Origin of the sequence: Pseudomonas multiresinivorans, assembly GCF_012971725.1 — a bacterium.
In the GTDB taxonomy this organism is placed as follows: domain Bacteria; phylum Pseudomonadota; class Gammaproteobacteria; order Pseudomonadales; family Pseudomonadaceae; genus Pseudomonas; species Pseudomonas multiresinivorans.
On sequence record NZ_CP048833.1, the window covers coordinates 5,216,304 to 5,272,268 of the forward strand.

Consider the following 55,965-nt stretch of genomic DNA (forward strand, 5'->3'; position numbering starts at 1 on the left):
ATCGGATTTTCCTTGCCGGATCGCAGGCAGGACACGTGTAGGAGCGAGCTTGCTCGCGAACCCGCCCAGCTTCCAAGTCGCCGGATGATTTGTTCGCGAGCAAGCTCGCTCCTACAAGGTGAATGCACGCCAATGAAAACGCCGCTCCGGGGAGCGGCGTTTTCATTGAGCCACCCGCCCTCAGAACAGGTGGGTGAACAGCCAGTACAGCGAAGCGGAGAGCACGATGGCCGCCGGCAGGGTCAGCACCCAGGCCATCAGCAGGTTGCGGATGGTGCGCATCTGCAGGCCCGAGCCGTTGGCGGCCATGGTGCCGGCGACGCCGGAAGACAGCACGTGGGTCGTCGATACCGGCAACCCGTACATGTCCGCCGCGCCGATGGTCATCATCGCCACCAGCTCCGCCGAGGCGCCCTGGGCGTAGGTCAGGTGGGTCTTGCCGATCTTCTCGCCTACGGTCACGACGATGCGCTTCCAGCCGACCATGGTGCCCAGGCCGAGGGCGATGGCCACGGCGACCTTCACCCACAGCGGGATGAAGCGGGTCGATTCGTCGATCTTGCCCTTGAACGCGGCCAGCTTGCTGGTGGTGTCCGCGTCGAAGTTGCCGACCTTGTCCTTGTCCATCAGGCGGATCGCTTCGCTGGTCAGGTACATGTCGTTGCGCACGTTGCCCATGGCTTCGGCCGGCACGCGAGCGAGGCTGCCGTAGCCCTTCACTTCCGCGCCGATGGCGCCGGTCAGCGCCGCCAACGCCGGGATCAGTTCCGGCTTGGCTTCCTTGGTCCGCACGTATTCCGAGAGCACCGCGCGCGGGTCGGCCGGGGCCGGCTGCGGCGCGGCGCGGACCAGCGCCTGCTGGGTGACTTCGGCGATGGCGACGAACTGTACGGTCTGGTCCGCCGGCATGGTGCGGTTCAGCGCGTAGGCCATCGGCAGAGTGCCGACCAGGATCAGCATGATCAGGCCCATGCCCTTCTGCCCGTCGTTGGAGCCGTGGGCGAAGGACACGCCGGTGCAGGTGAGAATCAGCAGACCACGAATCCACCACGGCGGCGGCGTCTTGCCCTTGGGCGCCTTGTACAGCGCGCGGTTCCTCACCAGCAGGCGCAGCGCCAGCAGCAGGAGCGCGGCGCAGACGAAACCGATCAGCGGCGAGAGCAGCAGCGAGTAGCCGACCTTGGTCGCCTGCGCCCAGTCGACGCCACTGGTGCCATCGCGGCCGTGCATCAGCGCATTGGCGATGCCCACGCCGATGATCGAGCCAATCAGCGTGTGCGAGGACGACGCCGGCAAGCCCAGCCACCAGGTGCCGAGGTTCCACAGTATGGCCGCAATCAGCAGGGCGAAGACCATGGCGAAACCGGCCGAAGAACCGACCTGCAGAATCAGCTCCACCGGCAGCAGGGCGATGATGCCGAAGGCCACCGCGCCGCTGGAGAGCAGCACGCCCAGGAAGTTGAAGCAGCCCGACCAGACCACCGCGAAGTGCGGCGGCAGCGAGTGCGTATAGATGACGGTGGCCACTGCGTTGGCGGTGTCGTGGAAGCCGTTGACGAACTCGAAGCCCAGGGCGATGAACAGGGCGACCCCGAGCAGCAGGAACGGCGTCCAGGTGGTGACCGCAGTGGTGACGTCGTCGACGTCACGAACCAGGCTCCAGGCCGAGAACAGCAGGCCGACGGCAAGCACTGCGAAGAAGATGAAGACGGTAATGCGGCCGGGCTTGCGTTCCAGATGGGGCCGTTCTTCGGCGACGGGAACGGCCAGGGTATCGGTGGTCATGCTGGGAACCCGGTGGGGGGATGTCCCGGTCATGATCGGCGGGGAATGTTACAGGTCATGTCTCAATGCCAGGCACCGGACGCTGTAGGAGCGAGCTTGCTCGCGAACCGCCTGACACCGCAGCAATCGGCCGGGTTCGCGAGCAAGCTCGCTCCTACGAAAAGCTCTGCCCAACCAGTCTCAGTAAACCTCCGGCACCACGATTTCCCGTGGGGTCGGCGTGCGCGAGTAATCCTCGTTGCGCTGCCGCGCGGGCAGGATCACCGACGGATGCTCCACGTCCTCATAGGGGATCAGCTTCAACAGGTGGCTGATGCAGTTCAGCCGCGCGCGCTTCTTGTCGTCGGCCTGCACCACCCACCAGGGCGCCTCGGCAATATGGGTGCGGTCCAGCATGATTTCCTTGGCCTTGGTGTAGGCCTCCCAACGCCGGCGCGACTCCAGATCCATGGGGCTGAGCTTCCACTGCTTGAGCGGGTCGTGGATGCGGCTGAGGAAGCGCAGGTGCTGTTCGTCGTCGGAGATGGAGAACCAGTACTTGATCAGCTGGATGCCCGAGCGCGCCAGCATGCGCTCGAACTCCGGCACGCTGCGGAAGAACTCCTCGTACTGCTCGTCGTTGCAGAACCCCATGACCCGCTCGACTCCGGCGCGGTTGTACCAGCTGCGGTCGAACAGGACGATCTCCCCCGCCGCCGGCAGGTGCGAGACGTAGCGCTGGAAGTACCACTGGGTCTGCTCGCGGTCGTTCGGCGCGGGCAGCGCGGCGACCCGGCACACGCGCGGATTGAGGCGTTGGGTGATGCGCTTGATCACGCCGCCCTTGCCCGCCGCGTCACGGCCCTCGAAAAGAATCACCACCTTGTGGCCGGTCTTCACCACCCAGCTCTGCAGTTTCACCAGCTCGCCCTGCAGGCGGAACAGTTCGCTGAAGTAGCGACGGCGGGCGAGCTTCTCCTCGTCGACGTCAGCGTGCTCGTCGAACAGCTCGTCGAGGTTGCGCACGTCTTCCAGCAGTTCCAGCTCCAGCTCTTCGTCGCTGTGGTCGAGCAGTTCGCGGTGGATGCGGCGGATCACGGATTCATTGGTCAGGGGCATGGCGGCGGCCTACGCGTCGGGGCTTTGCCGCCAGACTAGGCCCCGACGGTGTCAGGCTGGTGACAGCGGTCGCCGTGCCAGTGATCGGCCTGTAGGAGCGAGCTTGCTCGCGAACCGCACAGCTCCGAGCTGCCGGAGAGCACCGTTCGCGAGCAAGCTCGCTCCTACAAGATCCGTGAGCTCAGCTCACCGCTCGCGCAACTCCATCACCTTCAGCTCCGGATCGGCCTTGATCTGCTCGTCGGTAAACGGCAGCTCCGGCCATTGCTGCCGGGCGAACAGCTCCGTCTGGTCCCGATGGTGCGGCGAGCCGGGTTCGCTGGACTGCGAGAACGCCAGCAGCCCGCGCGCCTTCGGCCCGTCGGCGGTGAAGTCGACCAGCTGGATATAGCTGCTGCCGCTGAGCACACGGTAATGGTCGCCCTGCCACTGCGAAGTGATGGCGTTGTACACGCCCTCGTTGCCGGTGCCACCGGGAATGCCCTGGGGATTGGCCTGGTCGCCGGTCAGTTGCAGCTCTCCCCACTTCTCATCCGCCTGGATCTTGCGGGCGTCGATCTCCTGCCCGGCGGCTACCAGGGCCTGCTGCGCCTGCTCACGGACCTCCGGTTTGTCCAGGGCGATTCCCGAGGGCGTGGCCAGCGGCAGCTTGGGATCGAAGGGCAGGCGCCAGCCGCCGTCGATCTTCAGGAAGCGCGCGACGAAGGCCTGGAAGTAGGCGAAGCCGGGATTGCTGTCGAGGTTGACGTGGCGGTCCCAAGAGCCCAGCGCGGCGCAGGCCGCCTCCGCGCCCGCCGGGGCCGGCTTGCAGAGTTGCAGCAGGTCGTCGAGGAGCATGTCGGCCACGTAGACGCGGTTGTCGGTGACCATCTTCTGCAGATCGTCCGGACCGATCTTGCCGTCGCCCTTCAGGCGCTCCAGGGCGAAACGTGCACGGGCACTGACCGGAATCGAATCGCGGCTCACCAGCGGCGAGAAGCCGGTCAGCGGCTGCGCCGGGTTGCTCAGCCAGGCGCTGTCGTTGGAGTTCTGCACGAAGTCCTGGCGCTCCAGCGCCGGCATCTGCTCCGGCGGCGTAAGGCCGGCGTGGCGCGCCCCCGGTGCGCTGGACCAGTTGCAGGCGCGGCGTCCGCCCTGCAGCACCGGCAGGCCCTGCTTCTGGAACTCGGGGATCGCGCAGTCGGCCAATTGCTGCTGGCTCAGGTAAGGCACCACCGATTGATTGAGGTAGAGCACCTTGCCTTCTGCGTCAGTGGCCAGGGTGTTGACCCACGGAATGCCCTGCACGCGCTCGACGCTATCGCGCAGCTCATCCAGGCTGCGCGCGTGATCGATGGCGTACCACTGCTGCAGCACGCGGTCGTTGCCCAGGTTGGCGTCGCGCACCGCGAAGGCTTCGTTGGCGTTCCAGGGGAATTTGCCGGGCACGCTGAGCAGCGGGCCGTACTCGGACTCGTACAGCGTATGACTACGCGTACCCACTCGGCCATTGGGCTCCAGCACGCGAACGCGCAGGGTGATTTCCTTCAACGGCCGCGACTGGCCATCGACGAGGTAGCTGTGCGGGTCCTGCGGGTCGAGGTCCAGTCGATACAAGGTGAAGTGGCTGGAGGTGTCCACCGTGTGGCTCCAGGCGAGGTCCTTGCTGAAGCCGATGTTCACCAGCGGCATGCCCGGCAGCGAAGCGCCCATCACATCGAGCTGGCCGGGAATGGTCAGGTGCATCTGGTAGAAGCGCAGCGCGCCGAACCAGGGGAAATGCGGGTTGGCCAGCAGCAGGCCGTTGCCGTCCGCAGAACGCTCGCTGCCCACGGCGACGGCGTTGCTGCCGTGGTTCTGGTGGAAGTTCTCGCGGCGATCCATCGCCGCCAGCACCTCGCCGTCGCTGACGATGGAGGACGTCGCCTGGCCCGGCGGCGTCGCTGCCATCATCGCCTCGGCGAACTGCCCGGCACCGGATTGCACCAGCAGCCGGCGGGTCAGGCGCAGCAGGTCGTCAGCCTCCAGCGGGCGCAGCCAGGCCTTGCCCGCGCACTGCGTGCCGGCCGCCTGGGTATCCCAAAGCCAGCGGTTGTAGCCGGCCGCGTAGCCATCGAGCAGATCACGGATCGGCTGCGGCTGGGCGCTGCGCAGGCGACGCAGGGATTCGTTGTCGTTGAGCCAGGTGTAGAAGAAGTCGGAGGGCAGGTTGCCGACGCCGGCGGAGGACTTGCCGTCCACGCCGAAGTAGCGCGAGCGTTCGCCCCGCGCGGTGAGGACTTCCTCGGCCAGCAGGCAGGCGTTGTCGCGGGCATAGGCGTAGCCGATGCCGTAGCCCAGGCCCAGTTCGTCCCTGGCCTGGATGTGCGGGATGCCGTAGCGGGTCCAGCGGATCTGCGCCTCGAGTTCGGCGCCATAGGCCAGCGCGGGCAGTCCGGAAGCCAGCAGGCTGCCGGCCACGGCGGCCAGTCGGAAGGTCTTGCTCATTGATTCCCTCAATGCTCGGATGACGGCCGGATGCCCGGCCAGGGGCACGCGGCCGCGCCGCTCGCGCGGTGCCGGTGCAAGGGTTGGAGGGCGGCTCACGCCGGCCAATGCAGTGCGCTGAAGGTCATCGCGCCGCGCCTTCCGAGGCACGCGCGCAGGCAGGTTGCTGAGGACATGGGTTCTCCTTTTTCTTGTCGGGGGCCTCGCGAAAAAGCGACGCGCCTCTTCAGGGGAACGGATGGGCCGCGCGCGAAATTAACCCGTGGCCGATGGCAATCGGCCACACGAAAAGGCTCTATCTCGCGACTTTCGACCGTTCCAGAGGCGTCGCGGGCGGTTCGACTTCAGGGCGCCGGGAGGGTTCCGGACTGACGCTTCCAACGACCGGGCGACTGCCCCGTCCAGCGCTGGAAAGCGCGGGAGAAACTCGCCGCCTCGGCATAGCCCAAGCACTGCGCGATGCCATGCAGATCCATCCGCGATTCGCATAGCAGGCGCTCGGCCAGACGCCGTTTGATGCCGTCATTCAGCCCCTGCAAGCTCTGCCCCTCCTGCGCCAGGCGCCGTTGCAGCGTGCGCTCGGAAAGACCCAGTCGCTCGGCCACTGCGGCAGCGCCGAGCAGGCTGGCGGAATCACGCAACAACAATTGCTGGACCTGCCGCGCGGTAGGCGTGGCAGCCAGGGTCAGCGCCAACTCTCCACAGAGGCGCTCGCAGAGCTGCTCGCCGCTGTCCCGCGCGCTGATCTGCGCTTGCGGCAACGGCGCCTGCAGGTCTTCCAGGGCAAAGAGCATGGCGTTGCGTGGCGCCTCGAACAGCGGCTCGATGCCGAAGATGTCGCGGAACACGCTGGCATCGGCTGGCGCCGGGCAGCGCAGTTCGATGGCCAGGGGCTGCAGCGGCCGCTGCAGCAATTCGCCGGACAGTTGCCAGCAACCGGCGATGCCGCGCTCCACCACGAAGGCACGGGCATCCTCGGGCAGTACGCGGTCGTCGTACACCAGCCACACCCCGCGCGCCTCCGCCTCGCTGCTCACGGGGCAAAGGGTCAGGGCCAGGCTCTGGTAACGGCCGAAGGTTTCGAAGGCTTCCTGCAGGGTGCGGCTGGCGAGCATGGTGAAACCCAGCAGCCCCAGCGACGTCAGGTGATAGCGCCGCCCGGTGGCCAAACCCAGGCCCGGCCTGTCCCTGCGCTGCAACAGGTTGCGGATCACCGCCAGCTCCTGCCACGCCTGGATGCGCCCGGCGCGCGCCTGCAGGTCGGCGGGCGAGATGGCGCTGCCCACCAGGCAATCGTCGGCGTCGATGCCTTCGTCGCGGGCGCTATCGAGCAGGTACTGCACTCCGGTGATTTCGCGGGTCTGGCGCCAGTCCATCACGAATTCCTTGTTGGCCGCTGCATGGCGGGAAAAGTCAATTTTTGGCGGACTTGATCATGGAAGAAAGTGACGGCGCTGACCATGCTTGAGGTGCCAATAACACTCACAAGAGGCTTCCCCATGTTCGAGTTCTTCTACGCGTTGCCGAGCCAGAATCGCGCCGCCGAGTACAAGCACTTCCGCATCGTCCCGGCCACCGGCGCCATCGGTGCGGACGTCAGCGACCTTGATCTGACCACCCTGGGCGACGACGGCTACGCCGAGCTGCGCCAGGCACTGCTGGCGCACAAGGTGCTGTTCATCCGCGGGCAGGACCTGAGCGTGGAAAACCTCGAAGCCGTGACCCTGCGCTTCGGTGAATTCGGCCGCGAACCCTACGTGGTCGGCATGGACGATCATCCGCACGTGGTGCGGGTGGTGAAGGAAGCCAACGAAAAGACCCCGGTGGTGTTCGGCGGCGCCTGGCACAGCGACTGGTCGTTTCAGGAGCGCCCGCCGGCTTTCACCCTGCTCTACGGCCACGACATCCCGCCTTTCGGCGGCGACACCCTCTATGCCAACCTGGCGCTGGCCTACGAATGGCTGTCGCCGAAGCTTCGTGCACAGCTGGAAACCCTCGACGCCATCCATAGCCCGGAGCGCGCCTACGGCGCGGAAGCCAAGCACAACGACCTGATGGAGAACATGGCGGTGCGCTACGGCAACCACGATGGCGAAGTGCGCTCGCACCCGCTGGTGATCAAACACCCGGAGACCGGCAAGAAGGTCCTCTACATCAACCCGGCCTACACCAGCGGCATCAAGGGCATGCGCCCGGCCGAGTCGCAGCCGCTGCTGGACTACCTGTTCGGCATCGCCACCCAGCCGGCCTTCACCTGCCGCATGCGCTGGACCGCCGGCACCCTGGCGATCTGGGACAACCGCAGCACCTGGCACTACCCGGTGTCGGACTACCACGGCATGCGCCGGGAGATGTACCGCACCACCGTGGTGGGCGAAGTGCCGAGCCGCTGAGGAGCCCGACAATGACGACCGACAATCTCCACTCCGCCGCCCACGCCCTGGCCGAGGCGCGGGCCAGCCGAACGCCCATCGCCGCGCCGGCGGCACACTATGAGCTCACCGGGCTGGACGACGCCTATCGCGTGCAGGCGCTGGGCATCGACCTCGCGCTGGCTGGTGGCGAACGCCTGGCGGGCGCCAAGGCCGGGCTGATCTCGCCGGCGATGCAGGCGGCGCTCAAGGTCGGCGAACCGATTCATGGCCGCTTGCTCGCCAGCCTGCGCTGTCGATCCGGCGCGCTTATCGCCCGCGAACGCCTGCTGCAACCGCGAATCGAGGCGGAAGTCGCCCTGCTCATCGGCCGCGACCTGCCGACGGGAGAGCTCGATCTGGCCACTTTTCGCGCCTGCATCGAAGGTGCGGTCCCGGCCATCGAGATCAACGACACCGCCGTGGCCAACTGGCAGATCGGCCTGCTCGACTCGGTGGCCGATAACCTCTGCGCGGGCCTCTACCTGACCGGCGACCAACCGGTGGCGCTGGAAAGACTGGAAGACGCCGCGCTGGCAGTGCAACTGCTCCGCAACGGCGTGCCGGCCTTCCCGCCGACCCGGACGACCCTCGGGGCGATGCTCGACATCGGCCTCTGGCTGGCGCGACGCATGGCACGCCTGGACGCGCCGCTCAAGGCGGGAGACGTCCTGCTGTGCGGAGCCCTGGCGCCGATGTCGCCGGTTGCGCCGGGGGATCTATTCGAGCTGGAAATCGAGGGGCTGGGACGCGTCGGCTGCAGCTTCGAGCAATGACGGAGAGGACGGGCCCGGTCTCTTGCAACTGCGCTCCGCGCTTCTCCCAGCGGCGTAAGGCACATCACCTGGAACCGGTTATCCGCCAGTAACTCGCGGCGGATAACGCCAGGGCGTTATTCGCCCTACGGGTTCTGTGCCCGCACGCCGCTACAACTCCGCTGCGAACCGCCCTGGATGCTCCCCCAGCAGCGTAGGGCGCATAACCTGGAACAGGTTATCCGCCGAAAACTCACGGCGGATAACGCCAAGGCGTTATTCGCCCTAGGGGTTCTGTGCCCACGCGCCGTCAGAGCTCCGCGCCGAACCGCCCTGCATGCTCGCGCAACATCCCCCGCAGCAACTGTGCAGCCGGTGACAGGTAGGCGCCCTCGCGCACGGCCAGCCCTATGGTCCGTGTCAGCGTGGTCTCGGCCAACTGCACCTCGCGCAACTGGTCCATGCCGTGCCCGCCGGCGAGCGCCTCGCGGGCGATGAAGCTGAGCAGGCGGGTACGGGCGATCAGGTTGGGCAGCATGGGAATCGCATTGGTCTCGATCTGCACCTGCGGCATAGGCAGTTGGTGGGCCTGGAAGGTGGCGTCCATCCAGCGCCGCGACGACACCCCGGTCGCCGGCAGTACCCAGCGATAGCGGCACAGGTCGGCCATGGCTACGGGTGCGTCGAAGATCGGATGGTCGCGGCTGGCGACCACTACCACCTGATCCTGCAGTAATGGCTCGCTGCTCAGTTGCGGGTCATCGACGATCCGCGAGCAGATCGCCATGTCCAGCCGCCCGCTGCGCAACGCTTCGCGCAGCACGTCGTCCTGGCCCAGCACCAGGCTCATGGTGACCTCCGGCGCACGGGCCAGAAGGTCCTCGGTGAGGCGCGGCAACAGGTACTCGGCCATGGTCGCCGCGCAGCCCAGGCGGATATTGCCTACGACACCACTGGCGAAATCGCGCACCTCGCGGCGAGTTTCCTCGATGTCCTGACGAAGTTGCCGGGCGCGCTGGAGCATCAGTTCGCCGGCCGGCGTCAGGCGAATCCGTCGGCCATCGCGCTGGAACAAGCGCGCGCCAAGGGATTCCTCCAGGCGCTGGATGCTCTTGGTCAGCGCCGGCTGGCTGCGCCCTAGGCGCTCGGCCGCGCGCCCCAGGTGGCCAAGTTCGGCGATGGTTTCGAAGTAGGCGAGATCACGCAGGTCCATGGCGGCCAACCGATAAATTTCAGGAATGGATTCATGACTATTAGAAAATAGACTTGATCGATCCGGCTACCGATAATTTCTCCGTCTTCCCCGTCCGGAGCCGTCCGTGTCCAGTCGCCCCGCCCTCTTCGTCGCCCGTATCCCCGTCAGTCTGCAATGGCTGACCCTGGCGCTCGGGGCCGCAGGCGCCGGGCAGCTGCTGACCTGGCTCGGCATCCCTGCCGCGCTGTTCCTCGGGCCCATGCTGGTGGCGATCGCCTTCGGCGTCAGCGGCGCGGAAATCCGCCTGCCGCGCAGTGCCTTCCGCCTCAGCCAGGGCTGCATCGGCCTGCTGGTCGCCCACGCCATGAGCTGGTCGGTGCTGCAGGCGATGGTCGACTCCTGGCCGCTGATGCTCAGCGCCACGCTGCTCACCGTGCTGCTGTCCGCTGCCGTCAGCTATGCCATGGTGCGTTTCGGCGGCATCCCCGGCAGCACGGCCGCCTGGGGCACCGCGCCGGGCGGCGCGGCGGCCATGGTGTCGATGGCCGAAGCCAACGGCGCCGACCCGCGCGTGGTCGCCACCATGCAGTACGTGCGGGTGGTCTGCGTGGTCATGGCCGGTGCCCTGGTCGGGCGCTTCCTCGGCATCGAGGGCGGCGGTTCAGTGGCGCACAGCACGCCGATCATCGACACCGCCACCCTGCCCGACCTGATCAACTGCCTGCTGCTGATCTTCGTCTGCACCACTGCCGGCGCGAAGCTGCCGGCCGGTCCGCTGCTGGTGCCGCTGGTGGCCGGAGCGATTCTTCAGCTCACCGGCGTGCTGCACATCACCCTGCCGCACTGGTTGCTGGCCAGCGCCTACGGCGTGATCGGCTGCTACATCGGCCTGCGCTTCGACCGCGAAAGCCTCGCCTACGTCGGGCGCCACCTGCCGGCCATGCTGGTCAGCGCACTGGCGCTGATCGCCAGCTGCGCGCTGTTCGCCTGGGCGTTGGCGGCCATCACCGGGATGGATTTCCTCTCCCTCTACCTCGCCACCAGCCCCGGCGGCCTGGATGCCATGGCGATCATCGCGGTGGACACCCATTCCGACGTCGGCCTGGTGCTGGCGATGCAGACGCTGCGGCTGTTCGTAGTGCTATTTACCGGGGTTTCCGTCGCACGCACGGTGATTCGCCTGAGCCGCGCCTGAGCCTGGGGCTGGGCCTGGGCCTGTAGGAGCAACTGTCTTCTTCGGTCAATTTGCGCCACTGAAATCCCCTCACCCCAGCCCTCTCCCGGAGGGAGAGGGAGCCGTCCGTGCCGGCTGACGCCGAAGTTTCATCCTGCACCGAACGATCCCCTCTCCCCCAGGGAGAGGTTCGGGTGAGGGGGCTCTTGATTTTGTAGGAGCGAGCTTGCTCGCGAACCGCCCAACCCTGGGGCCGCCGGCCGACTCCCTTCGCAAGCAAGCTCGCTCCTACACAACGCGCCCACCCGCGACCTTGTGCCGGCGAACCCACCCCCGCTAAGGTCGTCGCTCCTTCACCGAGCGAGCCCGCCATGGATAGCCTTCGCCACCGCCCCACTGCCTTCCACGTCACCCACTGGAGCGACGACCCATTCAGCCGCGGCGCCTACAGCACCCTGCTGCCCGGCGGCACGCCGGAGCATCGGCGCCGGCTGGGTGAGGTCCTGGGCGGCAAGCTGGTGCTGGCCGGCGAAGCCTGCAATCCCGTTGCTCCCGCCATGACCCACGGCGCCTGGGACGATGGCCTGCGCGCCGCCGAAGCGGCCATCGAAAGCGGCGCTCGCCGGGTACTGGTAATTGGCGCAGGTTTCGCCGGACTTGCTGCAGCACGCCGCCTCCGGGAGGCCGCTATCGAGTGCGTGGTGCTGGAAGCCCGTGGTCGTCTCGGCGGCCGCGTGCACAGTATTTCGCTCGGTTCGATAAAGGCAGACGAAGGCGCCGCCTGGTTGCAGCAGTTCGACGACAACGCACTCGCCGCGCACGCACAGCAACTGGGCCTGCCGTTGCAGGCAACCGATTTCAGCCACCCCCTGGCCGCTGCGGCCGACGGCCCGGTGCCGGACATCGATGCCGCCTGGGAAGCCCTGCGCGCCGGGATCGACCGCCAGTTGCCGCTGGCGGAAGGCGTCACGCGCTATCTGCAGGATCGCGACGAAGAAACCCGTCGCGCCACCCGCTTCGCCCTGGACGCCAACCTGATCCTGGAAGCCTGCCTGCCCCTGGAATCACTGTCGGTGGATGCGCTGGACGAGGAAGGTGTCGGCGCCGGCGACCGCTTCCTGCCGCAAGGCTATTCACAGCTTGTCGCGTACCTCGCCCAAGGGCTAGATATCCGCCTGAACCAGCCAGTGGCAGACATCGACTGGTCGGGGGCAAAAGTGCGGGCAGGCGACGAAAGCTGGGACTTCTGCATCTGTACCGTGCCCATCGGCGTGCTGCGCGATATTCGCTTCAATCCGCCTTTGCCGCCAGCGCAGCAGGATGCGCTGGAGCACCTGGGGATGGGGCAGCTGGAGAAGGTCGTGCTGCAATTCGAGGAGCGCTGGTGGCCGGTGTCGCCGTCGGGGTATCTGCGCTGGTACGACACGCCAGCCAGCTTCGGCGAATGGCTCGATCTCACTGAAGCAGTGGGCACGCCCACGATCGCCGGGTTGATCGCCGCAGATGCACTGGAGCGCGTATTCGCGGGGCGAACGGATGAAGAGGTCGTCGCCGCAGCCTGCTCGGCTCTGCGCGCCTGGGCCAAAGCGGTTCAGCAGAAACACCTGTAGGAGCGAGCTTGCTCGCGAACGAATTTTCCGGCGACTCCAGTGCGGGTCGGTTCGCGAGCAAGAGCTAGGCGCCCCCCTCGGTCCTACAGGGAATCCAAGCGTGGCGCTCAGAGCCCTTCCAGCGTCAGATCGACCAACCGCTCGACATAGCCCGTATCCAGCTCCTCGCCGGAAAACAGGATGCGGTACACCAGCGGCGCCATCAGCCGGTCGACGATGCGGTCGACCTCCGGCAGCTTCTCGCCGCGCCCCTTGGCCCGCAGCAGGATGATGTCGAACTGGCCGCAGGCAATCGCCATGCAGCGCCCGGAGCAGCCGCCGCCAGCGGCCAGCAGGTCGAGCACTACCGCGCGGCCGGGCACCGAGGCGGTCTCCTCCATGTACTGCTCGCCCCAGGCCAGCAGGTCGCCGCGCAGGCTGCCGGTATCGGCCGGCTCGGCATCCGGGCGGATGCGCTCCAGCGCGACATCGCCGAGCAACTCGCTGAGGTCGCCCCAGCGCCGGTAGATGGTCGAGGGCGTGACACCGGCGCGCGCCGCGATCAGCGGCACGGTCAGTTCCGCGCGGTCGCGCTCTTCCAGCAACTCCTGGACAGCCTTGTGCACCGACGCCTGCACCCGCGCGCTGCGGCCGCCCGGACGAACACCCTGATTGATTGCCATAAGCACCTTAACGCAAAGAATTTGCTTTTATCCGAAAACGGGTCCAGCATCTCGCAAAAGCAAAATCTTAGCCTTTGCGAGCTGAATCATGGCACAGACATTACCTAAAAGCGTGCCCGGCTTTTTCCCGGCTCTGCTGCTGACCGCGATCCTCATGGCCTTCCTCGCCGCCGCTGCCGCGCCCACGCCGCTCTATGCGCTGTACCGCGAGTCCTGGCAGTTCTCCCCCGCCCTGCTGACGCTGGCATTCAGCATCTACGCCGGCGGGCTGATGCTGGCGCTGCTGGTGTTCGGTTCGCTGTCGGACTACCTCGGCCGCCGCCCGCTGATCCGTGCGGCGCTGATCATCGAGTTGCTGGCGATGAGCGTGTTCCTCTACGCCAACTCGGTGGAACTGCTGATCGCCGCGCGCCTGCTGCAAGGCTTCGCCACCGGCATCGCGACCGCTGTAGTGGGCGCCGCCATGCTCGACATCGACCGCGAGCGCGGCCCGTTGATCAACAGCGTCGCGCCCATGCTTGGCATGGCGCTGGGCGCACTGGGCAGCAGCGCACTGGTGCAGTTCGGCGGCGACCCGCTGCACCGCGTCTATGTCTGGTTGCTGGCGGTGTTCGCGCTGGCACTGATGCTGCTGCGCTGGTTGCCGGAAAGCGTCAGCCCGCAGCCCGGCGCCTGGGCCTCGCTGAAGCCGCGCATCCGCATTCCCCCGCAGGCGCGCCGGGCGTTCTGGAGCGTGGCGCCGCTGAACGCCAGCCTCTGGGCGCTGGGCGGTTTCTACCTGTCGCTGGGCCCGACCCTGGCGCGCCAGGTGACCAGTCTGCAGGTGCCGATGATCGGCGGTGGGCTGGTGTCGCTGCTGTGCTTCTGCGGCGCCGTGGCGATCGTCGCGCTGCGCAACCGGCCGGCAGCGGTCATCCTGCGCCGCGGCGGACTGGCGCTGATCATTGGCCTGCTGATTACCCTGCTCGGCGTGGACTCCTCCAACCTCTGGCTGTTCTTCCTCGGCACTGCGGTGGCGGGCCTTGGCTTTGGCGGCGCCTTCCTCGGCGCATTGCGCTCGGTGGTGCCGCTGGCCCACGCCCACGAGCGCGGTGCACTGATGGCGAGTTTCTACGTGCTCAGCTACCTGGCCTTCAGCGTGCCGGCGATCCTCGCCGGGCTGGCGATCCAGCGTTATGGACTGGTCGCCACCACCAACGGCTACGCCAGCCTGCAGATTCTTGCGGCGTCGTTGGTCCTGCTGCTGTCCTTGCGCGCGCCCGCCGCGCAGAAGGCGCCGGCCTGAATCAGGCCGCCTCGCGGGCGCGCAGGAAGTCGTAGAGCGCGCGCACCGCCGGCTGCTCCAGCGCCTGGGCGGCGTGGCAAAGGCCGATGCGGCGCACGGGTAGCGGCAGGTTCAAGGTTCCGCTGCGCACGGCCGGGGCGCCGCCCAGCAACGAGGCAGGAAGGATAGCCGAGCCCAGGCCGGCACTGACCAGCCGCAGGGCAAGATTCAGGGTGCTGGCCTGCGCGACCACGGGTGCGCTGCCGTAGGCAGTCATCAAACGCTGGTGCGACGGGTGCGACGGACAGGTGATCCACGCGTCGACTGGCACAGTCTCGGCGCCGGGCGGCAGCGCCAATACGTAGGGATCGTCCCACACCGGAACGAACAGTTCGTCCTCGCAACAGAACTCCTCCGCTGCCAGCCGCGCCTCCCCCACACAGCCTTCCTCCAGGTGCAGTTGCAGGTTGGGGATCGCCTGCCGGGCCAGGCCGACGAAGCGCTCGATCTGCTCGGCGCTGATGTCCCCTTCCACGCCCAGATGCAGCGGCTGCCGCTCCGACGACTGGCGGAACAGCTTGCGCAATCCCTCCGCCTCGGCCAGCAGGGCACGGGCTCGCGGGTACAGAGTGCGCGCCGCTTCGCTGACATCCACGCCGCGCGGTTGGCGCACGAACAGCTCGGTGCCCAGGCTCTCCTCCAACTGGCGCACAGTGGCGGACAACGTGGGTTGGCTGACGAACAGGCGCTGCGCGGCAGCGGTGATGTTGCGCTCTTCGAAAACGGCGACGAAGGCGGCGAGCTGTCGAATATCCATAGGAATTCCCGATACCAGGCACAGGAATAAGCCATTTTTCAGGCAGGTAAGCGCTAAATATACTTCACTGCATCGTCCAGGCATCCAGATTTTCGATTGCAGGAGAACCACCATGAGCAAGCCCCTGATCATCGTCACCGGCGCCAGTTCCGGCATCGGCGAAGCCACCGCCCGCCTCTTTTCCCAGCAAGGTCACCCGCTGCTGCTGCTCGCCCGGCGCATCGAGCGCCTGGAAGCACTCAAGCTGCCGAACGCGCTGTGCCGTGCCGTCGATGTGACCAACCGCGAAGCCCTGCTGGCCGCCGTGGCGGAAGCCGAGAAGCGCTTCGGCCCGGCCGATGCGCTGGTGAACAACGCCGGCGTGATGCTGCTGGGCAACATGGTCGAGCAGGACCCGGCCGAGTGGGAGCGCATGCTCGACGTCAATGTGAAGGGCCTGCTCAATGGCGTGCACGCCGTGCTCAAGGGCATGGTCGAGCGCAACCAGGGCAGCGTGATCAATGTCAGCTCGGTGGCCGGGCGCAAGACCTTCCCCAACCACGTCGCCTATGTCGGCACCAAGTTCGCCGTGCATGCGATCTCCGAAAACCTGCGCGAGGAAGTGGCGGCGCACAACGTCCGCGTGGTGACCATCGCCCCCGGCGCAGTGGAAACCGAACTGCTCAGCCACACCACCGACGAGGCGATCAAGAGCGGCTACCAGGACTGGAAACGCGAGATGGGCGGCAAGGTGCTCAGCGCCGAGGACGTGGCCAACGCCATCGGCTACGCCTACAACCAGCCGCAGGGCGTGTGCATCCGCGAGATCGTCCTGGCGGCGACTCGGCAGCAGGCTTGATCGGCGCCAGGCCCGCCCAGCCCTCCCCTTGAGGGAGAGGCCCAGGAATTTGTAGGAGCGGACTCCGTCCGCGATCGGCTGATCCCATCGCCAGGATCATCCTCAGAGCGGACGATCAGACATCGCGGACGGAGTCCGCCCCTACGCTCCGATCAACCAGGTTGCCGCGCCGCCCAGCGGCGGTGCTGCTTGGCCCGGCGCAGCGTGCGCCACTGCTCCATCACCAACGTGCGCCACGGCGAGGCCTGCGGGTTGGGCGCACGGTGGGCGCCGATGCGGTGCAACTGCAACTTGACCAGCGCCATGTAGGCCAGCGCCGCCAGCGGTTTGGAGCGCCAGCGGATCGGCGGCAACTGCGGCTGGGTCTGGCTGCCGCGCTGCCAGTGCAGCACCAGCTGCGGCTCCAGCGCCAGGGCGGTGCCGATGCCGACCATGTCCAGCCCGCTGTCCAGCACCTGTTCCGCCACCGGCAGGCGCCGAATACCGCCGGTGACCATCAGCGGCATGCGCGCCGCCTCGCGCATCTCACGGGCGAATTCGAGGAAGTAGGCTTCCCGCGCCAGGGTCCGACCGTCACGGGCGTCACCCTGCATCGCCGGCGCCTCGTAGCTGCCGCCGGACAACTCGACCAGGTCGACCTTCTCGTCGTTCAGCCACTCGATCACCTGGCGCGCGTCGCTGGCGTCGAAGCCGCCGCGCTGGAAGTCCGCGGAGTTGATCTTCACCCCCACGCAGAACTCCGGCGACACCTCGGCGCGCACCGCACGCACGACCTCGAGCAACAACCGCGCACGGTTTTCCAGCGAACCGCCCCAGCGATCCTGGCGCTTGTTCGCCAGCGGTGAGAGGAATTGGCTGAGCAGATAACCGTGGGCGGCGTGGATCTGCACGCCGGTGAAGCCGGCCTGTTCGGACAACTGCGCAGCGCGGACGAAGCGCCGGATCACCTCGGCGATATCGGCCTCGGTCATCTCGCGGGCGACGGCGAACAGCTTGGAGAACTTGCCCATCTCCAGCGGCACCACCGACGGCGCGATGGCGCCCTGGCCGAGGTTGGTCTGCACCTGGCGACCGGGGTGGTTCAGCTGCAGCCAGAACTGCGCGCCGCGGGAACGGCCGATGCGTGCCCATTCGCGGAAGCGCTCCAGGTGCCGATCGTTTTCCAGCACCACACCGCCGGGGCCGGTCATGGCGCGGCCGTCGATCATCACGTTGCCGCTGAGGATCAGGCCGACGCCGCCGTCCGCCCAAGCCTGGTAAAGGCGCAGCAGCGCGGCCGAGGGCGATTGGTCGGCGTCGGCCATGTTCTCCTCCATGGCGGCCTTGGCGATACGGTTGGGGACTTCGCCGCCGTTGGGCAGGCGCAGGGGCTGGAAGGGCGACATGGCAAGGCTCCGAGGTTGTCCTGATGGGTTGTGACGGCAGCGAGGTTAAGTTTAAAGTTCACTTCAAGGTCAAGCCCCTTTCGGAGCCCAGCATGAAAATCGGTGAACTGGCCAGCCTCAGCGGCCTCGCCCCCTCGCGCATCCGCTTCTACGAAGCCAGCGGGCTGATCGCCCCGGCCCGCCGCCTGGCCAACGGCTACCGCGAGTACCCGGCAGAAACCCTCGACCTGCTGGAAATCATCCGCAGCGCCCAGCAGACCGGTTTCACCCTGGAGGAAATCCGCAGCCTGCTGCCGCACTCCAACCCCATCGAGAACGGCCACGGCGAACTGGTCGCCGGCCTGCGCCGCAAGGTCGCGGAGATCGAGGCGATGGAGCGGCAGCTGCAGCAGAACCGTTTACGCCTGCTCGAAGTGATCGAGGGTATCGAGAACAAGCCCGAGGGCATGGGTTGCGCGGCGAATGCCGAACGCATGCTGGCGGAGATGCGCGAGCGCAAGGCGCGGCGCTGACGCGGAACCTGTAGGAGCGAGCTTGCTCGCGAACCGCCTGGCCCCGGAGCTGCCTGAGAGCACCGTTCGCCGAGAACCGCAGGGCGCATGACCGGGAACAGGTAATCCGTCCGATTCACCTGTAGGAGCGAGCTTGCTCGCGAACCGTTTCGCGTCGGAGCTGCCTGGAACATCGTTCGCGAGCAAGCTCGCTCCTACAAAAAGGCTCCGCGCAAGGCGGAAGTACCGGCATTGCCGGCGCTATTTCCAACCCTCGAGTCGCAAGGTCGCCCGCACCAGCCGCTGCTCCTCCTGCTCGATCTCCCGCAGGTTGTCGCGCACGCCGTGGATATGTTCGCGGGCGGCGCGCTGGGCCTGTTCCGGCTGGCGCTCGACGATGGCGCGATACAGCCGCGCATGCTGGCGGTCGATCTGGCGCTTCTGCGGCGGGCGGTTGTAGAGGTTGTTCACCGAAGCGAACACGGTGCTGAGCATCAGTTCGTTGAGCGATTGCAGCGTGTGCACCAGAACCGGGTTGTGCGAGGCCTCGCTGATCGCCTGGTGAAAGGCATGGTCGCGCCGGGCGTGTTCGCGTGGGTCCAGCGGTTGCGGCTCGTCGAAAGCCGCATGCATTTCCTCGAAGCGCCGGCCGATCAGCAACAGATCGACCTCCGTGGCGCGCAGGGCGGCCAGCCGGGCGGACTCGCCCTCCAGCAGAGCGCGCACTTCCAGCAGGTCGTAGAGCGTGCGCGGCTGCGAGCGGAACAGGTGCATCAGCGGCGAGACGTCGTCGGCGCCGGTCAGGTCGGCAACGAACGATCCGCGCCCCTGCTCGGTATCGACGATGCCGCGTCCGCGCAACGCGCGCAGCCCTTCACGCAACGCCGAGCGCGAGCAGCCGAGCTTCTCCACCAGGCGCCGCTCCGACGGCAACGCCTGGCCGACCTTGAGCACGCCGTCGACGATCAGGCGCTCGATCTTTTCCGCCACCTGGTCGGCGACGCGCTGCTTGCCCTGCTGGATGCTGGTCATCGAACGGCTCCACAACTGGTAGGACCAGCAGGTATCCACCTGCCTCGTGCCCATCAACCCTAGCCGCCATGACTGGGCCTTTCCAGCGCAGCGGCACGCAACAACTGGTAGGACCAGTACGAAAGCCGATGGACGCCCGCGAAGCGGCGGCCGCATGTTCACGGCGCTGTGGCTCATGAAGCCCGCCTGACGGGCTCGTCCAATAACAAGATCAGAGCACCGTGGCCCATGAATATCCTCTACGACGAGCGCGTCGACGGCGCGCTGCCTGCCGTCGACAAGTCCGCCCTGCTGACCGAGCTGCGCGCGACACTGCCCGACCTCGAACTGCTGCACCGCGCCGAAGACTTGAAGCCCTACGAGTGCGACGGTCTCTCCGCCTACCGAACCGTACCGATGCTGGTGGCGCTACCCGAGCGTATCGAGCAGGTGCAGGCGCTGCTCAAGCTCTGCCATGCGCGCCAGGTGCCGGTGGTGGCGCGCGGCGCGGGCACGGGCCTGTCCGGCGGCGCGCTGCCGCTGGAGAAAGGCATCCTGCTGGTCATGGCGCGCTTCAACCGCATCCTCGAAGTGAACACCGCCGGCCGCTTCGCCCGCGTGCAGCCAGGCGTGCGCAACCTGGCGATCTCCCAGGCCGCCGCGCCGCACGGGCTTTACTACGCGCCCGATCCATCGTCGCAGATTGCCTGTTCCATCGGCGGCAACGTCGCCGAGAACGCCGGCGGCGTGCATTGCCTCAAATACGGCCTGACCGTGCACAACCTGCTGAAGGTGGACATCCTCACCGTCGAAGGCGAGCACCTGACGTTGGGCAGCGACGCCCTCGACAGCCCCGGCTTCGACCTGCTGGCCCTGTTCACCGGCTCCGAAGGCATGCTTGGCATCGTCACCGAGGTCACCGTCAAGCTGCTGCCCCGGCCGCAGGTCGCGCGGGTGCTGCTGGCCAGTTTCGATTCGGTGGAAAAGGCCGGCCGCGCGGTGGCCGACATCATCGCCGCCGGCATCATCCCCGGCGGACTGGAGATGATGGACAACCTGTCGATCCGCGCCGCCGAGGACTTCATCCACGCAGGCTACCCGGTGGACGCGGCGGCCATCCTGCTGTGCGAACTGGACGGCGTGGAAGCCGATGTGCAGGACGACTGCCAACACGTCGACGGCGTGCTGCGCGCGGCCGGCGCCACCGATGTGCGGCTGGCCTGCGACGAGGCCGAGCGCGTGCGCTTCTGGGCCGGGCGCAAGAACGCCTTCCCGGCGGTGGGGCGCATCTCCCCGGACTACTACTGCATGGACGGCACCATCCCGCGCCGCGAGCTGCCGCGCGTGCTGCATGGCATCGCCGAGCTATCAAAGGAGTTCGGCCTGCGCGTGGCCAACGTATTCCATGCCGGCGACGGCAACATGCACCCGCTGATCCTCTTCGACGCCAACGTGCCCGGCGAGCTGGAGCGCGCCGAGGCCATCGGCGGCAAGATCCTCGAACTCTGCGTGGCGGTGGGCGGCAGCATCACCGGCGAGCACGGCGTGGGGCGCGAGAAGATCAACCAGATGTGCGCGCAGTTCAACAGCGACGAACTGACCCTGTTCCATGCGGTGAAGGCGGCCTTCGACCCGGACCGCCTGCTCAACCCCGGCAAGAACATCCCAACCCTGCACCGCTGCGCCGAATTCGGCGCCATGCACGTGCACCACGGCCAGTTGCCCTTTCCCGACCTGGAGCGTTTCTGATGGCCGATGCCAGCGCCGACCTGCTCGAACAGGTGAACCAAGCGCTCCACGCTCGAACGCCGCTGCGCCTTCGCGGCGGTGACAGCAAGGCCTTCCTCGGCCGCCCGGTGAACGGCATGGAGCTGGATACCCGCGCCCATTGCGGCATCGTCAGCTACGACCCGACCGAACTGGTGCTCACCGCCCGCGCCGGCACGCCGCTGGCGGAGATCGAAGCGGCGCTGGAGGCCGCCGGGCAGATGCTGCCCTGCGAGCCACCAAACTATTCCACGGCGACCTTCGGCGGCATGGTCGCGGCCGGGCTCTCCGGCCCGCGCCGGCCCTGGTCCGGCTCGGTGCGTGACTACGTGCTGGGCACGCGGGTGATCACCGGCCACGGCAAGCTGCTGCGCTTTGGCGGCGAGGTGATGAAGAACGTCGCCGGCTATGACCTCTCCCGCTTGCTCGCCGGCAGTTTCGGCTGCCTTGGGCTCATCACCGAAGTGTCGATGAAGGTGCTGCCCAAACCCCGGATGTGCGCCAGCCTGCGCCTGGGAATGGACGTTCACCAGGCGCTGGGAGAACTGGCGGAATGGGGCGCGCAACCGATCCCGATCACCGCCGCCTGCTACGACGGAACGGCGCTGTATTTACGCCTGGAGGGCGGCGAAGGCTCCGTGTGTTCCGCACGCCTGCGCCTGGGTGGCGAGGAGATCGACAGCAGCTACTGGCAGGACCTGCGCGAGCAACGCCTGAGTTTCTTCGCCGGCCCTGGCACGCTGTGGCGGCTGTCACTGCCCAATGCAACGCCGGCGCTGTCCCTGCCGGGCGAACAGTTGATCGACTGGGGCGGCGCGCAACGCTGGCTGAAGTCCGACGCGGACGCCGAGCTGATCCGCCACAGCGTCGCCGAAGTCGGCGGTCATGCCACCTGCTACGCACCGGGTGACGGCGTATTCCACCCGCTGCCCGCCGCCCTGCTGCGCTATCACCGCAACCTCAAGCAGCAGCTCGACCCACAGGGCATCTTCAACCCCGGCCGGATGTACAGGGAGCTCTGATGCAAACCAACCTGAGCGAACAGGCCAGGCACCTGCCGCGCGCCGAGGAAGCCGAGCGTATCCTGCGCTCCTGCGTGCACTGCGGCTTCTGCACCGCCACCTGCCCGACCTACCAGTTGCTGGGCGACGAACTGGACGGCCCGCGCGGGCGCATCTACCTGATCAAGCAGGTGCTCGAAGGCGTTGATCCCAGCGCCAGCACCCGCGAACACCTGGACCGCTGCCTGAGCTGCCGCAATTGCGAAAGCACCTGCCCGTCCGGCGTGGATTACCACAACCTGCTGGACATCGGCCGCGCGGTGGTCGAGGAGCAGGTGCCGCGAACCTTCGGCGAGCGCGCGATGCGTCGCGGCCTGCGCGCCGTGGTGCCGAACGCCGCGCTGTTCGGCGCGCTGGCCAAGGCCGGGCGGACCTTCTACCCATTGTTGCCGGAAAGCCTGCAAAGCAAGCTGCCGCGCCATCCGCATCCGCCCGTGGAGCGCCCGAAACCACGCCACACCCGGCGCATGCTGATGCTCGAAGGTTGCGTGCAACCGGCACTTTCCCCCAATACCAATGCCGCCGCCGCGCGGGTGCTGGATCGCCTGGGTATCAGCGTGATCCCGGCAGCGGATGCCGGTTGCTGCGGCGCCGTTGACTATCACCTGAACGCCCAGGACGACGGGCTGGACCGCGCCCGGCGCAACATCGACGCCTGGTGGCCGTCCATCGAAGCCGGCGCCGAAGCCATCGTGCAGACCGCCAGCGGTTGTGGCGCCTTCGTCCGCGACTACGGCCACCTGCTGGAACGCGACACCGCCTACGCCGCAAAGGCGAAGCGGATCAGCGAGCTGTCCCGCGACCTCTCCGAAGTGCTGCGCGACGAACCGCTGGAAGAACTGCACCTGCAGGGCGATCGCCGTCTGGCCTTCCACTGCCCCTGCACCTTGCAGCATGCGCTGAAGCTTGGTGGTGCTGTGGAAAGCGTGCTCACGCGCCTGGGCTTCAGCCTCACCGGCGTGCCGGACAGCCACCTGTGCTGCGGCTCCGCGGGCACCTATTCGCTGACTCAGCCGGCGCTGTCCAGGCGGCTGCGCGACAACCGGATGCAGGCACTGGAAAGCGGTAACCCCGAGGTCATCGTCACCGCCAACATCGGCTGCCAGACGCATCTCGGCGGCGCGGGACGCACGCCAGTTCGGCACTGGATCGAACTGGTGGAGGAAGCGCTGGCCGACGCGCCGCAACCCCACTCTCAAGGCGAGGTGCAAGCATGCTCAACAAAGCCGTTCTGACCCAGCAGGAGGTCGGCCGCATCCTCGCCGCCGCCCGCGATGAGGCGCAGCGCAATCACTGGGCGGTGTCCATCGTGGTAGTGGACGACGGCGGCCACCCGCTGGCCCTGGAACGCCTCGACGGCTGCGCCCCGGCCAGTGCCTACATCGCCACCGAAAAGGCCCGCAGCGCGGCGCTGGGCCGGCGCGAGACCAAGGGCTACGAGGACATGGTCAACAACGGCCGCGTGGCCTTCGTCAGTGCGCCGCTGATCACTTCGCTCGAAGGCGGCGTGCCGGTTGTCGTCGAAGGCCAGGTGATCGGCGCGGTCGGCGTCTCCGGGGTGAAAGCCGGGGAGGACGCGCAGGTCGCCAGCGCAGGCGTGGCGGCGCTGTGAAGTCGTCCACGCGGCTCTGGCGGCAGGTGCCCAGCGGCCGGGTTGCGGTCGCCGTCGGCTTCGAGCGAGCCGGCGGCGACGCCCGCGACAGCTTGCCCGCATCGTTGTTCAAAAGCCCCGTTACGCGCCGCGTGCCGGGGCTTTTTCCATGGGCGCCGGCACATCGCCGACCGCCGTCCAACGCACCACCCAAGAGAGTTATCCACCGCTGACGCTTTGCCGTGTGCATCCACAACAACAAGGGACAATCCCCATGCAAACCTGGCAGCAGCTCTACACACCGCTTGGCAGCCTCGGGCTGTCGGCACTGGCGGCCCTCGTGCCGATCATCTTCTTCTTCCTCGCCCTGGCGGTGTTCCGCCTGAAGGGGCATGTCGCCGGCGCGATCACCCTGGTGCTGTCATTGCTGGTCGCGGTATTCGTCTACCACATGCCGGTGGACAAGGCCCTGGCGTCGGCGGTCTACGGCTTCTTCTACGGGCTCTGGCCGATCGCCTGGATCATCGTCGCGGCGGTGTTCCTCTACAAGCTGACGGTTAAGAGCGGGCAGTTCGAGATCATCCGCAGCTCGGTACTGTCGATCACCACCGACCAGCGTTTGCAGGTGGTGCTGATCGGCTTCTCCTTCGGCGCGTTCCTCGAAGGCGCGGCGGGCTTCGGCGCACCGGTGGCGATCACCGCGGCGCTGCTGGTCGGCCTGGGCTTCAACCCGCTGTATGCGGCAGGGCTGTGCCTGATCGCCAACACCGCGCCGGTAGCCTTCGGTGCGTTGGGTATCCCGATCATCGTCGCCGGGCAGGTGTCGGGCGTGGACGCCTTCAAGATCGGAGCCATGGCCGGGCGGCAGTTGCCGATCCTGTCGGTGATCGTGCCGTTCTGGCTAGTGGCGATGATGGACGGCTGGCGCGGAATCCGCGAAACCTGGCCAGCGCTGCTGGTGGCCGGCGGCACCTTCGCGATCAGCCAGTTCCTCACCTCCAACTTCATCGGCCCGGAACTGCCGGACATCACCTCCGCGCTGCTGAGCATGGTCTGCCTGACGTTGTTCCTGCGGGTGTGGCAACCGGTAAACCTGCGCGAAACGGAGTTCTCCAGCATCAATGCCGACGGCAGCGCGACACTGGGCAACTTCGGCGGCGGCGGCCCGCGCCAGGAATCGCAGTACAGCCTGGGGCAGATCATCAAGGCCTGGTCGCCGTTCCTGATCCTGACGGTGCTGGTGACGATCTGGACCATGAAGCCGTTCAAGGCGCTGTTCCTGCCCGGCGGCGCGCTGGAGAGCTGGGTGGCGGTGATTGCCGTGCCCTACCTCGACCAGCTTGTCCTGAAGGCCGCCCCTATCGTCGCCAACCCGACACCCATGCCGGCGATCTACAAGTTCGACCTGGTGTCGGCCAGCGGCACGGCTATCTTCATTTCGGCGCTGATTTCGATGGCCATCCTGCGCATCGACTCCAAGAGCGGCGCGGCGACCTTCCGCGATACGCTGCTGGAGCTGAAATGGCCGGTGCTGACCATCGGCATGGTGCTGGCCTTCGCTTTCGTCACCAACTACTCGGGCATGTCCACCACGCTGGCGCTGGTGCTGGCCGGAACCGGCGCGGCCTTCCCGTTCTTCTCGCCGTTCCTGGGCTGGCTGGGGGTGTTCCTCACCGGCTCGGACACGTCATCCAATGCCCTGTTCGGCTCGCTGCAGGCGACCACCGCGCACCAGCTCGGCGTGAGCGACACGCTGCTGGTGGCGGCCAACACCACCGGCGGAGTCACCGGCAAGATGATCTCGCCACAGTCGATCGCCGTGGCCTGCGCGGCCACCGGGATGGTCGGCCGGGAGTCGGACCTGTTCCGCTTCACGGTCAAGCACAGCCTGATCTTCGCGGCGTTCATCGGCTTGATCACGCTGGCGCAGGCGTATGTGTTCACGGGGATGTTGGTGCACTGACGGAGTGAGCTAGCGCAGGAGTTGAACCTGTAGGAGCGAGCTTGCTCGCGAACCACCCCCCGCTGCGGAATCGGTTCGCGAGCAAGCTCGCTCCTACGAAGGCCAAGAGCCCCTCTCCCTAACCCTGGCTACGCGCCCCGCTCCTCAAGCGGGAGAGGGGACTGTTCGGAGCGGGATGAAACCATGCTGTCAGCCGGCACAATCGGCCCCCTCTCCCCCTGGGAGAGGGCTGGGGAGAGGGAATCGCCCGAGCACCAATGTCCAGCCGAACCAACGGGTCAGTAATCCACCTTCCCCCGCCCCGCCTTGATGTTGCCCCGCTTGCTCTTGCCCTCCAGCCGGCGCGTCTTCGAGCCCAGCGTCGGCTTGGTCGGGCGGCGCATCTTCTCCACTTTCGTGGCGCTGCGGATCAGCTCCGCCAGGCGGTTGAGCGCGTCCTCGCGATTCTGTTCCTGGGTACGGAACTGCTGCGCCTTGATCACCACCACGCCGTCGCTGGTGATGCGCTGGTCGCTGAGCGCAAGCAGGCGTTCCTTGTAGAACTCCGGCAGTGACGAGGCGCGCACGTCGAAGCGCAGGTGCACCGCGCTGGACACCTTGTTGACGTTCTGCCCACCGGCACCCTGGGCGCGGATGGCAGTCAGCTCGATCTCCGCGTCGGGGATCTGCACGGTATTGGAAATCTGCAGCATGGGAAGCATTCAAAGAGGAAATGAACGTCAGGATACCGCGCAGCGCCGTTGGTGTCCCCAAGCCATCTAGTTCGCCGCGGAGCACCCGTTCCTGACTTTCGCGTCAATTTTTGTATACGAACTTGTGTACAAGTTTTTCTTGCAATGTCATCAATTCACCATTAGAACCCAGCCTGTCACCGACCGCAGTTCCTCCCGCGGGACGCCGGCCCCCAAGCCACAAAAACAAGAAAAAGACAGAGGTGCAGCATGGTTTCATCCGCGACGACGGCCTTTGGCGCCGCCCGCCCCCAACCGCGTTCCAGCCGCCGCCTGAGCAACGGCCGCCGGTTCGCCCTCGGTACTGCACTGGTGCTCGCCCCGCTGGGCATGGCGCAGGCCGAAGACGATCGCTTCTTCGAATGGACCAGCAACACGCTGGGCTTCCGCTACGGCAAGGGCTTCACCAACCCGAACAACCCGCACGACATCAGCAAGCGCATCTTCAGCTTCAGCCACGCCGACGGTTACCGCTACGGCAGCAACTTCTTCCACCTCGATGTGCTGCAGTCCGACAGCGATGATCCGCGCAAGGGCACCGACCACGGCAGCAGCGAGGTCTACGGGGTATTCCGCAGCCAGCTGTTCGCCTCGCGGGTGTTCGACCTGCCGCAGGGCAAGGGCCTGGTGAAGGACCACGCCTTCACCTTCGGCTTCGATGCCAGCCGCAACAACAACCTCGGCTCGGCGAAAAAGCGCGCACTGGTGTTCGGCCCGACCATCAAGTTCAACGGCCCCGGCGTGCTGGACCTCTCGCTGTTCTACTACCGCGAGAAGAACCACTCCGGCATCCCCAACGCGAAACACCCGGACCACACCTTCGACACCACCTACATGCTCAACCTGACCTGGCTGCGGCCATTCCAGCTGGGTGATCACGGTGCGAAGTTCCAGGGCTTCCTGAACTACACCGGGGAGAAGGGCGAGGACTACAACGACAACGACACCGCGCCGGAAACGCTGGTCCGTACCTCGCTGATGTTCGCCACCCTGCCCGGCACCAAGCGCCAGCCGAACCTGTGGCTGGGCGTGGGCTACGAGTATTGGCACAACAAGTTCGGCGTGGATGGCGGGCGTGGCACCCGTACCTCGACGCCGACGGTGAACCTGGAATTCACTTTCTGACGCGCGTTTTCCTGCCTGCACCCAGATAGGATTCTCGTAGGAGCGGACTCTGTCCGCGATGTTCAACCGCCGCTCGGAGCGGCCGGAAGCCGATCGCGGACAAAGTCCGCTCCTACGGGCCATCCTTCCCCGGACAGCCCATGAAAAAGCCCGGCCAGTGCCGGGCTTTTTCGTTCGTGCGTCACAGGAAGAATCAACGCTCCTTGCAGACCACACCGTCGGCGGGCTCGCCGCCTTTCCAGTCCTTGTACAGGGTCGCGTCTTCGCCCTTGGTCCACCAGACGTATTGCCCAGCGGCATAGCGCGCGCCGGAGGCGGAGATGACATTGGCGAAGACCAGGCTGGAGGCGTCCGTCACCGGCACCACGGCCAGGCTGTTGTCGCCCTTGTTCAGGTACTGCACGCTGATCTTGCGGCCGTCCTCGCACTTGTACGAGACGCTGCGCGAATCCAGCTTGGCGTCACCGGGCAGGACCAGCGCGTCGACCTGGGGTGCTTTCTTCTCTTCACCGCCGCAAGCGACGAGGATGACCGGCACGGCCGCCGCGAGCAGCCAAAGTGCTTTTTTCATGAGTATCCCTCTGACGAAAAATGGCCCGGTCACTCTAGGAAGGATCGGGCCGCGCGGTCAATCGCGCGCGGCTCGACCCAACGTAGGATCAGGCCGCCACGTCAGTCAGCCAGCGCCGCGCTGGCGCTGCTGCGCGCAGCCGGCTGGCGTTTGAGGCGATAGCAACCGTACATCACCAGCAACCACACCGGGATCGCGTAGACCGAGACCTGGATGCCCGGCGTGAGCAGCATGACGCCGAGGATGAACACCACGAAGCCGAGGCACAGCCAGTTGGCCGCCGGATAAGCCACCGCGCGGAAGGCGGTGCGCTTGCCCTCGGCATCCATGTGCGCGCGGAACTTCAGGTGCGCCAGGCTGATCATCGCCCAGTTGATCACCAGCGCGGCGACCACCAGGGACATCAGCAGCTCCAGCGCGCGGGCCGGCACCAGGTAGTTCACCAGCACGGCGAGGAAGGTCACCGCCGCCGAGACCATCAGCGAGCGCACCGGCACGCCACGGCTGTCGACCTTGGCCAGCGCGCGCGGGGCGTCGCCCTGCTCCGCCAGGCCCACCAGCATGCGGCCGTTGCAGTAGGTGCCGCTGTTGTAGACCGACAGCGCGGCAGTCAGCACCACGAAGTTGAGGACGTGCGCCGCGGTGCCGCTGCCGATCATCGAGAATATCTGCACGAAGGGGCTGCCGCTGTAGGAGTCGCCGGAGGCGTTGAGGGTCTGCAGCAGGCTATCCCACGGGGTCAGCGAGAGCAGCACGGTGAGCGCGCCGATGTAGAAGATCAGGATGCGGTAGATCACCTGGTTGATCGCCTTGGGGATCACCTGCTTCGGCCGGTCGGCCTCGGCGGCGGTGAAGCCGAGCATCTCCAGCCCACCGAAGGAGAACATGATGATCGCCATGGCCATCACCAGCCCGCTGATGCCGTTGGGGAAGAAGCCGCCGTGGGCCCACAGGTTGCTCACGGTGGCCTGCTCGCCGCCGGTGCCGCTGGCCAGCAGGTAGCAGCCCAGGGCAATCATGCCGACGATGGCGGCGACCTTGATGATGGCGAACCAGAACTCCGCCTCGCCGAAGGCCTTCACGTTGAACAGGTTGATCGCGTTGACCACCACGAAGAAGACCGCCGCCGTGGCCCAGGTCGGCACGTCCGGCCACCAGTAGTGGATGTACTTGCCCACCGCGGTGAGCTCCGACATGCCCACCAGGATGTACAGCACCCAGCAGTTCCAGCCCGAGAGGAAGCCGGCGAAACCGCCCCAGTACTTGTGCGCGAAGTGGCTGAAGGAGCCGGCCACGGGCTCCTCGACGATCATCTCGCCGAGCTGGCGCATGATCAGGAAGGCAATGAAGCCAGCGATGGCGTAACCGAGGATCATCGACGGCCCGGCGGACTTGAGCACCCCGGCCGAGCCGAGGAACAGCCCGGTACCGATGGCGCCGCCGAGGGCGATCAGCTGGATATGGCGATTCTTCAGGCCGCGCTGGAGCTGGCCTGCGTGTTGAGTTTCACGCGTCATGCGTCACCTGTTGTTTTTATCTGTGACGGGATTCGGCCGCCCGGCTTGTGGCCAGGCGGTGCGGGCAAGGCAAGGCTAAAGAGCGGTGGAGCGGGCAGGCTGGTTTACAGGGTTACTGGGCGTCGGGCTGCACCTCCGGAGCGGCCTGCTGGAAGGCTTCGAGGAGCTCGCAGCGCGCGGCGATGGCGAGCAGGCGCGGGCAGCCGGAGAGGTCGCAATCGAAGCGACGGGCGTTGTACAGCTGGGGAATCAGGCAGGCCTCGAAGTAGCCGGGGCGCTCGCCGAGGGACAGCGGGCCGCTCCAGCTGGAAACGCCCTCCTCTACCGCCTGCAGGCCGGTTTCGACCCAGTGGCGAATCCACGCAGTCTTCGCCTCGTCCGCCACCGCCAGCGGGCCGCTGAGGTACTGCAGCACACGCAGGTTGTTCAGCGGGTGAATGTCGCAGGCGATATGCAGGGACAGTGCACGAACCTGCGCACGTTGCAGCGCATCGCGCGGCAGCAGGCCGGGTTGCGGATGGGTTTCGTCGAGGTATTCGAGGATGGCCAGGGACTGGGCAATGCGGGCATCACCGTCCACCAGCAGCGGCACCAGTTCCTGGGGATTGAGCGCCTTGTAGTCGGCCGCGTGCTGCTGGCCGCCGTCCTTCACCAGGTGCACCGGCACCTGGCGGTAAGCCAGGCCCTTGAGACCGAGCGCGATGCGCACACGATAGGCGGCGCTGGAGCGCCAGTAGGAATACAGGGTGAGCATGGCGGTTCTCCGAGGGTGGCCACGCTACGCGCGCGGCCACCCTTCTTGCGAGTTACTGATCGGAGATCACGCCACGGCGAATCTGGTCTTCCTCGATGGATTCGAACAGGGCCTTGAAGTTGCCCTCGCCGAAGCCCTGGTTGCCCTTGCGCTGGATGATCTCGAAGAAGATCGGGCCGATCACCGTGTTGGTGAAGATCTGCAGCAGGATGCCGTCATCGCCCGGCGCGCCGTCGATCAGGATGCTGAGCTCGCGCAGGTCCTTCAGCGATTCGCCGTGGCCGGCGACGCGGCTGTCGACCTTCGCGTAGTAGGTGTCCGGAGTGGACATGAAGTCCACGCCGTTGGCGCGCAGCTGGCGCACGGTTTCGTAGATGTTCTCGGTGGTCAGGGCGATGTGCTGGATGCCTTCGCCGTGGTACTCGCGGATGAATTCCTCGATCTGCGACTTGTCGTCCGCCGACTCGTTGATCGGGATGCGGATCTTGCCGCAAGGCGCGGTCATGGCGCGGGACAGCAGGCCGGTAAGCTTGCCTTCGATGTCGAAGTAGCGGATCTCGCGGAAGTTGGCGATGCGCTCGTAGAAGCCGGACCAGACGTCCATCTGGCCGCGCTTGACGTTGTGGGTCAGGTGGTCGATGCAAAGCAGGCCGACGGCGTTGTCGGTGGCGCTACGGCCTTCGATGAATTCGAAGTCGACGTCATAGATGCTCTTGTCGCCATAACGGTCGACGAGATACAGCAGCGAACCGCCGATGCCTTCGACGCAGGGGATGTTCAGCTCGCCGAAGTTGGCGTGGCTGCCCACCAGCTTGGCGCCCTGGGATTCGACGTAGGCGGCGGCCTGGGCGGCATTCTTCACCCGGAAGGCCATGGCGCAGGCGCTCGGCCCGTGCTTCCTGGCGAACTCGTGGACGTGGCCGGTGGGGCTGCCATTGAGCACGATGTTGATGTCGTTCTGCTGGAACAGGAAGACTTCCTTGGAACGGTGCTTGGCGGTTTCGGTGAAGCCCATGCCGGTGAACAGCTGGCGCAGTTGCTCGATGCCCTTCGCGTCGGGGGCGGTGAATTCGACGAACTCGAAGCCGTCGGTGCCGATGGGGTTGTGCTGCTCGATCTTGGTCACGGCGTTCATCCGGCCTCCTCGTTGTCGTTATCGGCTGGTTCGGCGCAGGGCCGCCCAAGCGTTTGGAATGCCTTCATCACAACCGTCGCGGGGCTTTGGAACAAGCCACCGGCGGGGCGTTACCAGGGCCACGGGAGCCGCGGCGCGGCAAGAAATCCTTACGTTGCCCAAAGCCCCGTGCGGCATGCCGCCGCACCGTAAAGAATTCGTGACAAGGTGGTGCGTCGGCGTGCCAGTGCGAGTGCCGCGTACTCGTCAGGCCGTCGCGTGGCGGCTACCATGCGGCCCATCTCCCCTGCCCGAATTGTCACATGGCCCGCGCCGCTCCTCCCGATTTCGACGCCACTCCGGCTTCTCTGCGCGCCCTTGCCCGCAGCTATCCGCGCGGCCTGCACATCGAGCCGCACTCCCATGACTGGGGGCAGGTGCTCTATGCGATGTCCGGGGTGATGTGGCTGGAAACGCCCTCCGAAGCGCTGCTGGTGCCGCCCAATCGCGCCGTCTGGCTGCCGCCGCAGGTGCCCCACGGCATCCGCGTGGTCAGCGAGTTGCAGATGCGCAACATCTACCTGCGGCCGGGCACGGCGGATTCGCTGGGCGAGCAGGTGCAGGCGTTCGAGGTCGGCGGGCTGCTGCGCGAGCTGATCGTCACGCTGGTGCAGCACGAGCGCGAGCCGGACACCGACTACTACCAGGCACTGTCGCAACTGGCCGTGCTGGAGCTGCAACGCGCCCGCAGCCTGCTGCTGCGCGTGCCGCTGCCGGAGGATTCCGACCGCCGCCTGCTGAACCTGTGCCTGGCGGTGATGGCCGAGCCGAGCCAGGAGATTTCCTTCGAGCAGCACGCCGCCGATGCCGGCGCCAGCGTGCGCACCCTCGCCCGCCTGTTCCAGCGCAGCCTGGGCATGGGCTTTGCCCAGTGGCGGCGGCAGGTGCAGCTGGCCACGGCGGTAGCGCAGCTCAACGAGGGCGTCGCGGTGAGCCAGATTGCCCATGGTTTGGGGTATCAGCCGGGGAGTTTCAGTGAGATGTTCCGGCGCGAGCTGGGCGTGGCGCCTTCGGAGTATTGCGCGCGGTAACGCATCGTTTCGGGAACGGCGCTTCTTCGTGATTCGCGATCAGCGCCGGCACGGGGCGGGTTCGCGAGCAAGCTCGCTCCTACAGGAAAAGCATGCTCCATGCTCCATGCTCCATGCTCCATGCTCCATGCTCCGGCTCTGGCTCCGGCTTCTAGAAGACTTCCAGAGAAACGTCCAAGCACTCCGGAATGCCCCTTTCAGAAGGCCTCGTTGAAGCGGAGTTTCAGGGGTTGAGCGGCATGGATGCCGCGAGAGCCACGATGGGCCAGGGATGGCCCGTCGTGGCGTGCCCCTGAAACTTCACTTCAACGAGGGAATTTTTCGCCTAGGCGAAAAACCGGATGGAGGGGCAAGACTTCTTGGTTCCTTTTGTGGCGTTTGACAAAAGGGACTCGCCGAGAGGCGAAACCCAATCCATCAGCACACGCCGAAGCGACGCAGGAAACTTCAGAGCGAGGCAGGCACATCGCGGACGAAGTCCGCTCCTACGCGGGTGCACGCCCATCCAATACTCCCCGCCGACATCTGTCCGATATTCCGAAGTCCCTGACCGGCGACGCCCTCCAGCAGTCCCTAGACTGCCCCTATCCCACTCAGCCGCCGGAGCGATCCACGGAGGACACATGAGCTACCTGATCTCCCTGGCCATCGGCATTGCCGTCGGCCTGGCCTACCACTTCCTAGACTTCCGTTCGCCAGCGCCGCCGCTGGTGGCGCTGGTCGGCCTGCTGGGCATGCAGATCGGCGAGAACGCCCTGCCGCTGCTGACCCGCTGGTTCCACTGACCCCATCTCCCACTGCTTGCCAAGGACCCGTGCCATGAAAGCCCTGCAATTCGACCGCACCGGCGACCTCGCCGCCCTGAGCTTCACCGAGATCGCCGACCCGGTGCCCGCCGCCGACGAGGTGCTGGTGGAAGTCCATGCCGCCGGCCTCAACCCCAGCGACGTGAAGAACGTCCTCGGCCGCTTCCCCTACACCACCCTGCCCCGCGTGCCCGGCCGCGATTTCGCCGGCACCGTGGTGAAGGGCCCGGCCGAGCTGCTGGGCAAATCCGTCTGGGGCACCGGCCGGGGCCTGGGTTTCAGTCGCGATGGCAGCCACGCCGAGCTGATGAGCGTCCCGGCCGGCGGTGTGGCGCTGATGCCCGAGCGCATGAGCTTCGCCCAGGCCGCCAGCTGCGGCGTGCCCTTTACCACCGCCTGGGACGCCCTGGAGCGCAGCCAGGTCGGCAAGGGTACGCGCCTGCTGGTGATCGGTTCCGGCGCTGTCGGCGCGGCGGCCATTTCCCTGGCCAAGGCCCGTGGTGCGCAGGTGCTGGGCGCGGTACGGCGCGCCGAGTCGCAGGTGGAACTGCAGGCCCAGGGCGTCCCGAGCCTCTTGCTGGGCTCGGCGGAAACGCTGGCGGCGCAGGTGGAAGAACATTTCCCCGGCGGCGCCGAGGTGATCTTCGATACCACCGGTTTCTGGCTGCCGGCTGCCGTTTCCGCCCTGGCCACCTTCGGCCGCATCGTCATCATCGCCGCGCCGGTGGACGGCCATGTGCAGTTGCCGGCCCTGGCGCTGTACCGCCGCGGCGGTTCGGTGGTGGGGGTGAATTCGCTGCTGTACGACACGGTTGCCTGCGCGGCGATGCTGCGCCAGTTCGGCCAGTGGTTCGACGACGGCAGGCTGCCGCTGCCCACCGGCCTGCGCGAAGTGCCGCTGAGCGAGGGTGTGCAGCGCTACCACGAGATCAACGAGGGCAGCAGCGAGAAGATCATTCTCGTGCCGTGAGGATTCGATTGTCGGTTCGCTGAAAGCCCCCTCACCCTAGCCCTCTCCCGCAGGGAGAGGGGACTGATCGGCGCGGAAGATCATCTCCGGTGCTCACCGGAACGTCGGTGCAGAAGATTCAGGAGACTGAGGCTTTCACCGGCCGCTACGAACGGCCCCCTCTCCCTCAGGAGCGGGGCGCGCAGCCAGGGTTGGGGTGAGGGCATTCCCCTGCGCCGGAGCACAACCAGCCCCTACCCCGCCGCCTTCATCGAAGAATCCCGCCGCGCCCCACCCTGCGCCTGCTCCAGCGCCAGGCAGTGGTCGAGGAACATGCGCATGTAGCCGTAGCTCTTGCAGATCGCCTCGCGCAGGGCCAGGCAGCGCGGCATGGCGAGCTGCGGGCCGCAGAGGGTACAGATGATCTCCAGGGCTTCCCATGGGTGATCGTCATCGTAGCGGGCATGCATCTTCAGCCAGCGCATCGCGTCCTTGCGGGTGCCGGCCGGCAAGGTGCTTTCGTAGGCATCGGTGGAGCAGACCAGCGCCGACCAGTCGCCGGTCGCGCCTTCGATGGCATAGTTGGTGGCGGCCATGGCCAGCGCCAGTTCCTCGGTGGCGCAGCTGTGCCAGCACCAGTGGCCGAGGGCGTGGAGCTCCGCAGGCACGAGTTGCGCCTTGAGCTCGGCCAGGGTCACGCCATAGGCCTCGGCCCAGCGCACCCAGTAGTCGGCGTGGTTGAGCTCGACGCGGATATTGCGCATCAGCCAGCGCCGCGCCATGTCCTCGCCGGGGCTGCGGCCGAAACGGGTCTTGAGCAGGTTGTGGGACATGTACAGGGGGAACTGCTCGACCACCTGCCAGCCGCCGATGAGGAAGGCGCGCATGGTCTGGCGGCTCAGCTGGCCGTCGCGCATTCGCGCGTAGAGGGGATGCCCGACCACCGCCAGGCGGCTGGTCTCGCACTCCTGCACCAGGCGTTGCGCCCAGTGCGGATAACTGGAAAGTTCCTTGAGCGGCCCACTGCGAACAAAGGTGTCGTTCATCCAAGGCTCCGTGCTGGTCGATCCATGCAAGCACCGGTAAATCAGGCCTCAGGTTAGTCCGCTACAGGCTGCGCGTCACCGTCCGGAGGTTGTGTCGGTTGCTACGGCTGCGACGTGCGTCTCACGCAGGAAGCTGCGATTGAAGGGTTGCGGCCGAGCCAGGCCGTACCCCTGGGCGTAGTCGATGCCGATTTCCCGCAGGGCTTCGAGGATTTCCTGCGTCTCGACGAACTCCGCCACGGTGCGTTTGCCCATCACATGGCCGATCTGGTTGATCACCTGGACCATGGCGCGGTCGATGGGGTCTTCGAGCATGTCCTTGATGAAGCTGCCATCGATCTTCAGGTAGTCCACCGGCAGGTGCTTGAGATAGACGAAGGAGGACATGCCGGCGCAGAAATCGTCCAGGGAGAAACGGTACCCGAGCGCCTTGAGCTCCTGGATGAACCGCGTGGCATTGACCAGGTTGGCAATGGCGCTGGTCTCGGTGATCTCGAAGCACACGCTCGACGGCTCGATGCCGTAGCGCGGCTGAACCTCGCGGAGGAAGTCGAGGAAGGTGTCGTCACCGATGGTCGCGCCGGAGAGGTTGATGGCGCAGGTGTGGATCGGTTCGTAACCGCCCTCGGCGTTGCGCTCGGCCAGGGTCCGGAAGGCGTTCTCGACCACCCAGCGGTCGATGTCCGGCATCAGGCCATAGCGTTCCGCGGCGGGGATGAAGTTGATCGGCGCCACCAGCCGGCCGCACTCGTCATTCAGGCGTAGCAGCAGCTCGACATGGGCGCCTTCCATCGCGCGGTCGTCGACCGGGAAGATCGATTGGGCAAAGAGGCAGAAACGCTCCTCCTCCAGCCCCTGGCGGATGCGCTGCACCCAAGCCATTTCGCCGACGCGGTTGGACAGCTCGGTGTCGTCCGGGCGGAACACCTGCGCGCGGTTGCGGCCCTTTTCCTTGGCCATGTAGCAGGCCATGTCGGCGCAGCGCAGCGCCTCCTCCACCGACACCAGCATGGCAGAGATGTGCACCACGCCGATGCTCACGGTGATGTTGAAGCCGCGGCCCTCCCACATGAAGTGCAGCGCCTGCACGGTCAGGCGGATGCGCTCGGCGATCTGCACCGCCATGTCCGGCGGGCAGTGTTCCAGCAAGATGCCGAACTCGTCGCCGCCCAGGCGCGCCAGGGTGTCGCCTTCGCGCAGGCACTGCTGCAACACCGAGCAGACCTGGCGCAGCAGTTCGTCGCCGGCGGCGTGGCCGCAGGTGTCGTTGACCAGTTTGAACTGGTCCAGGTCCAGGTACATCAGCGAATGCTGGTCGTGGGAATCCAACGAGCTTTCCAGGGCCTGCTTCAAGCGGAACTCGAACTCCCGGCGGTTGGTCAGGCCGGTCAGCGCGTCGTGGGTCGCCTGCCAGGACAGGCTGGCCATGTACTGGCGCTCGCGGGTCATGTCGTGCAGCACCAGCACCACACCGACCACCCGCCCGTCGGCATGGATCGGCGTGGCCACCAGGGTCACCGCCACGCTGGTGCCGTCCAGGCGCTGGATCAGCTTGCTGGTCTCGCTGCCGCCATCCACCTCGCCACGCAGGATCTGCCCGACCAGCGGCAGGCCCTCGACCTGGGAGCTCTCGTCGAGCACCCGCAGCAGCGAGCGCAGCGGCAGGCCGACGGCCATGGAGTTGTCCCAGCCGATCAGGCGCTCGGCCGCGGGGTTGAAGTAGGCGATGCACTCATGTTCGTCGAGGGTGACCACGCCGTCGCCGATGGCCGCCAGGGTGGTCTGCGCGCGCTCCCGCTCGGTGTCCAGGGCACTTTCGAAGGCGCGCTGCTGGTGCAGCAGCTTGCGCGTGCGCCAGACCGCCAGGAGGATCAGCGCCAGACCGGTCAGGCCGTTGGCCACCAGCAGCACCCACATGATCATCCGCGAGCCCTGTCCCAGCGCTGCGGAGAAGGCCATGGCGGCCGGCGTGACGCCGTCGTTGACAGCCTGGATGCGGCTGTTCCAGTAGCTCAGGTCGCCGGGGCGAACGTCGCCCCCACGGATCTTCGCGCTCATCTCGTCGGACAGCTGCTCCAGCTGGTCGAGGTAGGCGTCGCCGATGATCCACATCTTCACCGCCTGGTCGAAGTAGCTGTACTCGTGGAAGTAGCGGTACAGCCAGATCAGGGCGCCGACATCGTCGGGATGGATGCCGCCCTGCAAGGCGCCGGCACGTGCCAGTTCCAGGTCGGGCTGGCTGAGGTCAAGTGCGGCACGGAAGGTGCGATCGCCCTGGGGAATGGCAATGGCGGTGCGGTAGCGCTCGTAGTCCGCCGGATCACGGCTCTGGCCGTAGAGCTGCAGGTAGTGGATGGCGTCCTTCTGGCCCTTGGACCAGAGGCTCTCGCCGCCGACATAGGCGCGCACGCCAGAGAGGATAAAGAAGCTGCCGCTGCCGATCATCGTCTGCAGCAGGACCACGACCATGAACGGCCAGACCAGCTTGAGCAGACGCGTCGTACGGCGGGTCGGCAACAGTCCCAATGCATCCATAGCCAGTTTCGACTTCCTTCTTTCAATGCCTTGCAGGCCAAGGGGTGCAGTCAGGAAACACCCCGGGACTTTTCTGTCAGGCCGCCCCTTCCTTAACTTCTAGCCGATCACGGGAAATCCACAAACCAGGCGCCATGACGCTTGGTCGGCTGGTGGCCGGCCTCCCGCCGGAAAAACACTGCCGAAGGCTCTGGATCGGGCCTGCGCAGGCGACACGAAAAGCAGCCGATTAGTGGCCTTGCGACAGCTAAGGCCATGTGCCATACCTCAGTCGATCGTGCAATCTGCAAAGTGCAATCTGCAAGGTGATCCGTGCAATCCGCGAGCAACCGATGGAGCGCCCATGCCACAGCGGGATATGGACATGCAGTACGACCGGCTGGTGGGCCTGACCTACGAGTGCGTGCTCGACGAGGCCAACTGGCTGCCGCTGCTCACCGAGCTGATCTACGCCAGCGGCCGCCAGCAGGGTGCCCTGCTGTTCTGGGACCAGACCGAGAGCGGCGCGCTGGCGAGCGAGATCAACCTCTGCGATCCCGGCGCCATCGAGACCTATAACCGCGAGTTCTGCACCATCGACCCGTCCAAGGGGTTCATGCTCCATCGCCCGGTAGGCCACTGGTACCACGACCGCGAGGAGTACGGCCCGCAGCGCATCGCCCGCGATCCGTACTACCAGGAATTCCAGCGCCCCAACGGCATGCACAACGTGTCCTGCCTCAAGCTCAACGAACAGGCCAGCTCCGGCGTCTACCTGTCGGTGCTGACCAACCTCGGCGCTCGCTATCCCGACACGCAGGAACAGACCCTGCTGACCCGCCTGAGCGAGCACCTGACCCGCGCGGCGCGGATGTTCGGCCGCATCGATGAGATGCGCCAGCAACTGGCCCACCGCGACCTGCTGCTGGACCAGCACCCCACGTCGCTGTGGCTGCTGGAGGGCAACGCCCGCGTGCTGTACGCCAACCAGGCGGCGCGGCAACGGCTCGGGCAGCGCGCCGGGCTGTTCCATGAAGTCTTCGGCCGCCTGCGCTGCCGCCAGCACGACACGAGGCTCCAGGCCCTGGTGCGCCAGGCCGCGCCGCGCACCGGCAAGGCAAAGGCCGGCTGGCTGTCGCTGGACGATGGCAGCGGGCAGGAACTGCTGGTCACCCCGGTGCCTGCCGAGGCGAACTTCAATCGGCCTTTCCAGCGCCCGCTGGTGCTGCTGGCGTTGCTCGACGCGCACCGCCAGAGTGGTCTGCTGGGCGAGCTGTTCGGCCTCACTCCGGCCGAACAACGCCTGGGCGCCCTGCTGGTACGCGGCCTGACGCCCGAACACTGCGCCGACCAGCTCGGCACCTCGATCAATACGGTACGCAGCCAATTGCGCGCGCTGTTCCGCAAGACCTGCACCAGCCGCCAGGCCGAACTGGTCAGCCTGCTGGTGCGGCTGGGACAGCGCTGATTTTTCGCTGCCGTCATTCATTCAGATGATGGCCCGGGGCCAACCTGCCCCTAAGGTAGTGGACGAGTCAGCGGCCAAGTCGCCACTGGCGCACTCATTTCACTGAGCGGGGCACCCCAGGTGGATGGAATGGACAATCGCTTTCAGCAGCATCCGGGCTCGCTAAGCGAGGCCATCGAACAACTCGAACAACAGCTGCGCCACCTGCGCGATGGCGAGGCCGACCTGCTGGCGCTCGCCACGGACAGCCCCTCGCCAGCGCAAGCTCCGCGCATACTGCCATTCCCCCGGCGGCGCGAGCGGCCGATGGGCGAAGGCGCCGGCAATGCCGTACTGATGGATTACCTCTACGGCATCGACAGCACCCTGCACTCGCTGCTGCCCGACGGGCCGACCGAGGAGCTGTTCCGCTACGCCAGCTCCGCCCCCGCCTCCCGCGCGTTGCGCTCGCGCCGACAATTGCTGGCACGGGAGATCGACCGCTGCTGCGACCAGCTCAGTGGCCAGGCCCGCATCCTCTGCGTGGGCTGCGGGCATCTGCGCGAGGTCGAACTGGCGCGCTCGCTGCGCCATGGCCACTTCCGCGAATTCGTCGCCCTCGACGCCCAGGCACTGTCGCTGCAGACGGTGGAGGCCAGCTACGCCGCGCTCGGCGTACTGACGCAGCAATGCACCCTGGATGAGCTGTTCTACGGCCGCCAGGAGCTTTGCCATTTCGACCTGATCTACTCTCCCGGCCTGTACGAGGTGCTCGACGACCACGACGCTCGCGACCTGACCCGCAACCTGTTCGCCCGCCTGCTGCCCGGCGGGCGCCTGCTGATGGGCAACTTCCTGCCCGGCGTGCCCGACATCGCCTACCTCGAAGGGCTGCTGGACTGGCGCCCGCACTACCGCACCGATGCGTCGCTGCTCGACCTGCTGCTGGGCATTCCCTACAACGACATCGGCAGCGCGCGGGTCTTCCACGACCTGGGTAACTGCGTGGCCTTCCTCGAGGTCACGCGCTACGGCTGATCAGCCCTGCTGCAGGTGGCCATACAGGCGAGCGTAGAGCCCGCCTTCGGCGATCAGCTGCTGGTGATCGCCGTCCTCGGCGATGCGCCCACCATCGAACACCAGCACGCGGTCGGCCTGTTTCACCGCGGACAGGCGGTGGGCGATGATCAGCGTGGTGCGGCCTTCGAGGAAGCGCTCCAGCGCCTGGTGCAGGGCATATTCGGTGGCGGCATCCAGCGCCGAAGTAGCCTCGTCGAGGATCACCACCTTCGGCTCGGCGAGCACCATGCGGGCGATCGCCAGACGTTGCCGCTGGCCGCCGGAGAGGCGCACGCCGGAGCGCCCGACCACGCTGTCCAGCCCCTGTGGCAAGGCACGGATGGTGTCCGCCAGCTGCGCCACTTCCAGCGCACGCCAGCACGCTTCGTCGCCACGCTCGCGGCCCATGGTCAGGTTGGCGCGCACCGTGTCGTTGAACAGCGCCGGATGCTGCAGGACCACGGCGACATGTTCGCGCACGCAGTCCAGGCCAATCTCCTCCAGTGCCGCGCCGCCATAGCGGATGGTCCCGGACTGCGGCTGGTAGAGGCCCAGCAGCAACTGCACCAGGGTGCTCTTGCCGCCGCCGCTGGCGCCGACGATGGCGACCTTCTCGCCGGGGGCGATGTCCAGGTCGAGACCGTCGAGCACGAGCTCATCGCGGTAGGCAAAGCTCAGGTCGCGCACCTGGATGCCGACGCTGCTCTGCCCGGCGAACGGATCGCGGCGGTGCTCGTAATGCGGCTCGTCCGAGCGGGCCAGCAGCTCGTTGATCCGTGCCAGCGCACCACCAGCGGCGTAATACGCGTATTGCAGGCTGAGCAACTGCTCGACCGGGCCGATCATGAACCAGAGGTAGCTGAACACTGCCAGCATCTGGCCGATGGACAGGTCGGAGAACAGCACAGTGACCATCGCCGCGGCGCGGAACAGGTCGATGCCGAACTGGAACAGCAGGCCGCTGGCACGCCCGGCGGCATCGCTCTTCCATTGCGAGGCGACGGCATAGTCACGCACTTCGCGGGCGCGCACGCCGAGGCGGCCGAGGAAGAAACCCTGGCGATTGCCGGCGCGTACTTCCTGGATGGCCTCGAGGGTCTCGGTCAGTGCCTGGGTGAAGCGCGAGGTGCTGTCGTTTTCCAGCTTCTTCAGGTGCTTCACCCGCTTGCCCAGCTGCACCGTGGCGAAGATCACCAGCGGATTGAACAGCAGGATCAGCAGCGCCAGCTTCCAGTGCATCCAGATCAGGATGCCGGCGGTGCCGCAGAGCGTCAGCAGCGCTACCAGAAAGCGGCTCAGGGTGTCGCCGACGAACTTGTCGAGGGTGTCCAGATCGGTCACCAGGTGCGTACTGACCGAGCCGCCGCCCAGGGTTTCGTACTCGCCCAGGGCGATGCGCTTGAGCCGTTCGATCAACCTCAGGCGGATGCGATAGACCACGTCCTTGGACAGCCGCGCGAACAACCGGGCCTGCAGTACGTTGAACACCAGTGCGCAGCTGCGCAGCACCAGGGTCACCAACAGCATCAGGCCGATGTAGCCGGCAGGCTTGTGCCAGCCGGCGGGCAGCCAGTGGTTCATCACCTGCAGGGCGGCGTCGCCCTTGCCCAGCAGCACTTCGTCCACCAGCAGCGGCAGCAGCAGCGGGATCGGCACGCTGCAGGCGGTGGCCAGCACGGCGACCAGGTTGGCGAGGAGCAGGGCCTTGCGATGGCGGAAAGCGAGCCGGCGAATCTCCGCCCAGCTCAGGCGGTCAGCGGACAGCTCAGGCATGCCGCCCGCGCTCCAGCCAGCGCTCCAGCAGCGGCGCGAGTTCGCCCAGCGGCTGGTAGCCGTTGGTCAGCAGGGCAAGCTGGCCATCGCGCTCGGCCAGCAGCGTGGGGAAACCGGCGATGCCCAGGTCGCGGGCCCAGGAGAAGTCCGCCAGGGTCGCCAGGTGATTGTCCTGGCTGTCGAAGGCTTCGGCGAACTCGATGCGCGGCAGGCCGACCTGTTCGGCCAGTTCGGTGAGCACGCCGGCCTGGGTGACGTCGCGGCCTTCGGCGTAGAAAGCCCGCTGGATTTCGCCGACCAGCGCCCAGGCGCAGTCTTCGTCCAGGCGGCGCGCAGTGACCACGGCGCGGCAGGCCGGCTCGGTGTCGTAGACGAAGCCTTCGGGCAAGGCGTCCTCGAAGCGGAACGGCTGGCCGGTGGCGTCATGCACCGCATGCCAGTGTTCGAGGATGTAGCGCCTGGTGGTCGGTTCCAGCGCCGCGCCCTGCCCCGTGCGCAGCCCGCCCATCACCAGCGCCAGCGGCACTCCCGCAGCGCGCGCCTGCTCCACCAGCTTCCCGGCCACCGGGGCGAAACCCCAGCACCAGGAGCACATCGGGTCCATCACGTAGAGCAGGCGACTGGTCATGGATCAGTTCTCCGCGCGGGGATCACGGCCAATGGGGTGCGGCTGGTTGCGCTGGCGCGCCAGCTCGATCTGCTTCTGCCGCTCGCGGGCACTGGCACGGGTCTTCTCCGAGAGCGAGTCCCAGCAGTGCGGGCAACTGATGCCGGGGGCGTAATGTTCGGAGGCGCGGTCCTCGACCGAGATCGGGTTGCGGCAGGCATGGCACTGATCGTAGTCGCCTTCGGAAAGGTCATGGCGCACGGTCACGCGGTTGTCGAACACGAAGCAGTCGCCGCGCCAGAGGGTCTGGGCCTCGGGCACTTCCTCCAGGTACTTGAGGATGCCGCCCTTGAGGTGGAAGACCTCTTCGAAGCCTTCGCTGAGCATGTAGCTCGAAGCCTTTTCACAGCGGATGCCGCCGGTGCAGAACATGGCGACCTTCTTGTGTTTCGTCGGGTCGTAATGCTCGCGGATGTACTCGGGGAATTCACGGAACGACTTGGTCTTGGGATCGATGGCGCCCTCGAAGGTGCCGATGGCCACTTCGTAGTCATTGCGGGTGTCGATCAGCAGCACTTCCGGATCGGAGATCAGCGCGTTCCAGTCCTTGGGCTCGACGTAGGTGCCGACCTTGGCGTTCGGGTCCACGCCCGGCACGCCGAGGGTGACGATTTCCTTCTTCAGCTTGACCTTGGTGCGGTAGAAGGGCTGCTCGTTGCAGTAGGACTCCTTGTGGTCCACGTCGGCCAGGCGCGGATCGTTGCGCAGCCAGGCGAGCAGGCCGTCGATGCCGGCGCGGGTGCCGGAAACGGTGCCGTTGATGCCTTCTTCGGCGAGCAGCAGGGTGCCCTTCACGCCGTTGTCCAGCAGGGCCTGCAGCAGGGGTTCGCGCAGGTCGAGGTAGTCGGGCAGGGAGACGAACTTGTACAACGCCGCGACGACGATTCTTTCGGTGGTCATGCATCACTCCAGTGGTCGCCCGCGTAAAGGGCGGACCGGGTCTTTATCAACAAGAGCTGAAACGAACAGCTGAAAATGACAGCGCCGGCAGAAGCCGGCGCTGGGTGTCGCATTCTACACGGAGCGGGGCGAACCCCGCATCCGTCAGCCGATCAGTGCAGCAGGCATTCAGTGCAGGTCATGCTTGCTGCCGCCACGGCAGGTCGGCGAATCCGGCGCCTGCCCCTGCTGTGCCCACTCCTCGGGGGTGTAGGTATGCATGGCAAGGGCGTGGAACTGGCTCATCAGCTCGCCGAGTGTGGCGTAGACCTTCTGATGCCGCTTCACCGCATTCAGCCCGGCGAACACCGGGCTGACGATCACGGCCTTGTAGTGCGTTTCCTGTCCGCGGCTGTGCATATGGCTCTCGTCGAGCACCTCGAGGTGTTGCGGTTCGAGGGCCACCAGGGCGGATTGGATTCGGTCACGCATGCTCATGTCGGGTCTCGCTGGCAATCAGAACGGTTCAGGCTGGCGGAAGTCAGGGCGATCAGGGCTTCTTGGCCGGAGCGGCCGGGGCTTTCACGCCCAGTTCCTTGTCCATGTCGGCCATCAGCTTGTTCACCGGCTCCACTGCAGTCTGCAGCTTGGCCTGGGTCAGCTGGGCGGATTCGGCGGTCAGGCGCGGCATCTTCTCCAGCACCTTGCGGCCCAGGGGCGAGGCATAGAAGTCGTTCAGCTGCTTGAGCTCGGACTCGCTGAAGTTGCTGGTGTAGAGCTTGACCAGTTCGGGCTTGAGCTTGTCCCAACCCACGGCACGGTCCAGCTCGGCGTTGGCCTTGGCCTGGTAGCGGTCGAGCACGGCCTTCTTGCTGTCCGGCGCCTTGGCCTGGGCGAAGCGCTGGGCGAGCATCTGCTGGACTTGCGCATAGACCGGCACGGTCAGCTTGTCGGCGTGGACCTGCTTGAGGAACTTCTCCGCCTCGGCGTTGGCGTCAGCCAGTGCCACGGAACTGAAGCCAACCAGAAGTGCTGCGGTGCAGAGGGAACGAAGAACGGTCATGGGGCAGTCCTGTGAGTCTGAAGGGTGTCCGTGTGGGACCCGCCATTCTGCGCCTAAGTTCGGAATGCGCTCAAGTGAGTGCCAATTGACCGGGAAGTGACCGGCTTCTCTTGTAGGACAGTTCGTGAAACGGCATGCTGCGGCGCGTTGCCACACGGATGTGACCGATGAACACCCTCAGCCACCCGCCGACTTCCGTCGCCGCACCGCCCCTGTGCGATGCGCGCGGCCGCCTGAACAGCGCGGCCGTGGGCTGGTCGTCGCGGCCACAGACGCTCTGCCAGCTTTCCGGCAACCCCGGCCGGCGCAAGCGCTGGAACCACTGGTGCATCAACGCGCCGGGCTGGATGCTCTCGATCACCATCGCCGACCTCGATTACCTGGGCTACGGCGCCGTGTACTTCCTCGACCTGGAAACCGGACAGTCGGTGCACCGCACCCAGTTCAGCCCCTTCGGCCTGGGCTGCCACCTGCCGGACATGCCGAACCAGAGCCACCGCTTCGCGCATGGCCAGCTCAGCCTGGGCTTCGACGAGCAGCCGGGCCAGTTGCGTATCACCGCCTGCGCGCCGAACCTGGGCGGCCAGCCGCTGAACCTCTCTCTGGAGGTGCACCGCCCGGCGCACCTGGAGTCGGTCAACCTGGTGGTGCCGATGAGCGGCAAGTGCTTCCACGCCTGCAGCCGGCAGATGGGCCTGCCGATCAGCGGCAGCCTCAGCCTCGGCCACAAGACCTACCGCTGCAGCGAGGGCCAGAGCTTCGCCGCGCTGGATTTCGGCCGGGGCGTCTGGCCCTTCCACACCCGCTGGACCCGCGCCGCCTTCGCCGCACCCGGCGGCATCGCCGGCAACTTCGGCGCCGGCTGGACGGAAAACAGCCACCTGAGCGAGAACGCCTTGTGGTTCGGCGGCGAACTGCAGGCGCTGGCCGGCCCTGTGGATATCCGCCAGGTTCCCCACGACCCGCTGTCGCCGTGGCAATTGCGAGATGCCGACGAGCGTGTCGACCTCACCTTCACTCCGCGCAAGCTGCATCGCGCCAGCCCGCGCCTGGGCCCGCTGTTCGCCGAGACCAGCCAGTGGTTCGGCCGCTTCGATGGCTCCCTGCGCGAAGCCGGCGGCGAACTGGTGCCGGTCAACGGCGCGCTCGGCTGGATCGGTGCCACTCACGCCCGCTGGTAACCCGGCGCGTCGTTGAAACCGCTCTATCACGGCCATTGAGCCAGAGTGGAACCCGGAAGCCCCGTGGCGGCCTAAACTGGCCGAGACCCTTTTCCGGAGAAGCACCATGAGCCGCACCGAAACCGACAGCCTCGGCCCCATCGAAGTCCCCGAAGACGCCTACTGGGGCGCCCAGACCCAGCGCTCGCTGGAGAACTTCGCCATCGGCGGACAGCGGATGCCCTTGGCCGTGGTGCACGCCCTGGCCCTGATCAAGAAGGCCGCCGCACGGGTGAACGCGCAGCTCGGCGAGCTGCCGGAGAACATCACCAGCCTGATCGAGGAAGCCGCCGACGAAGTGCTGGCGGGCGAGCACGACGACCAGTTCCCCCTCGTCGTCTGGCAGACCGGCAGCGGCACCCAGAGCAACATGAACGTCAACGAAGTGATCGCCGGTCGCGCCAACGAGATCGCCGGCAACGGTCGCGGCGGCAAGAAGCCTGTGCATCCCAATGATCACGTCAACCGTGCGCAGAGCTCCAACGACAGCTTCCCCACCGCCATGCACATCGCCGCCGCCCAGGCGGTGCAGAACGACCTGCTGCCGGCCATCGCCGAACTCAGCGGCGGCCTCGCCCAGCAGGCCGCGCGCCACGCCAACCTGGTGAAGACCGGGCGCACCCACCTGATGGACGCCACGCCCGTCACCTTCGGCCAGGAGCTCTCCGCCTTCGTCGCCCAGCTCGACTATGCCGAGCGCGCCCTCCGCGCGGCACTGCCGGCCGTCTACGAGCTGGCCCAGGGCGGTACCGCCGTCGGCACCGGGCTGAACGCGCCGAAGGAGTTTGCCGAGGCCATCGCCGCCGAACTGGCCGACCTTTCCGGCCTGCCTTTCGTTTCCGCACCGAACAAGTTCGCCGCCCTCGCCGGCCATGAACCGCTGGTGACCCTGGCCGGGGCCATGAAGACCCTTGCGGTGGCCCTGATGAAGATCGCCAACGACCTGCGCCTGCTCGGTTCAGGCCCCCGCGCGGGCTTCGCCGAGGTGAAGCTGCCGGCCAACGAACCGGGCTCCTCGATCATGCCCGGCAAGGTCAACCCGACCCAGTGCGAGGCCCTGTCGATGCTCGCCTGCCAGGTCTTCGGCAACGATACGGCGATTACTTTCGCCGCCAGCCAGGGCCACCTGCAGCTCAACGTCTACAAGCCGGTGATCATCCACAACCTGCTCGAATCCACGCGGCTGCTGGCCGACGGCTGCCGAAACTTCAATACCCACTGCATCGCCGGCATGGAACCGGACGCCGCGAAGATGCGCGAGCACCTCGACCGCGGCCTGATGCTGGTGACCGCGCTCAACCCGCACATCGGCTACGACAAGGCCGCCGAGATCGCCAAGAAAGCCTATGCCGAAGGCAAGACGCTGCGCGCCGCCGCACTGGAGCTGGGCTACCTGAGCGACGCCGAGTTCGACCAGTGGGTGCGCCCGGAAACCATGCTGGAGGCCGGGCAGAATGGTTGAAGCCGTCAAGCATGGCGCCACGCCCCTCGAAGGCGACGGCAAGCGCGTGCTGCTGGTGCTGGGCTCGCCCAAGCCCGGCGGCTTCTGCCATGCGGTCGCCGAGGCCTACGCCCACGGCGCCCGCACCAAGGGTCATGTGGTGCACATGCTGAAGCTGGGCGAACTGAACTTCGACCCGGTACTGCGCGGCGGTTATGAACTGGGCCAATCCCTCGAACCGGACGTGCTCGAAGCGCAGCGGCAGATCCACTGGGCGCAACACATCGCCTTCGTCTACCCGATCTGGTGGGGCGGTCTGCCGGCGCTGCTGCAGGGTTTCTTCGATCGCGTGCTGCAGCCGGGCTTCGCCTTCCGCTATCGCTCGATGGAGTCCCGCGAGTTCGAACCCTTGCTGGGCGGGCGCACCGCCGACCTGCTGGTCAGCCATGACCAGACCCACTGGCACTACCGCCTGCGCCAGGGCGCACCGGCCCATCGGCAGATGACCCGCTGCATCCTCGCGCCCTGCGGCATTGCCCTGCGCCACCTGGAAGAGTTCAGCCCGGTGCGTGGTTCGGGCGAGGAACAACGCCAGGGCTGGCTGCGGCGGGCGGAGCAGCTGGCCACGCAGATCTGAACAAGGGGGAGCGCCTGCCCTCCCCCATCAAATTCATCAGTCTTTTCCTGGCCTCAAACGGAAGGCACCTACACCCCGTCCTTCATCCGCTTCCCTAGCATGCGCACACCCGAATTCCGGGCTCCTTCTTTGCCTCTGGAGGCAGCATGCTTCGCAAACTTTCCGCCGAAATGATCGGCACGTTCTGGCTGGTGTTCGGTGGTTGCGGCAGCGCCATCTTCGCCGCCCACGCCATTGGCGTCCTGGGTGTCGCCCTGGCCTTCGGCCTGACGGTCGTGACCATGGCCTACGCCATCGGCCCGATCTCCGGCTGCCACCTCAACCCCGCAGTCAGCCTCGGGCTGTGGGCCGGCGGCCGCTTCCGCACTGCGGAGCTGGTCCCGTACATCGTCGCCCAGGTGGTTGGCGGCGTCCTCGCTGGTGCGGCGCTGTACTTCATCGCCAGCGGCAAACCGGGCTTCGACGCGCTGGCAGGCTTCGCCGCCAACCGCTTCGGCGAAGGCTCGCCGACCGGCTACAGCATGATCTCCGCGCTGGTGACCGAAGTGCTGCTGACGGCGTTCTTCCTGTTCGTGATCATGGGTGCCACCGACAGCAAGCTGGCCCCGGCGGGCTTTGCGCCGATCGCCATCGGCCTGACGCTGACGCTGATCCACCTGATCAGTATCCCGATCGATAACACCTCGGTGAACCCGGCTCGCAGCCTGGGCGTGGCAATCTTCGCCGACCCGCTGTTCATGAAGCAGCTGTGGCTGTTCTGGGTCGGCCCGCTGGTGGGCGGCGTGATCGGTGCGCTGGTCTACCGCGTGGTGCGTCCGGCTTCTGCCTGATTCATCCTGCATCGCTGACACGAAACGGGCGCCTTATGGCGCCCGTTTTCGTTGGCGCTCGGCCTGTCTGTAGGAGCGAGCTTGCTCGCGAACCCGCCCTGCTCCGCTGCTGCCGGAAAATCCGTTCGCGAGCAAGCTCGCTCCTACAATCGATCACGTGCCAAAGCGGAGGCGCAGTCGGCAGATAAAGCGTTCCGTTCTACCGGGCCAAAAGAGCGATCACATGCCGAGTGGGCTCAGAAGTACTGGGTAAGGCTGAACTTGGCGTTGCGGCCCTGGCTGTAGACGCTGTCGCCGGCCAGCGCCGGGTGATAGTCGCGGTTGAACAGGTTGTCCACGGTGAAGTTCAGCTCGGTGTTTTCCAAGCCCAGGCGGCGCGGCTTCCAGCTGGCGAAGACGCGCTGGGTGTCGTAGCTGTCGTTGACCGTCTGGTCCCAGAAAATGTCGCCGACGCTGGTGCCCATGCCGCCCTTGTACTTGTCGCTGGGCAGACGGTCGGTCTGGCGGACGAACTCGCCCTGCCAGCCGATCTGCGCATCCCACGCCGGAATCTTGGTGCCCAGGGTGGCGACCCACTTGGCCGGCGGCACATCACGCGCCCACACGTTCGGCCCCCAGGGGTTGCTGTAGGCGCCGTCGTGCTTGCCGGTCACCCACGAGTACGACAGCCCGCCAAACAGCCAGGGGCTGTCGTAAAAGCTCTCGATCTCGAAGCCCTTGTAGGTCACGCCCGGCAGGTTGCGGTAGTTGGAGAGCGGCAGGTAGTCACCGCAGCTGCCGGAGATGGTGCCATTGTCGATGGCCTGCTGCTCGCAGCCGACGCTGCGGGTGCGGAATATCTCGTCCTTGATCTTGTTCTGGAACAGCGTGGTGCGCACCTGCAGGTTGTCGCCGTTGATGAACAGGTCCGGCAGGTTGACCAGCGAGCCGAAGCGCAGCGCATGAATGCGCTCGGGGTCGAGGTCGCGGCTGGTGGCGCTGACCGTGCTGCTGTTCTGCACCTCGTACATCTCGTCGATCACCGGCGCGCGCCAGGTGCGGCTGTAGTCGGCGAAGAAGCCCAGGCGCTCGGTGGCCGTCCAGAACAGCGAGAGGCGCGGCGACCAGCCGCTGTAGGTCTGCGAGCTGTAGTCGTGGCCTTGCGCGGCGTTGTTGTAGATCGGCGCGTCGTTGTCCTTGCCCTGGTTGCGCACATGGTCGAAGCGCAGCGACGGTGTGATGGTCACGCTGCCCAGGGTCAGCGCGTCCTGGATGTAGGCGCTGTTGGTGTTCTGTTTGCCGCTGGGCATGAAGGTCGGCTGGAAGTGCCCGTAGTTGTAGCGCGCGGTGTTGTAGGTGGAGCCGGGGATGTACATGTCGGTGGTGCGGGTGTGCCGGTGGAACTCGGTACCCACGGTGAACGCATGCTGTACCGGGCCGGTGGCGAACAGGCTGGTGTTGCGCAGCTCCAGCACCTTGTCCTTGTAGTCGGTATCCATCTTGCGGCCACCGGTGGAGACCTGGAAGAAGGCGTCCGGATTACGCTCGTCGGTCTGGTCGATGTGCGACTCGGAGTACTGCACCATCAGGTCGATCAGCGGGTTATCGATCGGGTGGTATTCGTACTTGCCGGACCAGGTGGTGTCGGTGGTGTCGCGGTGCGCCAGCAGGCGCTTGAGCGCCGCTTCGTAGCCGTAACGATCAATGCTCGACTGGGTCGGCGGCGTCGGGTAGGAGGCCGAGGAAAACGGCGTCCAGCGCGTGCTATGGGAACGGCTGTAGGCCAGGCTGATGTCGTTGTCGAGGTTGGGATGCAGGTTCAGCTTGAACAGCCCGGCATCCAGGTCCTGGGCGCTATTGGGCAGGCGGCTGGGGTTGATCGGGTAGTTGTTGTTCGGGTCGGGAATGTTCCCGGCGAGCTTGATGTCGCGGCCATCGCGGGCGGTAACGTAGGCCAGCGCATCGACCTTGCGGTCCTCGGTGCGGCCATAGACGGCGCCGCTGTAGATCTTCTGCTGGTCGTTGGAGTGGTAGCCGTACTTGAGCATGGCGCCGACGTTCTGATCGTCGCGCAACAGGTCCGGCGCGTCCTTGGTTTCCATGTGCACGGTGCCGCCGAAGCCGCCGTTGCCGTTGTAGACCGAATGCGGGCCCTTCTCTACTTCGATGCGCTTGATCAGCTCCGGCTCGATGAACACGGTGCCCTGCTGATAGCGCTCGAAGCCGCTCTTGGGCGCGCCGTCGAGGGTGAAGGGAACGTCCTCGGCATCGCCCAGGCCCCAGATATTCACGGTCTGTCCGCCCGGCTTGGGCGAGCCGCCCATGGTCACGCCCGGCAGGGTCTGCAGCAGGGTGGGAATGTTGTCGGCCTGGATGCGCTCGATGTCCTTGCGGGTCAGGGTAGAGCGGCCGACGTTGCTGGAGTCCACCGACAGGCCGCTGCCGACGATGGTCTGCGAATCCAGTTCGATGGCGTTGTCGCTGAACTTGTCGACCTTGCCGGAGCGCCGCACGACAAAGCCGTCGCCCGCCTCCACCAGTTCCAGCGACGAGCCCTTGAGCAGGTGCTCCAGGGCTTCGCGCATGCTATAGCGGCCGGCTACCGCGGGCGCCTTGAGGCCTTCAAGCTGGGAGGCGTCATAGAGCACCTGCACGCCGGCCTGTTGCGACAGGCTGCCGATGGACTCGCTCAGCGCCTGCGCCGGCAGGTCGATCTGCCAATCGGCAGCGCGGCTGTACTCGGCCATCATCAGGCTGCCGAGCAGCACGGCACAGCCCAGCGGGCGCGCGAACGGGAAGTTGAAACGAGACTGCATGCAAGGCCCTCCCCAGGGACGAAAAGCGCTGCGCGTTTCGCAGCGAATGACGGGGAAGACCCTCATTCGAGAAAAACCCACACCTGCAAATAAAAATATTTCTCAAGAAAGATTTGCGGCACGTGTGATCCGGTTGGGTAGGAGCGGACTCAGTCCGCGATGTGCAACCGGCCAGCTCAGAGCCGCCGGAAATCGATCGCGGACAAAGTCCGCTCCTACGAAATAGGCCTGCTCGGAGGAATACCGGCAGGTTGGGATCAGCGCGGCATGATCACTGCGCTGCCATCGGCCCTGCGCTGCACGCGCACGTCGAGCAGTACCGGCAGGGCCGCGAGGAAGTCGTCCGGGCGGGCCAGGCGCACGTTGCCGGAAATGGGCTTCTGCGCCAGGCGCTCATCGCCCAGGCGGATGGGCGCAGCGCGGTACTGCGACAGCTCGTCCACCAGCGCCCCCAGGGGCTGGTTGCGGAAGGCGAGCATGCCGTCGCGCCAGGCGGCGATGGAGGCGACAGGCACGCGATCGATCTGCGCCTCCCCTGCCCCGGCGGCAAGCTGGGCGCGATCACCCGCGGTCAGGGTCTGCTCGTCCCGCGCATCGAGTTTTGCCTGCAAGGCCACCTTGCCGTGGCGTACAGCGACAGTCAGTCCAGCGTCTTCCCGGTGTACATCGAACCCGGTACCGAGGACGCGTACACGGCTGTCACCGGAAGTCACCCGGAAGGGCCGGCCAACATCGTGGGTGACTTCGAAATAGGCCTCGCCGCGCAGCAATTGCACATCGCGGAACGCATCCGAGAAGTCCACGCGCAACGACGAATCCCCCGCGAGGAAAACCCGCGTGCCGTCGGGCAACGTCACCTCGCGCTGCTCACCCGCAGCGGTGGTCTGCACCTGTTGCGGATCGGCCAGGCGGCCACCGCTGAAGTCGTTGGCCAACAGCAACGCCGCGCAGAACACACTGGCAGCCGCGAGCCCGCGCCAGGGCAATGCCGGGCGACGGCCAGGCACGATGCCGGGTCGGCGAATATGGTCGAGATCGCTCCACAATTGCTCGATCTCACGGTAGGCGGATTCATGGGCAGGCTCTTCCGCCAGCCAGTCGGCGAAGGCCTGGCGCTCGCGGGCATCCCAGGCGCCCGCGCGCTGGCGGCTGAACCACTTGGCGGCGAGTTCGTCGATCACCTGCTGGCGTTCTTCCTGCGGCGTCATGCTTCGCCCTCTCCCTGAACCTGACGCTTGCAATGCAGCAGCGCGCTGGCAACGTGCTTCTCCACCATGCTCAATGAAATCCCCATGCGCCTGGCCACCTCCGGCTGCGAAAGGCCATCGAACTTGTGCAGGATGAAGGCCTCTCGGCGCCGTGGCGGGAGGCTGTCGAGCGCCTTCGAAAGCTGGCGAAGATAACGTTGTCGCTCGAACTGCACCACGGGTTCGCCTCCTTCGGCGGCCGGTTGCTGGTCACTATCGAGGGCCTCTTCCGGCTCGCTGGAGAAGCGCCGGGTGCGCTGCCAGTGATCACGCAGCAGGTTGCGCGCGACCTGGAAGAGAAATGCACGCGGCTGTTCCACTTCATGCCGCGAGGAGGATTTGAGCCACTGGGCGAAGGCATCCTGGGCGAGGTCGGCGGCGTCCGCCGAACTGCCCAGCTGCTTGCGCAGGAAACGCAGGAGTTCGCCATGGAAGGAGCGATAGGCCTGGGACACCGAACGGGAGAAACGCTCATCCATCGACCCACGCCTCCCGGCGTCGCCGCCCTGCCCCTCTGTTGCCCGCTACCACGTCGCCCCCGAACCGAGGCGCTAAGCCTCGACAACCATCGAATTGCACAAATGATAATACATATCATTTGCGAAAATGAAGCCGAACGCGAGCACTGGATAGCAGAAGGCCGCCTCGCGGCGGCCTTCGGGGGTTCAGAGGTTGGCGATGCGCGCCCTTCGCGCCCGGTAACTGCGCAACAGTGAAGGCGCCAGCGCCGTGAGTGCCGAGCCGCTGACCACCAGCAGCGCGCCGACATAGGCCAGCCCGTTGAGGTCTTCGGGCAGGACGAACTCGGGCCACAGCGAGGCGGCCAGCGCCACCGACGCGAAGGTCACCAGCGGGGTGATCGCCAGGGTCGCACTGACCCGCGAGGCTTCCCAGTGCGCCAGCGCCTCGGCGAAGGCGCCGTAGGCCACCAGGGTGTTCAGGCAGCAGGCCAGCAGCAGCCAGCCCTGCAGCGGCGAGAGGTCCAGCGCCTCCAGCGGATGCGCCCAGGGCGTGAGCAACGCGCCGCAGCCCAGGTAGATCACCATCATTACCTGCACCGAGGTCCACTGGGTCAGCAGTTGCTTCTGCGCCAGGCCGTAGAACGTCCAGATGAACGCGGCGAAGACGACGATCAGCACGCCGGTGGTGTACTCGCCCAGCGAGCTGAACAGTTCCGCCAGACGCTGGTTGAAGAACAGCCCGAAACCGAAGATCAGCACGGCGAGCCCCAGCGCCTGGCCGATGCTGAAGCTTTCCTTGAAGACGAACAGGCTGCCCAGCAGGAGCAGGATCGGCGCGATCTGGATGACCAGTTGCGTGGTGCCCGGCGTGAGCATGCGCAGGCCGATCAGGTAGCACACGTAGTTGCCGGTCAGGCCGAGAATAGCGATCAGCACCAGCCCCTTGCCGCGTTTGCCCAGCGGCGAGTAGCGCGGCAGCTGACGGGTGAAGGCCAGGTAGATCAGCAGCAGACCACCGGACACCACCAGGCGAAACCAGGTGACGGTGATCGGGTCCATGACCTTCAGGACCTCCTTGAGCTTGATCGGCAGGATGCCCCAGAGAACGGCGGTGACCAGGGCCAGGAACAGGCCGAATTGCCAGCGGCCGGATGAAACGTGCATGGGAGCCTCGACGCGTGTGCGGTCCGCCATGCTAAGTCATGGCGGTATCGCCCCATAGGAACAGTTGCGTTGCGCAACTGTTCCGGTCACCGCTCAGATCAGGGTGGAAAGGCGCAGCAGCCACCAGATCAGGATGATCAGCTGGACGAAGAACGCGGCGAAACGGATCCACACCGCGAGAGCCGAGATGCTGATCAGGTGCACGACGGATTGGACAATGCGCGCCACCAGCAGGGTCGGCGCCAGGGGGTCGGTGATCAGCACCTGCTCGGTGACCATGGCGTAGAGCAACACCGCGCAGAACAGCGGCACGTTCTCCACGCAGTTGGCGTGGGCACGCACCAGGCGCTGGCCGAAGGTGCCGGGGGTGTTGCTGCCGTCGGCGGCGAAGACGTTGACCTTCATGCGGCCGGACATCACCAGCAGGCCGCGCTGGTTGACCAGCAGCAGGACCAGCAGCACGGTCCAGGCGACCAGGCCGAGCAACGCGAAGGCAGAGGGACTCAGGGACATGCGGGACTCCTTTCTCTTGTTGGTTTGAGCGGGAGTCTAGGGGAAGTAGAGCAATTGCTCTAGCCCGCACAAAGGTGGGCTTGGGGTAGGAGCGGACTCCGTCCGCGATCGATTTCCGGCCGCCCCGAGCGGGCCGGTGGCACATCGCGGACGGAGTCCGCTCCTACGCCCATTGGGAACACCACAAGCGGCCCAAAAGAAAACGGGCAGCCCGTTTCCGGACTGCCCGTTGTCTTCCAGCGCCGCATTCAGAGCTTGGCGATGGACACCTCGGTGGATTTCACGAAGGCGATCACTTCGCTGCCGATGGCCAGTTCCAGCTCTTTCACGGAGCGGGTGGTGATCACCGAGGTGACGATGCCGGCAGCGGTCTGCACGTCGATTTCCGACAGCACATCGCCTTCGACGATTTCCTTGATGGTGCCTTTGAACTGGTTGCGGACGTTGATGGCTTTGATGGTCATGGCGTTTCTCCTTGGGGAATGGCGTTACACGTGTGAACGTTGGATCAGAGTGCCCAGCGCAGTTGCGTGGGCAGTGGGGATACGGGTTCCGGCTCGGGCGGCTGCGCCGGCAGCGACAGCACGCGTTCGAGCACTTCGGCTTCCAGCGCGGCCAGGCGGGCCGAACCACGGGCGCGCGGGCGGTGCAGCTCGACATTCAGATCCAGGCCGATCTCGCCGTCCTCGATGAGGATCACCCGGTCGGCGATGGCCACGGCCTCGGCGACGTCGTGGGTGACCAGCAGCACGGTGAAGCCATGCTGCTGCCAGAGGCCCTCGATCAGTTGCTGCATCTCGATGCGGGTCAACGCATCCAGCGCACCCAGCGGCTCGTCGAGCAGCAGCAGGCGCGGCTGGTGGATCAGGGCGCGGGCCAGGGCCACGCGCTGCTTCTGGCCACCGGACAGGCTGGCCGGCCACTCGTTGGCGCGGTCGGACAGGCCCACGGCTTCCAGCGCTTCCAGCGCCTTGCCGCGCCAATCGCCCTTCAGGCCGAGGCCGACGTTGTCGATCACCCGCTTCCAGGGCAGCAGACGCGAGTCCTGGAACATCAGGCGGGTTTCTTCGCGGGCGCTTTCCAGCGGCGCGGAGCCGGCCAGCAGTTGGCCGTCGCTGGCTTCATCCAGCCCGGCCAGCAGGCGCAGCAGGGTGCTCTTGCCGCAACCGCTGCGGCCGACGATGGCGACGAACTGGCCGGCGGGAAT

The 55,965-nt window shown here is 66.6% G+C and carries 49 protein-coding genes and 1 pseudogene (1 of these 50 cut by a window edge); 22 read left to right on the plus strand and 28 right to left on the minus strand.

Annotated elements, in window-relative coordinates; all coding sequences use genetic code 11:
- Positions 1 to 180: 180 nt before the first annotated feature.
- From G4G71_RS23935 to G4G71_RS23950, 4 genes are all read right to left on the minus strand, one after another.
- On the minus strand, positions 181 to 1,785 hold the full coding sequence (locus G4G71_RS23935) for an inorganic phosphate transporter (RefSeq protein WP_169940693.1): 1,605 nt from the start codon (positions 1,783 to 1,785) through the stop codon (positions 181 to 183).
- 180 nt (positions 1,786 to 1,965) lie between these two features.
- Positions 1,966 to 2,883, minus strand: a complete 918-nt coding sequence (gene ppk2 / locus G4G71_RS23940; protein WP_169940695.1) for a polyphosphate kinase 2 — start codon at positions 2,881 to 2,883, stop codon at positions 1,966 to 1,968.
- Positions 2,884 to 3,069: 186 nt separating this feature from the next.
- Positions 3,070 to 5,349 carry a bifunctional acylase PvdQ gene (pvdQ, locus tag G4G71_RS23945; RefSeq protein ID WP_169940697.1) on the minus strand — a complete coding sequence of 760 codons (2,280 nt, stop codon included), beginning with the start codon at positions 5,347 to 5,349 and terminating at the stop codon, positions 3,070 to 3,072.
- Between the two features lie 344 nt (positions 5,350 to 5,693).
- Positions 5,694 to 6,725: an AraC family transcriptional regulator gene (locus G4G71_RS23950; RefSeq protein WP_169940699.1), complete on the minus strand. Its 1,032-nt coding sequence runs from the start codon at positions 6,723 to 6,725 to the stop codon at positions 5,694 to 5,696.
- Between the two features lie 123 nt (positions 6,726 to 6,848).
- Here G4G71_RS23950 and G4G71_RS23955 point away from each other — a divergent pair, with 123 nt between their 5' ends.
- Positions 6,849 to 7,742, plus strand: a complete 894-nt coding sequence (locus G4G71_RS23955) for a TauD/TfdA dioxygenase family protein (RefSeq protein WP_169940700.1) — start codon at positions 6,849 to 6,851, stop codon at positions 7,740 to 7,742.
- Positions 7,743 to 7,753: 11 nt separating this feature from the next.
- Positions 7,754 to 8,536, plus strand: coding sequence for a 2-keto-4-pentenoate hydratase (locus tag G4G71_RS23960; RefSeq protein WP_169940702.1), 783 nt, complete (start codon positions 7,754 to 7,756; stop codon positions 8,534 to 8,536).
- 289 nt (positions 8,537 to 8,825) lie between these two features.
- On the opposite strand, the gene G4G71_RS23965 is transcribed toward G4G71_RS23960, so the two are convergent.
- The gene (locus G4G71_RS23965; RefSeq protein WP_064979649.1) at positions 8,826 to 9,728 is read right to left on the minus strand and encodes a LysR family transcriptional regulator; all 903 of its coding nucleotides are present in this window, start codon (positions 9,726 to 9,728) and stop codon (positions 8,826 to 8,828) included.
- Between the two features lie 106 nt (positions 9,729 to 9,834).
- On the opposite strand from G4G71_RS23965, the gene G4G71_RS23970 reads away from it, so the two are divergent.
- Positions 9,835 to 10,905 (plus strand): AbrB family transcriptional regulator, encoded by a 1,071-nt coding sequence (locus tag G4G71_RS23970; RefSeq protein ID WP_169940704.1) that lies wholly within the window; start codon positions 9,835 to 9,837, stop codon positions 10,903 to 10,905.
- A 350-nt stretch (positions 10,906 to 11,255) separates the two neighbouring features.
- Positions 11,256 to 12,494 carry a flavin monoamine oxidase family protein gene (locus tag G4G71_RS23975; protein ID WP_169940705.1) on the plus strand — a complete coding sequence of 413 codons (1,239 nt, stop codon included), beginning with the start codon at positions 11,256 to 11,258 and terminating at the stop codon, positions 12,492 to 12,494.
- 107 nt (positions 12,495 to 12,601) lie between these two features.
- On the opposite strand, the gene G4G71_RS23980 is transcribed toward G4G71_RS23975, so the two are convergent.
- Positions 12,602 to 13,156 carry a TetR/AcrR family transcriptional regulator gene (locus G4G71_RS23980; protein ID WP_169940707.1) on the minus strand — a complete coding sequence of 185 codons (555 nt, stop codon included), beginning with the start codon at positions 13,154 to 13,156 and terminating at the stop codon, positions 12,602 to 12,604.
- An 88-nt stretch (positions 13,157 to 13,244) separates the two neighbouring features.
- Between G4G71_RS23980 and G4G71_RS23985 the strand changes: the two genes are divergently transcribed.
- The gene (locus G4G71_RS23985) at positions 13,245 to 14,441 is read left to right on the plus strand and encodes an MFS transporter (protein WP_169940709.1); all 1,197 of its coding nucleotides are present in this window, start codon (positions 13,245 to 13,247) and stop codon (positions 14,439 to 14,441) included.
- A 1-nt stretch (position 14,442) separates the two neighbouring features.
- Here G4G71_RS23985 and G4G71_RS23990 read toward each other — a convergent pair whose 3' ends face one another.
- On the minus strand, positions 14,443 to 15,237 hold the full coding sequence (locus tag G4G71_RS23990) for a LysR family transcriptional regulator (protein WP_169940711.1): 795 nt from the start codon (positions 15,235 to 15,237) through the stop codon (positions 14,443 to 14,445).
- Between the two features lie 112 nt (positions 15,238 to 15,349).
- Here G4G71_RS23990 and G4G71_RS23995 point away from each other — a divergent pair, with 112 nt between their 5' ends.
- Positions 15,350 to 16,075 carry an SDR family oxidoreductase gene (locus G4G71_RS23995; RefSeq protein WP_169940713.1) on the plus strand — a complete coding sequence of 242 codons (726 nt, stop codon included), beginning with the start codon at positions 15,350 to 15,352 and terminating at the stop codon, positions 16,073 to 16,075.
- A 152-nt stretch (positions 16,076 to 16,227) separates the two neighbouring features.
- On the opposite strand, the gene G4G71_RS24000 is transcribed toward G4G71_RS23995, so the two are convergent.
- Positions 16,228 to 17,460 (minus strand): NADH:flavin oxidoreductase/NADH oxidase family protein, encoded by a 1,233-nt coding sequence (locus tag G4G71_RS24000; protein ID WP_169940715.1) that lies wholly within the window; start codon positions 17,458 to 17,460, stop codon positions 16,228 to 16,230.
- A 92-nt stretch (positions 17,461 to 17,552) separates the two neighbouring features.
- Here G4G71_RS24000 and G4G71_RS24005 point away from each other — a divergent pair, with 92 nt between their 5' ends.
- Positions 17,553 to 17,972 carry a MerR family transcriptional regulator gene (locus G4G71_RS24005; protein ID WP_169940717.1) on the plus strand — a complete coding sequence of 140 codons (420 nt, stop codon included), beginning with the start codon at positions 17,553 to 17,555 and terminating at the stop codon, positions 17,970 to 17,972.
- Between the two features lie 240 nt (positions 17,973 to 18,212).
- On the opposite strand, the gene glcC is transcribed toward G4G71_RS24005, so the two are convergent.
- The gene (gene glcC, locus G4G71_RS24010; RefSeq protein ID WP_169940719.1) at positions 18,213 to 18,983 is read right to left on the minus strand and encodes a transcriptional regulator GlcC; all 771 of its coding nucleotides are present in this window, start codon (positions 18,981 to 18,983) and stop codon (positions 18,213 to 18,215) included.
- Between the two features lie 228 nt (positions 18,984 to 19,211).
- On the opposite strand from glcC, the gene glcD reads away from it, so the two are divergent.
- From glcD to G4G71_RS24035, 5 genes are all read left to right on the plus strand, one after another.
- Entirely contained in the window at positions 19,212 to 20,711 is a 1,500-nt protein-coding gene (gene glcD / locus G4G71_RS24015; protein WP_169940721.1) for a glycolate oxidase subunit GlcD, read from the plus strand.
- Positions 20,711 to 21,751, plus strand: coding sequence for a glycolate oxidase subunit GlcE (gene glcE, locus G4G71_RS24020; RefSeq protein ID WP_169940723.1), 1,041 nt, complete (start codon positions 20,711 to 20,713; stop codon positions 21,749 to 21,751). The genes glcD and glcE overlap by 1 nt, the downstream gene beginning before the upstream one ends.
- Positions 21,751 to 23,025, plus strand: a complete 1,275-nt coding sequence (glcF, locus tag G4G71_RS24025; protein WP_169940725.1) for a glycolate oxidase subunit GlcF — start codon at positions 21,751 to 21,753, stop codon at positions 23,023 to 23,025. The genes glcE and glcF overlap by 1 nt, the downstream gene beginning before the upstream one ends.
- Positions 23,004 to 23,402 (plus strand): heme-binding protein, encoded by a 399-nt coding sequence (locus G4G71_RS24030; protein ID WP_024764357.1) that lies wholly within the window; start codon positions 23,004 to 23,006, stop codon positions 23,400 to 23,402. The genes glcF and G4G71_RS24030 overlap by 22 nt, the downstream gene beginning before the upstream one ends.
- 253 nt (positions 23,403 to 23,655) lie before the next feature.
- Positions 23,656 to 25,344, plus strand: coding sequence for a lactate permease LctP family transporter (locus G4G71_RS24035; protein ID WP_169940727.1), 1,689 nt, complete (start codon positions 23,656 to 23,658; stop codon positions 25,342 to 25,344).
- 278 nt (positions 25,345 to 25,622) lie between these two features.
- Here the strand turns inward: G4G71_RS24035 and arfB are convergent, their stop codons facing one another.
- The gene (gene arfB / locus G4G71_RS24040; protein ID WP_169940729.1) at positions 25,623 to 26,036 is read right to left on the minus strand and encodes an alternative ribosome rescue aminoacyl-tRNA hydrolase ArfB; all 414 of its coding nucleotides are present in this window, start codon (positions 26,034 to 26,036) and stop codon (positions 25,623 to 25,625) included.
- A gap of 369 nt (positions 26,037 to 26,405) precedes the next feature.
- On the opposite strand from arfB, the gene G4G71_RS24045 reads away from it, so the two are divergent.
- A complete protein-coding gene (locus tag G4G71_RS24045; RefSeq protein ID WP_226046570.1) occupies positions 26,406 to 27,200 on the plus strand; it encodes a nucleoside-binding protein in 795 nt (264 codons plus the stop codon).
- A gap of 193 nt (positions 27,201 to 27,393) precedes the next feature.
- Here G4G71_RS24045 and G4G71_RS24050 read toward each other — a convergent pair whose 3' ends face one another.
- The 4 genes from G4G71_RS24050 to hppD form a co-directional block, all read right to left on the minus strand.
- Positions 27,394 to 27,771: an MliC family protein gene (locus tag G4G71_RS24050; protein WP_169940734.1), complete on the minus strand. Its 378-nt coding sequence runs from the start codon at positions 27,769 to 27,771 to the stop codon at positions 27,394 to 27,396.
- Positions 27,772 to 27,872: 101 nt separating this feature from the next.
- On the minus strand, positions 27,873 to 29,288 hold the full coding sequence (locus G4G71_RS24055; RefSeq protein ID WP_169940736.1) for an amino acid permease: 1,416 nt from the start codon (positions 29,286 to 29,288) through the stop codon (positions 27,873 to 27,875).
- 112 nt (positions 29,289 to 29,400) lie between these two features.
- On the minus strand, positions 29,401 to 30,042 hold the full coding sequence (gene maiA / locus G4G71_RS24060) for a maleylacetoacetate isomerase (protein WP_169940738.1): 642 nt from the start codon (positions 30,040 to 30,042) through the stop codon (positions 29,401 to 29,403).
- Positions 30,043 to 30,094: 52 nt separating this feature from the next.
- On the minus strand, positions 30,095 to 31,177 hold the full coding sequence (gene hppD, locus G4G71_RS24065; RefSeq protein WP_169940740.1) for a 4-hydroxyphenylpyruvate dioxygenase: 1,083 nt from the start codon (positions 31,175 to 31,177) through the stop codon (positions 30,095 to 30,097).
- A gap of 302 nt (positions 31,178 to 31,479) precedes the next feature.
- On the opposite strand from hppD, the gene G4G71_RS24070 reads away from it, so the two are divergent.
- From G4G71_RS24070 to G4G71_RS24080, 3 genes are all read left to right on the plus strand, one after another.
- The gene (locus G4G71_RS24070; RefSeq protein WP_169940742.1) at positions 31,480 to 32,247 is read left to right on the plus strand and encodes an AraC family transcriptional regulator; all 768 of its coding nucleotides are present in this window, start codon (positions 31,480 to 31,482) and stop codon (positions 32,245 to 32,247) included.
- A gap of 623 nt (positions 32,248 to 32,870) precedes the next feature.
- The gene (locus tag G4G71_RS24075) at positions 32,871 to 33,032 is read left to right on the plus strand and encodes a DUF1427 family protein (protein WP_081754002.1); all 162 of its coding nucleotides are present in this window, start codon (positions 32,871 to 32,873) and stop codon (positions 33,030 to 33,032) included.
- A 34-nt stretch (positions 33,033 to 33,066) separates the two neighbouring features.
- A complete protein-coding gene (locus tag G4G71_RS24080; protein ID WP_169940744.1) occupies positions 33,067 to 34,023 on the plus strand; it encodes a quinone oxidoreductase family protein in 957 nt (318 codons plus the stop codon).
- 233 nt (positions 34,024 to 34,256) lie between these two features.
- Here G4G71_RS24080 and G4G71_RS24085 read toward each other — a convergent pair whose 3' ends face one another.
- Together G4G71_RS24085 and G4G71_RS24090 are read right to left on the minus strand one after the other, a co-directional pair.
- Positions 34,257 to 35,048, minus strand: coding sequence for an iron-containing redox enzyme family protein (locus G4G71_RS24085; RefSeq protein WP_169940746.1), 792 nt, complete (start codon positions 35,046 to 35,048; stop codon positions 34,257 to 34,259).
- A 75-nt stretch (positions 35,049 to 35,123) separates the two neighbouring features.
- A complete protein-coding gene (locus G4G71_RS24090; protein ID WP_240964831.1) occupies positions 35,124 to 37,583 on the minus strand; it encodes an EAL domain-containing protein in 2,460 nt (819 codons plus the stop codon).
- A gap of 343 nt (positions 37,584 to 37,926) precedes the next feature.
- On the opposite strand from G4G71_RS24090, the gene G4G71_RS24095 reads away from it, so the two are divergent.
- Together G4G71_RS24095 and G4G71_RS24100 are read left to right on the plus strand one after the other, a co-directional pair.
- A complete protein-coding gene (locus G4G71_RS24095) occupies positions 37,927 to 39,030 on the plus strand; it encodes a helix-turn-helix transcriptional regulator (protein WP_240964832.1) in 1,104 nt (367 codons plus the stop codon).
- Positions 39,031 to 39,159: 129 nt separating this feature from the next.
- Entirely contained in the window at positions 39,160 to 40,047 is an 888-nt protein-coding gene (locus G4G71_RS24100) for a class I SAM-dependent methyltransferase (protein ID WP_169940747.1), read from the plus strand.
- Here the strand turns inward: G4G71_RS24100 and G4G71_RS24105 are convergent, their stop codons facing one another.
- The 5 genes and pseudogenes from G4G71_RS24105 to G4G71_RS24125 form a co-directional block, all read right to left on the minus strand.
- Positions 40,048 to 41,841, minus strand: coding sequence for an ABC transporter ATP-binding protein (locus tag G4G71_RS24105; protein WP_169940749.1), 1,794 nt, complete (start codon positions 41,839 to 41,841; stop codon positions 40,048 to 40,050). It lies immediately after the preceding gene.
- A complete protein-coding gene (locus tag G4G71_RS24110; protein ID WP_169942777.1) occupies positions 41,834 to 42,436 on the minus strand; it encodes a DsbA family protein in 603 nt (200 codons plus the stop codon). The genes G4G71_RS24105 and G4G71_RS24110 overlap by 8 nt, the downstream gene beginning before the upstream one ends.
- 36 nt (positions 42,437 to 42,472) lie before the next feature.
- Complete coding sequence (gene trhO / locus G4G71_RS24115) at positions 42,473 to 43,408, minus strand: oxygen-dependent tRNA uridine(34) hydroxylase TrhO (protein ID WP_169940751.1); 936 nt, start codon at positions 43,406 to 43,408, stop codon at positions 42,473 to 42,475.
- 168 nt (positions 43,409 to 43,576) lie between these two features.
- Positions 43,577 to 43,885: a BolA family protein gene (locus tag G4G71_RS24120; protein ID WP_169940753.1), complete on the minus strand. Its 309-nt coding sequence runs from the start codon at positions 43,883 to 43,885 to the stop codon at positions 43,577 to 43,579.
- Positions 43,886 to 43,937: 52 nt separating this feature from the next.
- Positions 43,938 to 44,496 (minus strand): annotated as a pseudogene (locus G4G71_RS24125) (DUF2059 domain-containing protein).
- Between the two features lie 121 nt (positions 44,497 to 44,617).
- On the opposite strand from G4G71_RS24125, the gene G4G71_RS24130 reads away from it, so the two are divergent.
- From G4G71_RS24130 to aqpZ, 4 genes are all read left to right on the plus strand, one after another.
- Positions 44,618 to 45,631 carry a DUF2804 domain-containing protein gene (locus G4G71_RS24130; RefSeq protein WP_169940755.1) on the plus strand — a complete coding sequence of 338 codons (1,014 nt, stop codon included), beginning with the start codon at positions 44,618 to 44,620 and terminating at the stop codon, positions 45,629 to 45,631.
- A gap of 106 nt (positions 45,632 to 45,737) precedes the next feature.
- Entirely contained in the window at positions 45,738 to 47,132 is a 1,395-nt protein-coding gene (locus G4G71_RS24135) for a class II fumarate hydratase (protein WP_169940757.1), read from the plus strand.
- Positions 47,125 to 47,748, plus strand: a complete 624-nt coding sequence (locus G4G71_RS24140; protein ID WP_169940759.1) for an NAD(P)H-dependent oxidoreductase — start codon at positions 47,125 to 47,127, stop codon at positions 47,746 to 47,748. Before G4G71_RS24135 ends, G4G71_RS24140 begins: the two co-directional genes overlap by 8 nt.
- A gap of 146 nt (positions 47,749 to 47,894) precedes the next feature.
- The gene (aqpZ, locus tag G4G71_RS24145; protein WP_169940761.1) at positions 47,895 to 48,578 is read left to right on the plus strand and encodes an aquaporin Z; all 684 of its coding nucleotides are present in this window, start codon (positions 47,895 to 47,897) and stop codon (positions 48,576 to 48,578) included.
- Positions 48,579 to 48,814: 236 nt separating this feature from the next.
- Here the strand turns inward: aqpZ and G4G71_RS24150 are convergent, their stop codons facing one another.
- The 7 genes from G4G71_RS24150 to ssuB all read right to left on the minus strand — a co-directional run.
- Entirely contained in the window at positions 48,815 to 51,373 is a 2,559-nt protein-coding gene (locus G4G71_RS24150) for a TonB-dependent receptor (protein WP_169940762.1), read from the minus strand.
- Positions 51,374 to 51,630: 257 nt separating this feature from the next.
- Positions 51,631 to 52,581, minus strand: a complete 951-nt coding sequence (locus tag G4G71_RS24155) for a FecR family protein (RefSeq protein WP_169940764.1) — start codon at positions 52,579 to 52,581, stop codon at positions 51,631 to 51,633.
- A complete protein-coding gene (locus G4G71_RS24160; protein WP_169940766.1) occupies positions 52,578 to 53,099 on the minus strand; it encodes a sigma-70 family RNA polymerase sigma factor in 522 nt (173 codons plus the stop codon). Before G4G71_RS24160 ends, G4G71_RS24155 begins: the two co-directional genes overlap by 4 nt.
- A 186-nt stretch (positions 53,100 to 53,285) precedes the next feature.
- Positions 53,286 to 54,245 carry a DMT family transporter gene (locus tag G4G71_RS24165; RefSeq protein WP_169940768.1) on the minus strand — a complete coding sequence of 320 codons (960 nt, stop codon included), beginning with the start codon at positions 54,243 to 54,245 and terminating at the stop codon, positions 53,286 to 53,288.
- A gap of 93 nt (positions 54,246 to 54,338) precedes the next feature.
- Positions 54,339 to 54,758, minus strand: coding sequence for an MAPEG family protein (locus G4G71_RS24170; protein ID WP_169940770.1), 420 nt, complete (start codon positions 54,756 to 54,758; stop codon positions 54,339 to 54,341).
- 248 nt (positions 54,759 to 55,006) lie between these two features.
- Positions 55,007 to 55,222 (minus strand): TOBE domain-containing protein, encoded by a 216-nt coding sequence (locus G4G71_RS24175; protein ID WP_017517652.1) that lies wholly within the window; start codon positions 55,220 to 55,222, stop codon positions 55,007 to 55,009.
- 44 nt (positions 55,223 to 55,266) lie between these two features.
- Positions 55,267 to 55,965: the 3' portion of an aliphatic sulfonates ABC transporter ATP-binding protein gene (gene ssuB / locus G4G71_RS24180; RefSeq protein WP_054908222.1), read on the minus strand. The gene runs 114 nt beyond the window's last position; the window shows 699 of its 813 coding nt (coding positions 115-813); its start codon lies beyond the right edge, outside the window; its stop codon occupies positions 55,267 to 55,269.

Coding starts and splice junctions, on each gene's coding strand:
- arfB (WP_169940729.1), bottom strand. CDS start 26,036: ATGCTGCAGATTTCCAATACCGTGCAGATCCCCGACGCGGAGATCGAG.
- trhO (WP_169940751.1), bottom strand. CDS start 43,408: ATGACCACCGAAAGAATCGTCGTCGCGGCGTTGTACAAGTTCGTCTCC.
- hppD (WP_169940740.1), bottom strand. CDS start 31,177: ATGAACGCCGTGACCAAGATCGAGCAGCACAACCCCATCGGCACCGAC.
- G4G71_RS24100 (WP_169940747.1), top strand. CDS start 39,160: ATGGACAATCGCTTTCAGCAGCATCCGGGCTCGCTAAGCGAGGCCATC.
- glcF (WP_169940725.1), top strand. CDS start 21,751: ATGCAAACCAACCTGAGCGAACAGGCCAGGCACCTGCCGCGCGCCGAG.
- G4G71_RS24075 (WP_081754002.1), top strand. CDS start 32,871: ATGAGCTACCTGATCTCCCTGGCCATCGGCATTGCCGTCGGCCTGGCC.
- G4G71_RS24155 (WP_169940764.1), bottom strand. CDS start 52,581: ATGACGCCGCAGGAAGAACGCCAGCAGGTGATCGACGAACTCGCCGCC.
- G4G71_RS24080 (WP_169940744.1), top strand. CDS start 33,067: ATGAAAGCCCTGCAATTCGACCGCACCGGCGACCTCGCCGCCCTGAGC.
- glcC (WP_169940719.1), bottom strand. CDS start 18,983: ATGACCAGCATCCAGCAGGGCAAGCAGCGCGTCGCCGACCAGGTGGCG.
- G4G71_RS23980 (WP_169940707.1), bottom strand. CDS start 13,156: ATGGCAATCAATCAGGGTGTTCGTCCGGGCGGCCGCAGCGCGCGGGTG.
- G4G71_RS23935 (WP_169940693.1), bottom strand. CDS start 1,785: ATGACCACCGATACCCTGGCCGTTCCCGTCGCCGAAGAACGGCCCCAT.
- G4G71_RS23960 (WP_169940702.1), top strand. CDS start 7,754: ATGACGACCGACAATCTCCACTCCGCCGCCCACGCCCTGGCCGAGGCG.
- maiA (WP_169940738.1), bottom strand. CDS start 30,042: ATGCTCACCCTGTATTCCTACTGGCGCTCCAGCGCCGCCTATCGTGTG.
- G4G71_RS24110 (WP_169942777.1), bottom strand. CDS start 42,436: ATGTGCTCCTGGTGCTGGGGTTTCGCCCCGGTGGCCGGGAAGCTGGTG.
- G4G71_RS23985 (WP_169940709.1), top strand. CDS start 13,245: ATGGCACAGACATTACCTAAAAGCGTGCCCGGCTTTTTCCCGGCTCTG.
- G4G71_RS24055 (WP_169940736.1), bottom strand. CDS start 29,288: ATGACGCGTGAAACTCAACACGCAGGCCAGCTCCAGCGCGGCCTGAAG.
- G4G71_RS24120 (WP_169940753.1), bottom strand. CDS start 43,885: ATGAGCATGCGTGACCGAATCCAATCCGCCCTGGTGGCCCTCGAACCG.
- G4G71_RS23975 (WP_169940705.1), top strand. CDS start 11,256: ATGGATAGCCTTCGCCACCGCCCCACTGCCTTCCACGTCACCCACTGG.
- aqpZ (WP_169940761.1), top strand. CDS start 47,895: ATGCTTCGCAAACTTTCCGCCGAAATGATCGGCACGTTCTGGCTGGTG.
- ppk2 (WP_169940695.1), bottom strand. CDS start 2,883: ATGCCCCTGACCAATGAATCCGTGATCCGCCGCATCCACCGCGAACTG.
- G4G71_RS24105 (WP_169940749.1), bottom strand. CDS start 41,841: ATGCCTGAGCTGTCCGCTGACCGCCTGAGCTGGGCGGAGATTCGCCGG.
- G4G71_RS24045 (WP_226046570.1), top strand. CDS start 26,406: ATGGCGCAGGCCGAAGACGATCGCTTCTTCGAATGGACCAGCAACACG.
- G4G71_RS24165 (WP_169940768.1), bottom strand. CDS start 54,245: ATGCACGTTTCATCCGGCCGCTGGCAATTCGGCCTGTTCCTGGCCCTG.
- G4G71_RS23995 (WP_169940713.1), top strand. CDS start 15,350: ATGAGCAAGCCCCTGATCATCGTCACCGGCGCCAGTTCCGGCATCGGC.
- G4G71_RS23990 (WP_169940711.1), bottom strand. CDS start 15,237: ATGGATATTCGACAGCTCGCCGCCTTCGTCGCCGTTTTCGAAGAGCGC.
- G4G71_RS24160 (WP_169940766.1), bottom strand. CDS start 53,099: ATGGATGAGCGTTTCTCCCGTTCGGTGTCCCAGGCCTATCGCTCCTTC.
- G4G71_RS24090 (WP_240964831.1), bottom strand. CDS start 37,583: ATGGATGCATTGGGACTGTTGCCGACCCGCCGTACGACGCGTCTGCTC.
- G4G71_RS24170 (WP_169940770.1), bottom strand. CDS start 54,758: ATGTCCCTGAGTCCCTCTGCCTTCGCGTTGCTCGGCCTGGTCGCCTGG.
- G4G71_RS24150 (WP_169940762.1), bottom strand. CDS start 51,373: ATGCAGTCTCGTTTCAACTTCCCGTTCGCGCGCCCGCTGGGCTGTGCC.
- G4G71_RS24175 (WP_017517652.1), bottom strand. CDS start 55,222: ATGACCATCAAAGCCATCAACGTCCGCAACCAGTTCAAAGGCACCATC.
- G4G71_RS24070 (WP_169940742.1), top strand. CDS start 31,480: ATGGCCCGCGCCGCTCCTCCCGATTTCGACGCCACTCCGGCTTCTCTG.
- glcD (WP_169940721.1), top strand. CDS start 19,212: ATGAATATCCTCTACGACGAGCGCGTCGACGGCGCGCTGCCTGCCGTC.
- G4G71_RS24050 (WP_169940734.1), bottom strand. CDS start 27,771: ATGAAAAAAGCACTTTGGCTGCTCGCGGCGGCCGTGCCGGTCATCCTC.
- G4G71_RS23955 (WP_169940700.1), top strand. CDS start 6,849: ATGTTCGAGTTCTTCTACGCGTTGCCGAGCCAGAATCGCGCCGCCGAG.
- G4G71_RS24085 (WP_169940746.1), bottom strand. CDS start 35,048: ATGAACGACACCTTTGTTCGCAGTGGGCCGCTCAAGGAACTTTCCAGT.
- G4G71_RS24135 (WP_169940757.1), top strand. CDS start 45,738: ATGAGCCGCACCGAAACCGACAGCCTCGGCCCCATCGAAGTCCCCGAA.
- G4G71_RS24140 (WP_169940759.1), top strand. CDS start 47,125: ATGGTTGAAGCCGTCAAGCATGGCGCCACGCCCCTCGAAGGCGACGGC.
- pvdQ (WP_169940697.1), bottom strand. CDS start 5,349: ATGAGCAAGACCTTCCGACTGGCCGCCGTGGCCGGCAGCCTGCTGGCT.
- G4G71_RS24095 (WP_240964832.1), top strand. CDS start 37,927: ATGCCACAGCGGGATATGGACATGCAGTACGACCGGCTGGTGGGCCTG.
- G4G71_RS24130 (WP_169940755.1), top strand. CDS start 44,618: ATGAACACCCTCAGCCACCCGCCGACTTCCGTCGCCGCACCGCCCCTG.
- G4G71_RS24000 (WP_169940715.1), bottom strand. CDS start 17,460: ATGTCGCCCTTCCAGCCCCTGCGCCTGCCCAACGGCGGCGAAGTCCCC.
- glcE (WP_169940723.1), top strand. CDS start 20,711: ATGGCCGATGCCAGCGCCGACCTGCTCGAACAGGTGAACCAAGCGCTC.
- G4G71_RS23950 (WP_169940699.1), bottom strand. CDS start 6,725: ATGGACTGGCGCCAGACCCGCGAAATCACCGGAGTGCAGTACCTGCTC.
- G4G71_RS23965 (WP_064979649.1), bottom strand. CDS start 9,728: ATGGACCTGCGTGATCTCGCCTACTTCGAAACCATCGCCGAACTTGGC.
- G4G71_RS24035 (WP_169940727.1), top strand. CDS start 23,656: ATGCAAACCTGGCAGCAGCTCTACACACCGCTTGGCAGCCTCGGGCTG.
- G4G71_RS24030 (WP_024764357.1), top strand. CDS start 23,004: ATGCTCAACAAAGCCGTTCTGACCCAGCAGGAGGTCGGCCGCATCCTC.
- G4G71_RS24005 (WP_169940717.1), top strand. CDS start 17,553: ATGAAAATCGGTGAACTGGCCAGCCTCAGCGGCCTCGCCCCCTCGCGC.